General features: G+C 62.4%; 45 protein-coding genes and 1 riboswitch (2 of these 46 running past the window's edge). Of the genes, 31 read left to right on the plus strand and 14 right to left on the minus strand.

The window, feature by feature from the left end; genetic code table 11:
• The 3 genes in view from GLW01_RS12630 to GLW01_RS12640 are tightly spaced (each overlapping or abutting the next) and all read left to right on the plus strand, a layout consistent with a single transcriptional unit that may run on beyond the window.
• Nucleotides 1-280 carry the 3' portion of a type II secretion system protein gene (locus GLW01_RS12630; protein WP_151440430.1) on the plus strand. The gene continues 527 nt to the left of window position 1, outside the view, so only the last 280 of its 807 coding nucleotides appear in the window; the start codon falls outside the window, past its left edge; it ends in the stop codon at nucleotides 278-280.
• Nucleotides 270-683 carry a hypothetical protein gene (locus tag GLW01_RS12635; protein WP_151440429.1) on the plus strand — a complete coding sequence of 138 codons (414 nt, stop codon included), beginning with the start codon at nucleotides 270-272 and terminating at the stop codon, nucleotides 681-683. Before GLW01_RS12630 ends, GLW01_RS12635 begins: the two co-directional genes overlap by 11 nt.
• Nucleotides 680-4,339 (plus strand): LamG domain-containing protein, encoded by a 3,660-nt coding sequence (locus GLW01_RS12640; RefSeq protein ID WP_160899265.1) that lies wholly within the window; start codon nucleotides 680-682, stop codon nucleotides 4,337-4,339. The genes GLW01_RS12635 and GLW01_RS12640 overlap by 4 nt, the downstream gene beginning before the upstream one ends.
• A 78-nt stretch (nucleotides 4,340-4,417) precedes the next feature.
• On the opposite strand, the gene glnG is transcribed toward GLW01_RS12640, so the two are convergent.
• From glnG to glnA, 4 genes are all read right to left on the minus strand, one after another.
• Nucleotides 4,418-5,851 carry a nitrogen regulation protein NR(I) gene (gene glnG, locus GLW01_RS12645; RefSeq protein WP_160899266.1) on the minus strand — a complete coding sequence of 478 codons (1,434 nt, stop codon included), beginning with the start codon at nucleotides 5,849-5,851 and terminating at the stop codon, nucleotides 4,418-4,420.
• Complete coding sequence (gene glnL, locus GLW01_RS12650; RefSeq protein WP_160899267.1) at nucleotides 5,848-6,918, minus strand: nitrogen regulation protein NR(II); 1,071 nt, start codon at nucleotides 6,916-6,918, stop codon at nucleotides 5,848-5,850. The genes glnG and glnL overlap by 4 nt, the downstream gene beginning before the upstream one ends.
• A gap of 209 nt (nucleotides 6,919-7,127) precedes the next feature.
• Nucleotides 7,128-7,676, minus strand: coding sequence for a DUF4124 domain-containing protein (locus GLW01_RS12655; RefSeq protein ID WP_160899268.1), 549 nt, complete (start codon nucleotides 7,674-7,676; stop codon nucleotides 7,128-7,130).
• Between the two features lie 125 nt (nucleotides 7,677-7,801).
• Nucleotides 7,802-9,208, minus strand: a complete 1,407-nt coding sequence (glnA, locus tag GLW01_RS12660; protein WP_151440425.1) for a type I glutamate--ammonia ligase — start codon at nucleotides 9,206-9,208, stop codon at nucleotides 7,802-7,804.
• 418 nt (nucleotides 9,209-9,626) lie between these two features.
• Between glnA and typA the strand changes: the two genes are divergently transcribed.
• The gene (gene typA, locus GLW01_RS12665; protein WP_151440424.1) at nucleotides 9,627-11,438 is read left to right on the plus strand and encodes a translational GTPase TypA; all 1,812 of its coding nucleotides are present in this window, start codon (nucleotides 9,627-9,629) and stop codon (nucleotides 11,436-11,438) included.
• Nucleotides 11,439-11,475: 37 nt separating this feature from the next.
• Nucleotides 11,476-12,444 (plus strand): prolyl aminopeptidase, encoded by a 969-nt coding sequence (gene pip, locus GLW01_RS12670; protein WP_160899269.1) that lies wholly within the window; start codon nucleotides 11,476-11,478, stop codon nucleotides 12,442-12,444.
• Nucleotides 12,445-12,501: 57 nt separating this feature from the next.
• Here the strand turns inward: pip and GLW01_RS12675 are convergent, their stop codons facing one another.
• Nucleotides 12,502-13,215 (minus strand): TorF family putative porin, encoded by a 714-nt coding sequence (locus GLW01_RS12675; RefSeq protein ID WP_160899270.1) that lies wholly within the window; start codon nucleotides 13,213-13,215, stop codon nucleotides 12,502-12,504.
• A 261-nt stretch (nucleotides 13,216-13,476) separates the two neighbouring features.
• Here GLW01_RS12675 and dtd point away from each other — a divergent pair, with 261 nt between their 5' ends.
• The 6 genes from dtd to waaA all read left to right on the plus strand — a co-directional run bounded on the left by dtd (nucleotide 13,477) and on the right by waaA (nucleotide 21,279).
• On the plus strand, nucleotides 13,477-13,935 hold the full coding sequence (gene dtd / locus GLW01_RS12680; RefSeq protein WP_151440421.1) for a D-aminoacyl-tRNA deacylase: 459 nt from the start codon (nucleotides 13,477-13,479) through the stop codon (nucleotides 13,933-13,935).
• Nucleotides 13,936-14,004: 69 nt separating this feature from the next.
• On the plus strand, nucleotides 14,005-15,120 hold the full coding sequence (locus GLW01_RS12685; RefSeq protein ID WP_160899271.1) for a porin: 1,116 nt from the start codon (nucleotides 14,005-14,007) through the stop codon (nucleotides 15,118-15,120).
• 3 nt (nucleotides 15,121-15,123) lie between these two features.
• Nucleotides 15,124-15,999, plus strand: a complete 876-nt coding sequence (locus tag GLW01_RS12690) for a CYTH domain-containing protein (protein ID WP_160899272.1) — start codon at nucleotides 15,124-15,126, stop codon at nucleotides 15,997-15,999.
• 49 nt (nucleotides 16,000-16,048) lie between these two features.
• Complete coding sequence (gene glnE, locus GLW01_RS12695; RefSeq protein WP_202405715.1) at nucleotides 16,049-18,961, plus strand: bifunctional [glutamate--ammonia ligase]-adenylyl-L-tyrosine phosphorylase/[glutamate--ammonia-ligase] adenylyltransferase; 2,913 nt, start codon at nucleotides 16,049-16,051, stop codon at nucleotides 18,959-18,961.
• Between the two features lie 107 nt (nucleotides 18,962-19,068).
• Nucleotides 19,069-19,992, plus strand: a complete 924-nt coding sequence (locus GLW01_RS12700) for a branched-chain amino acid transaminase (RefSeq protein WP_151440418.1) — start codon at nucleotides 19,069-19,071, stop codon at nucleotides 19,990-19,992.
• A gap of 18 nt (nucleotides 19,993-20,010) precedes the next feature.
• Complete coding sequence (waaA, locus tag GLW01_RS12705) at nucleotides 20,011-21,279, plus strand: lipid IV(A) 3-deoxy-D-manno-octulosonic acid transferase (RefSeq protein WP_160899273.1); 1,269 nt, start codon at nucleotides 20,011-20,013, stop codon at nucleotides 21,277-21,279.
• Here waaA and GLW01_RS12710 read toward each other — a convergent pair.
• Nucleotides 21,273-22,700, minus strand: a complete 1,428-nt coding sequence (locus tag GLW01_RS12710) for a TolC family outer membrane protein (RefSeq protein ID WP_160899274.1) — start codon at nucleotides 22,698-22,700, stop codon at nucleotides 21,273-21,275. The two genes, waaA and GLW01_RS12710, sit on opposite strands and share 7 nt — an antisense overlap.
• A gap of 87 nt (nucleotides 22,701-22,787) precedes the next feature.
• Nucleotides 22,788-22,912, plus strand: a riboswitch (TPP riboswitch).
• Between the two features lie 91 nt (nucleotides 22,913-23,003).
• Between GLW01_RS12710 and thiC the strand changes: the two genes are divergently transcribed.
• From thiC to GLW01_RS12735, 5 genes are all read left to right on the plus strand, one after another.
• Nucleotides 23,004-24,797 (plus strand): phosphomethylpyrimidine synthase ThiC, encoded by a 1,794-nt coding sequence (thiC, locus tag GLW01_RS12715; RefSeq protein WP_160899275.1) that lies wholly within the window; start codon nucleotides 23,004-23,006, stop codon nucleotides 24,795-24,797.
• A gap of 16 nt (nucleotides 24,798-24,813) precedes the next feature.
• The gene (locus GLW01_RS12720; protein ID WP_160899276.1) at nucleotides 24,814-25,440 is read left to right on the plus strand and encodes an NUDIX domain-containing protein; all 627 of its coding nucleotides are present in this window, start codon (nucleotides 24,814-24,816) and stop codon (nucleotides 25,438-25,440) included.
• Nucleotides 25,440-25,898: a DUF1249 domain-containing protein gene (locus GLW01_RS12725; RefSeq protein WP_151440413.1), complete on the plus strand. Its 459-nt coding sequence runs from the start codon at nucleotides 25,440-25,442 to the stop codon at nucleotides 25,896-25,898. The genes GLW01_RS12720 and GLW01_RS12725 overlap by 1 nt, the downstream gene beginning before the upstream one ends.
• 91 nt (nucleotides 25,899-25,989) lie before the next feature.
• Complete coding sequence (gene cpdA / locus GLW01_RS12730) at nucleotides 25,990-26,790, plus strand: 3',5'-cyclic-AMP phosphodiesterase (RefSeq protein WP_160899277.1); 801 nt, start codon at nucleotides 25,990-25,992, stop codon at nucleotides 26,788-26,790.
• A complete protein-coding gene (locus GLW01_RS12735) occupies nucleotides 26,780-27,379 on the plus strand; it encodes a YqiA/YcfP family alpha/beta fold hydrolase (protein ID WP_160899278.1) in 600 nt (199 codons plus the stop codon). Before cpdA ends, GLW01_RS12735 begins: the two co-directional genes overlap by 11 nt.
• On the opposite strand, the gene GLW01_RS12740 is transcribed toward GLW01_RS12735, so the two are convergent.
• Both GLW01_RS12740 and GLW01_RS12745 read right to left on the minus strand, forming a co-directional pair.
• Complete coding sequence (locus tag GLW01_RS12740) at nucleotides 27,373-28,248, minus strand: HDOD domain-containing protein (protein WP_160899279.1); 876 nt, start codon at nucleotides 28,246-28,248, stop codon at nucleotides 27,373-27,375. The two genes, GLW01_RS12735 and GLW01_RS12740, sit on opposite strands and share 7 nt — an antisense overlap.
• Nucleotides 28,249-28,408: 160 nt before the next feature.
• Complete coding sequence (locus GLW01_RS12745) at nucleotides 28,409-29,068, minus strand: HAD family hydrolase (protein ID WP_160899280.1); 660 nt, start codon at nucleotides 29,066-29,068, stop codon at nucleotides 28,409-28,411.
• A gap of 191 nt (nucleotides 29,069-29,259) precedes the next feature.
• Here GLW01_RS12745 and rppH point away from each other — a divergent pair, with 191 nt between their 5' ends.
• From rppH to GLW01_RS12760, 3 genes are all read left to right on the plus strand, one after another.
• Nucleotides 29,260-29,772, plus strand: coding sequence for an RNA pyrophosphohydrolase (gene rppH / locus GLW01_RS12750; RefSeq protein WP_151440408.1), 513 nt, complete (start codon nucleotides 29,260-29,262; stop codon nucleotides 29,770-29,772).
• Between the two features lie 15 nt (nucleotides 29,773-29,787).
• Nucleotides 29,788-32,097, plus strand: a complete 2,310-nt coding sequence (gene ptsP, locus GLW01_RS12755; RefSeq protein WP_151440473.1) for a phosphoenolpyruvate--protein phosphotransferase — start codon at nucleotides 29,788-29,790, stop codon at nucleotides 32,095-32,097.
• A 90-nt stretch (nucleotides 32,098-32,187) separates the two neighbouring features.
• Entirely contained in the window at nucleotides 32,188-33,441 is a 1,254-nt protein-coding gene (locus GLW01_RS12760) for a patatin-like phospholipase family protein (RefSeq protein ID WP_151440407.1), read from the plus strand.
• A gap of 3 nt (nucleotides 33,442-33,444) precedes the next feature.
• Here the strand turns inward: GLW01_RS12760 and hslU are convergent, their stop codons facing one another.
• The 5 genes from hslU to GLW01_RS12785 form a co-directional block, all read right to left on the minus strand.
• Complete coding sequence (hslU, locus tag GLW01_RS12765) at nucleotides 33,445-34,776, minus strand: ATP-dependent protease ATPase subunit HslU (protein WP_151440406.1); 1,332 nt, start codon at nucleotides 34,774-34,776, stop codon at nucleotides 33,445-33,447.
• An 11-nt stretch (nucleotides 34,777-34,787) separates the two neighbouring features.
• Nucleotides 34,788-35,318, minus strand: a complete 531-nt coding sequence (hslV, locus tag GLW01_RS12770) for an ATP-dependent protease subunit HslV (protein WP_160899281.1) — start codon at nucleotides 35,316-35,318, stop codon at nucleotides 34,788-34,790.
• A gap of 83 nt (nucleotides 35,319-35,401) precedes the next feature.
• The gene (locus tag GLW01_RS12775) at nucleotides 35,402-35,923 is read right to left on the minus strand and encodes an SPOR domain-containing protein (RefSeq protein WP_202405717.1); all 522 of its coding nucleotides are present in this window, start codon (nucleotides 35,921-35,923) and stop codon (nucleotides 35,402-35,404) included.
• 11 nt (nucleotides 35,924-35,934) lie between these two features.
• Nucleotides 35,935-37,689: an arginine--tRNA ligase gene (argS, locus tag GLW01_RS12780; RefSeq protein ID WP_151440404.1), complete on the minus strand. Its 1,755-nt coding sequence runs from the start codon at nucleotides 37,687-37,689 to the stop codon at nucleotides 35,935-35,937.
• A 108-nt stretch (nucleotides 37,690-37,797) separates the two neighbouring features.
• Nucleotides 37,798-39,981 carry a primosomal protein N' gene (locus GLW01_RS12785; RefSeq protein WP_160899282.1) on the minus strand — a complete coding sequence of 728 codons (2,184 nt, stop codon included), beginning with the start codon at nucleotides 39,979-39,981 and terminating at the stop codon, nucleotides 37,798-37,800.
• Nucleotides 39,982-40,139: 158 nt separating this feature from the next.
• On the opposite strand from GLW01_RS12785, the gene rpmE reads away from it, so the two are divergent.
• A complete protein-coding gene (gene rpmE, locus GLW01_RS12790) occupies nucleotides 40,140-40,361 on the plus strand; it encodes a 50S ribosomal protein L31 (RefSeq protein ID WP_077529212.1) in 222 nt (73 codons plus the stop codon).
• Nucleotides 40,362-40,402: 41 nt separating this feature from the next.
• A complete protein-coding gene (locus tag GLW01_RS12795) occupies nucleotides 40,403-41,668 on the plus strand; it encodes a malic enzyme-like NAD(P)-binding protein (protein ID WP_151440402.1) in 1,266 nt (421 codons plus the stop codon).
• An 86-nt stretch (nucleotides 41,669-41,754) separates the two neighbouring features.
• Here GLW01_RS12795 and GLW01_RS12800 read toward each other — a convergent pair whose 3' ends face one another.
• Nucleotides 41,755-44,247 carry a penicillin-binding protein 1A gene (locus GLW01_RS12800; protein ID WP_202405718.1) on the minus strand — a complete coding sequence of 831 codons (2,493 nt, stop codon included), beginning with the start codon at nucleotides 44,245-44,247 and terminating at the stop codon, nucleotides 41,755-41,757.
• Nucleotides 44,248-44,398: 151 nt separating this feature from the next.
• Between GLW01_RS12800 and GLW01_RS12805 the strand changes: the two genes are divergently transcribed.
• The 10 genes from GLW01_RS12805 to GLW01_RS12850 all read left to right on the plus strand — a co-directional run.
• On the plus strand, nucleotides 44,399-45,463 hold the full coding sequence (locus GLW01_RS12805; RefSeq protein ID WP_151440400.1) for a pilus assembly protein PilM: 1,065 nt from the start codon (nucleotides 44,399-44,401) through the stop codon (nucleotides 45,461-45,463).
• Complete coding sequence (locus GLW01_RS12810; protein ID WP_151440399.1) at nucleotides 45,463-46,038, plus strand: PilN domain-containing protein; 576 nt, start codon at nucleotides 45,463-45,465, stop codon at nucleotides 46,036-46,038. Before GLW01_RS12805 ends, GLW01_RS12810 begins: the two co-directional genes overlap by 1 nt.
• Complete coding sequence (locus GLW01_RS12815) at nucleotides 46,035-46,649, plus strand: type 4a pilus biogenesis protein PilO (protein ID WP_151440398.1); 615 nt, start codon at nucleotides 46,035-46,037, stop codon at nucleotides 46,647-46,649. The genes GLW01_RS12810 and GLW01_RS12815 overlap by 4 nt, the downstream gene beginning before the upstream one ends.
• Complete coding sequence (locus tag GLW01_RS12820; protein WP_151440397.1) at nucleotides 46,646-47,200, plus strand: pilus assembly protein PilP; 555 nt, start codon at nucleotides 46,646-46,648, stop codon at nucleotides 47,198-47,200. Before GLW01_RS12815 ends, GLW01_RS12820 begins: the two co-directional genes overlap by 4 nt.
• Before the next feature lie 59 nt (nucleotides 47,201-47,259).
• The gene (gene pilQ, locus GLW01_RS12825) at nucleotides 47,260-49,353 is read left to right on the plus strand and encodes a type IV pilus secretin PilQ family protein (RefSeq protein WP_160899283.1); all 2,094 of its coding nucleotides are present in this window, start codon (nucleotides 47,260-47,262) and stop codon (nucleotides 49,351-49,353) included.
• 104 nt (nucleotides 49,354-49,457) lie between these two features.
• Nucleotides 49,458-50,015, plus strand: a complete 558-nt coding sequence (gene aroK / locus GLW01_RS12830; protein WP_151440395.1) for a shikimate kinase AroK — start codon at nucleotides 49,458-49,460, stop codon at nucleotides 50,013-50,015.
• Nucleotides 49,984-51,081: a 3-dehydroquinate synthase gene (gene aroB / locus GLW01_RS12835; protein WP_151440394.1), complete on the plus strand. Its 1,098-nt coding sequence runs from the start codon at nucleotides 49,984-49,986 to the stop codon at nucleotides 51,079-51,081. The genes aroK and aroB overlap by 32 nt, the downstream gene beginning before the upstream one ends.
• 3 nt (nucleotides 51,082-51,084) lie before the next feature.
• Nucleotides 51,085-52,533: an SPOR domain-containing protein gene (locus GLW01_RS12840; protein ID WP_160899284.1), complete on the plus strand. Its 1,449-nt coding sequence runs from the start codon at nucleotides 51,085-51,087 to the stop codon at nucleotides 52,531-52,533.
• Between the two features lie 173 nt (nucleotides 52,534-52,706).
• The gene (gene gltB, locus GLW01_RS12845) at nucleotides 52,707-57,158 is read left to right on the plus strand and encodes a glutamate synthase large subunit (protein ID WP_151440392.1); all 4,452 of its coding nucleotides are present in this window, start codon (nucleotides 52,707-52,709) and stop codon (nucleotides 57,156-57,158) included.
• Between the two features lie 48 nt (nucleotides 57,159-57,206).
• Nucleotides 57,207-57,671 carry the 5' end (the start) of an FAD-dependent oxidoreductase gene (locus tag GLW01_RS12850; protein ID WP_095618139.1) on the plus strand. It continues 954 nt past the right edge of the window, so 465 of the gene's 1,419 nt are visible here — the first part of the coding sequence; its start codon is at nucleotides 57,207-57,209; its stop codon lies off the right edge, out of view.

The following is a 57,671-nucleotide window of genomic DNA, read 5'->3' on the forward strand; positions in this document are numbered from 1 at the left end:
TACCGGAGATCCGGTGAGTTTCTGTCGTGGCACGGGGACCAATAGTCGCTACCTTTTCCGGTATTCCGGCTATGGGCTTAACGCCAGTGGTGGCCGGCCCAGCGGAGGCGTTCGTGAGGTGGTTGCGATGCCGCTTGGCGACGGGCCACTGATTTTCAGTTTTATACCGCCGACACGTCAGCGCAACGGCGTGGTGACCTTTGAATTTACGTTGCAGTCGGCGGACTCTGAGGAGTCCCTCTCTGTGGCCCAGGAGGTACAGGTGCGCAATGTTCCCTGACTCACGTCCAATCCAGTTCCAGGGGCGCCGCTCGTCCCAGGGCGGTGCCGGGCTGGTGATGGCCATCTTCCTGATTACGGTCATGGCACTGATTGTCTCGACCATTGCGCAGCTCCAACAGACCACCGGTGAGGCTGAGGCGCTGGACATCCAGTCCACGCGAGCCTACTACGCGGCGGAGTCCGGCGCGCAGCTGGCCATGACCCTGCAGGATGAAGGGGAAGGGTGTGGTTTCGGAACCCGTACTTTTGATGGTTTCAGCAACGGCCTCAGGGACTGTGAGGCGGACGTCAAGTGTACTGACCTCAGCACACAGGAGAAGGTCTTTCGCATTGAGAGCCATGGGCAATGCGGGAGCGGAGCGGATTTAGCCAGCCGCACAGTGGAGGTACTGGCTCGATGAAGCGTGTAAGTGGAAGTCTGACACTGTTTGTCATCGTTGCTTCCATTCTGGCTGTTCGCACAGGTGGTGCTGCAGAGCAGGTGCTATCGGAACCGGGAGCTGGAACCCTGGTTGTGCCTGACAATGTTTCCGAAATCACCGTTGAGCTCTGGGGTGGTGGGGGTCGTGGTGGTAGCCGTCAAAGTCCTGGAGCTGCGGGTGGCGGTGGCGGGGGTGGCTACGTCAGCGAGACGTTCCAGGTAAATCCGGGGGAAACTTACGAGTACCAGGTTGGTTCTGGAAGTAGCAGTAGTGAATCGGGTGAAAGCTCCTTTCTGAGGGGGCCTGCGGGGGCTGTTGAAGCTTTTGGGGGCGAAAGTGTTCCGCTTGACGGCGATGAGGGGGCTGTAGGTGGTTCTGGGGTTGGCGCTGAGGTCTATCAAGGCGGTACCGGAGGTTCAGGGGAAACAGGCGGATTTTTGGAGACGGACAGGCAAGCTGGGGGAGGTGGTGCTTCAGCTGGCCCAGCAGGGAATGGTGCTGATGGTCAAACCCCTGAAGGAGGGCAGGCGGGCCAGGACAGCGGCAGCGGTGGTAACGGTGCTGAAACAGAGTTTGGGGATTCCCGGCCAGGTAATCCCGGCGGCCTTCCGGGAGGAGGCGGCGGCGGGGCAACCACCTGTTCCAGGTTGTTCTGTCCTGCCGAAGAAGGTGGAGTTGGGGGCGACGGCCAGATATGGATAACCACAGATGGTGATCCGCTCAAAGCTTCCGCTGACATTGCCTACTGGTTTGATGGGGACTGGGGAGGGGCGGCCTCCGTTCCGGATCAGAGCGGGAACGGTAATACGGGCACCTCAAACGGAGCATCTTTCGTCAGCGCGGGGGAAGACGGCGCGATTCCCAATTCCCCGGGCACCTGTGGTTTTGCATCCATACCAGCCGACGGCAACATAACTACTCAATCAGACGTCGCTAATGCCAGCGACTCATTCAGCATGGGCTTCTGGGTGCGGATGGAGGAGGGGCAACAGACCAGCGACACGCCCAGTATTGTCGCAGTAGGCGATGTAACCGACTTCTATGCCGAAAGGGCTGAAGTGCTGGCGGATTTTCGCGGGGGAAGTCGGGATCTCGTCTTTGTCGTTCATACACGTCAGGGGCAGGGCCAGGGACAGGGCAGTATCCGGCAGCGCGAGTTGCGATGGACTCCGGATGCAGGCACTGAAACAGATCCCTTCTCAGGGAACTGGGTGCATGTTGCCGTAAGCCATGATCTTGAAGCCAATGAGCTGGTTATGTATGTGAATGGCAATGAAGAGGTCATCAGGGAGGATTACGAAAGAGGACGTTCCGTTGTTGAAGCCGACTCTGCAATCCAGATTGGCGGTTTTTCCGATGGAACCGCCCCCGCGGCGTTTGATTTTGATGAGTTCCGCTATTCCGCCAGTGCGATCAGCAGTTCGCAGGCGGTGCGTCTGGCCAATGAAAGTAGACCCTGCAACACAGGTCTGGCAGGTTTCGAGATCAATGCTTCATCCGTTGCCAGTGTGTGTGAACCATTGCCAATCCAGATCACCGCCATCAATAGCTCGGGGGCACAGGTTGCTGATTATACCGGGGCTGTCGATCTTTCAACTTCGTCAGGCAATGGCAACTGGTCGATTGCGGATGGGGAGGGCGGTCTGACTCCTTCCCCTGACAATGACAATAATGGTGCTGCACAGTACCAGTTTGTTGATGCGGATGAAGGTCAGGTGACGCTGGCTCTGGCGAACGAGTTGGCGGACCGGCTCACCGTCAGCGTTGTTGATAGTGGGGGCCAGGTAGGCACGACCTCGGATCCTATCCAGTTCCGGGAAAACATATTCCAGATCCAGTCCTCGGATTCTCTCGGAACGGACTTTGTTGCCGGTCGCGATCATCAAGTTGAGATTGCCGCTTATGGACGTGGACAGGATCAGGAGTGTGGTCCGATTACTGCTTATGATGGTGCCGTGGCTCTGAAAGCATGGCTGGATCGTGCAGATCAGGATCCAGGCGGAGAGGCCCCCTCTCTGGATGGCAGTGGTGGCCTGCCAGACTCGGAGCCAGGATCCGGAAATGTTGATGTGGTGTTCAATGAGGGTGTTGCGGAACTGCCATGGCAGGCCACGGATGTAGCTCAGTATTCATTGAATGTCCTGGATGACAGTTCCGGTATTGTTCAGGATGAAGAAGGGAACCCCTTGCCGGTGAGCGGGCAGGGGCCGGAATGGACTGTTCGCCCATTCGCGTTTCATGTCTCCGTCCCCGACAATCCAGGCGCTTCATCCCCCACCGACGATGCATTTCAGGCTGCGGGGCGTCCGTTCGACGTCAGTGTGCGGGCGGTACAGTGGCAGGCAGCTGATGATGGCAATGATGATGGGCAGCCGGATGGTCATGAGACGCCGGATCCAACGAATCGGGCGGATCTTTCGGATAACGCGTCAACTGCTTCCTTTGGCGGCAGTAAACCCGTCGCGGAGGTGTCCTCTACCCTGGTTGCCGGACCGCCCAACCCAGCGGATCCGGGCTTGGCCGGTATGCCGGAGGTCGACGCGTTCACTGATGGGCAGGGCTCTGTTACGACCCAGTTTGATGAAGCGGGCAGTATTGCTGTGCAGGCATTACTGGATGGGGGCTATCTTGGTCGGTCGGTAATGGTTCGGGGCTGGTCGGGCTTCGTGGGTAGGTTCCACCCGGAACTGTTCGCTGTCCAGCCGTCAGACGGGGCTTTTGAGCCGACCTGCAATAACTTTGCGTACACTGGGCAGCCGCATGGCTATGATCCGGCTCAGGCACCGGAACTGACCATCACACCGAAAGCCTATCGGGCATCAGGGACCGCGCCTCAGGTCACCAATTATCGTGAAACATGGCAGTTGCTGGAGGCCGGGGATGTCTCGCGAATCTTCCCTGAAGAGGATGCTGACAATGGTCTCGACGTGTCGGTTGATCAAGCGCCTGAGGGAGACCTGACCCCTCTGGAAGATGGGAATATGCTCTATCAGTTCGTCGGTGATGAATTCATCTACATCCGGACTGAGGGCACACGGATCGAGCCGTTCACGAGCAATCTCACTCTGGAGGTTGATGGTGTTGATGACGGTGATGCGCAGCTGATGGAGAGTCAGAACCCTGTCACTCTGGATCCCGCCGGTGTGGAGATCCGTTATGGCCGTATCAGTCTGGGCAGTGTTTACGGCCCGGAGAACGTGGACCTCATTATGTCGCTCAGGGCTGAGTATTGGGATGGTGAGCGCTTCAGGCTGAACACCGCTGACGAGAGTGACGTTCCTCCTGCGGAAAGCGGGGAAGGGTGTTTCCAGTACAGTCCCTGGAATGAGGAAGATGGAGGAGATATTCAGATCGCTTCGCAGGATGTGGCGGATAATGTCAGGTCAGGAGACTCTACAGCGGAGACGTACGGTCTTTCCGGTGGCCAACCCAAATCTGGTAATGAGATTCTTCTGCGCTCAGGGCGTGATCCGGTTGACCCTGATGACCGCCAGAGTGAGGTTGAGCTGCTCAATGTGCCTGACTGGCTGAAACCTTTCGACAGCGACGGCAATCTCCAGAACCCGAGCGCCACTGCCACCTTCGGCGTTTATCGGGGTCACGATCGCATCATCTACTGGCGGGAGGTCCAGTAGGATCGAGCTTGCTCGCGATTCGAAGCAGCTACGGGCCTGCAATCGCGAGCAAGCTCGCTCCTACAGCAGAAACGGGGATCAGTCTTCCTGTGGCGCCTCTTCGGCGTGCTCATCCATACCAAGTTCCTTGATCTTGCGCGTCAGCGTATTCCGCCCCCAGCCCAGCAGGTTGGCCGCATCCCGCCGTCGGCCGCCGGTGTGTTTGAGGGCGGTTTCGATCATGACGCGTTCGAACTCCGGTAACGCGGTATCCAGGATCGGGTGTTTGCCCTGTTTCAGTGCGCGGTCGGCCCAGTCCCGGAGCTGTTCCTGCCAGCTGCCGGCAGTGCTGCCGGCTTCTTCCTGCTCCAGCAGTTCCCGTGGCAGGTCGTTCACATGGATTTCGCGGCCGGAGGCCATCACAGTCAGCCAGCGGCAGACGTTCTCCAGCTGGCGTACGTTACCGGGCCAAGGCAGGGTGCTGAGGTAGGTTTCAGTGTCCTCCTTGAGGATCTTGGGTTCCACGCTCAGTTCAAGCGCCGCCTGCTTGAGGAAGTGGCGCATCAGCAGGGGAATGTCCTCGCGGCGCTCGCTCAGTGTTGGCAGGTGAACGCGGATGACGTTGAGCCGGTGGAAAAGGTCCTCGCGGAAGCTGCCTTCGCGTACCCGTTCCTCCAGGTTCTGGTGGGTGGCGGCGATGATGCGCACGTCCGCTCGAACAGGTGTGGCGCCGCCGACGCGGTAGAATTCGCCGTCGGCCAGAACGCGGAGCAGGCGGGTCTGGGTGTCCGCCGGCATGTCACCGATCTCGTCCAGAAACAGGGTGCCACCGTTGGACTGCTCAAAGCGGCCTTGGCGGGCAGCGTTGGCGCCGGTGAAGGCGCCTTTCTCGTGGCCGAACAGCTCGGATTCGATCAGGTCCCGTGGAATGGCGGCCATATTCAGGGCCACGAAGGGGCCGCCTGAGCGCGGACTGTGGTTGTGCAGGGCGCGTGCGACCAGTTCCTTGCCTGTGCCGCTTTCCCCGTTGATCAGTACTGTGATGTTGGAGTGCGAAAGGCGCCCTATGGCCCGGAAAACTTCCTGCATGGCGGGGGCCTCACCGATGATCTCGGCATTCTCGCCGGCGTGTTCCGCCTCCCGCTCACGGGCGCTTGAGCGCTGCTCCCGGCCATGATCAATGGCGCGCTGGATGAGGGAGAGGGCCTCGTCCACGTCAAAGGGTTTGGGCAGGTATTCAAAAGCGCCGGTCTGATAGGAAGAGACCGCGCTGTCCAGATCCGAGTGGGCGGTCATGATGATGACCGGCACCATGGGGAAGCGTTCACTGATGGAGCGCAGCAGGGTGATGCCATCGATGCCGGGCATTCGGATATCGCTGATCACAGCATCCGGCTGGTCCTGCTCAAGCCGTTCCAGTATGCCTTCGCCGCTTTCAAAGCTGACCGTTTCAAGGTCGGCGCGGCTCAGTGCGCGCTCCAGCACCCAGCGGATGCTGCGGTCGTCGTCGATGATCCAGACAGTGGCGCTCATTCGGAGGCCTCCAGGGGAAGAAAGATGATGAATCGGGTGCAGCCGGGCTGGCTCTCACATTCCACCAGGCCCTGGTGCTGCCCCACGATGCTCTGGGTAATGGCCAGCCCGAGCCCGGTGCCATCGGGGCGGCCGCTGATCATGGGGTAGAAAATGTTCGGTTGAAGCTCGCGTGGAATGCCGGGCCCGTTGTCGATGATGTCCACCCGGCAGACCAGCCGGTGGCGCATATGGCCGATGGTGAACTGGCGCAGGGCGCGGGTACGCATGGTGATCGTGGGCTCTGCATCCTCCGGCGGGTGCTTGGTAAGCACTTCCAGGGCATTGCGCGCAATGTTGAGGATGGCCTGGATCAGCTGCTCGCGGTCGCCCATGAACTCGGGGATACTGGGATCGTAGTCCCGCACAAGGCTGACCTGGCTGCCGCCTTCGGCTTCCAGCAGGGTACGCACATGTTCAACCACATCATGGATGTTGGTGGGGGCTGTCTCGATGGCCCGGTTCGGGCCCAGCATCCGATCCACCAGGGTGCGCAGCCGGTCCGCCTCCTCCATGATCACCCGCGTGAAGTCGCGCAGTTCCGCGTTCTCCAGCTCACGTTCCAGCAGCTGGGCCGCCCCACGGATACCGCCCAGAGGGTTCTTGATCTCGTGGGCCATGCCCCGCACCAGGGTACGCGTGGTCTCCTGCTGGGTGAGGAGTTCCTCTTCCCGCGAGATGCGCTGGAGACGGTCCCGTTGCTGGATCTCCATCAGCAGCAGGGGGTCGTCCCCGGGGAACGGTGAGATGGAATAGTCCACGCAGATCAGCTGGCCACTGGGCAGCAGCAGTTCCGCTTCGCGCTTGGTGAAGGTATGGCCGGTGGCCGCAGTCTCGGTGAGCGTCTGCAGGGCCGCGTCCGGCTCCACGAAGATACTGGTCACCGGCAGGCCGCGGATGCGGTCGCCACTGGTCTGGAGCAGCATCTCGGCAGCTGGGTTCAGGTAGCGCGTGCGTTTGTCGTGATCGAGCACCAGAACCGCTGTCGCCAGATTGTCCAGGATGCGCTGGTGCATGGGTTCGGTCATAGGTCCCCTCCTGGGAACAGGCTCTGCAAGAATCAAACCAGCTTCTGGGTCGGTGTAAAAGCGCTGCTGGGCCGAATCAGTGCACGGTTGGAATCGCATTCTGCCCCATGCTAATGCAGAAGGTTCTCGTGTGCACCAATACAGTGCATTGAAGCGGTCGCAGTCTGGACGCGGGCGGTGTCGCCAGGGGGATCCCGGCGAGCGGGTCTTCAGTTCAGTTGCGAGGGGCGGTGCAGGGTGAATCGGGTGACATCGGAGGAGCTGATTGTCTCGCCGTTGGCGTTGACCACATGGATCACGATCTCGTGGGTACCCCGGTTCATGTTCTCCAGCGTGAAGCTGGTGCTGCGGCTCTGGCGGGTTCTCTCGCCATCCAGTTCGAGGGCAAAGCGGTGACCGGAACGCAGCGAGGGCTGGGACTGGATGCGTACCACGACCAGCCCATCGCCGCGCCAGAAAGCGCTGTCGTGTTCCGGCTGGGTGATCTCGATGGACTCGTAGCCCTGCTTTTCGTTGTTTCCGCCGTCGCCCTCGCGTTCGCTGTTGCGGCGTTCGCGCGCTGCGCCATCGGGCAGGCTGACCTCCGGCAGGGGGTCCAGTTCCATGGCTTCGCTGTCATCGCCGGCCGGCTCGTCCGAATAGGTTACGTTGCCGTTCTCGTCCACGTGCCGGTAGATCTCACCGGCCACGGTGCTGCTGCACAAGGGCAGGAGAAAGGCCAGGACCAGCGCTGTGAGGGCAATTGTTGATCGGAACACGGAGCCTCCGGATTCGGGACGGACGGATATCCTTTCCCGATTATTCAAGCACCGCGTTGCCAATGCAACAAAAAACCCGGCGCGGGTTGCCCCGGGCCGGGTTCTGACAGGTACTGGAGCCGTGTTTACACGGAGTAGTACATGTCGAATTCCACCGGATGGGTGGTCATGTTGTAGCGGGTTACATCCTCACGCTTGAGGTCGATGTAGCCCTGGATCATGTCTTCGGTGAAGACGCCGCCCTGGGTCAGGAACTCGTGGTCCGCTTCGAGAGCGTCCAGCGCTTCCTGGAAGGTCTCCGACACGGTCGGGATTTCCAGTGCCTCTTCCTTGGGCAGATCGTAGAGATCCTTGTCCATGGCTTCGCCGGGGTGGATCTTGTTCTGGATGCCGTCCAGGCCCGCCATGACCAGCGCGGAGAACGCCAGGTAAGGGTTGGCGGACGGGTCCGGGAAGCGCACCTCGATCCGGCGTGCCTTGGGGTTGTTGGTGTACGGGATCCGGATGGACGCGGAGCGGTTGCGCGCGGAGTAGGCGAGCATCACCGGCGCTTCGAAGCCTGGAACCAGGCGCTTGTAGGAGTTGGTGGACGCGTTGGTGAACGCGTTGATGGCCCTGGCATGCTTGATGATGCCGCCGATGTAGTAGAGGGCATTTTCGCTCAGGCCGGCGTAGCTGTCGCCGGAGAACATGTTCTTGCCGTCCTTGCTCAGCGACATGTTGACGTGCATGCCGGAGCCGTTGTCGCCGACCACCGGCTTGGGCATGAAGGTGGCGGTCTTGCCGAAGGCATGGGCCACGTTGTGCACGCAGTACTTGAGAATCTGCACCTCGTCCGCCTTGCGGGTCAGCGTATTCGGGCCAACGCCGATCTCGCACTGACCGGCGGTGCCGACTTCGTGGTGGTGCACCTCAATCTCAAGGTTCATGGATTCCATGGCGGCACACATGGCGCCACGCAGGTCGTGCAGGGAATCCACAGGGGGTACCGGGAAGTAGCCGCCCTTCACCTTGGGCCGGTGGCCGGTGTTGTTGCGCTCGAAGTCCTCACCGGAGACCCAGGCGGCTTCCTCGGAGTGGATTTCGTACATGGCGGAGTCCATGTCCACTTTCCACTTGGCGGAATCGAACACGAAGAACTCGGGCTCAGGGCCGAACAGGGCCGCATCCGCGATGCCCAGGGACTTCATGTAATCCTCGGTGCGCCGTGCCACGGAGCGCGGATCACGCTCATAGCCCTGCATGGTTGCCGGCTCAACGATGTCACAGGTGATGTTGAGGGTGGGCTCTTCCGCGAAAGGATCCAGGGTGACTGCGTCATCATCGGGCATCAGGATCATGTCGGACTCGTTGATGCCCTTCCAGCCATTGATGGAGGACCCATCGAAGGTGGCGCCGTCCGTGAAGAAGTCGTCATCGGCCCCGCTGGCAGGCATGGTTACATGCATTTCCTTGCCGCGGCTGTCGGTGAATCGCAGGTCGATCCACTTGATGTCGTGTTCCTGGATCAGCTTCAGTGTGTTCTTGGACATGTCAGAACTCCATCTGTGGTTCATTTGAGTAGAGCAGAGTGCTCGTGGCTCCGGCCCTGTGCACCGTGGTGGGGCCTTTCGCGTGCCTGACCACCCTTAAGCAAAAGGCTTGCCAATTACCGGATTTGCTCTTTTCTGGCCGCATAACAGGGCATTGGCGTCATCCTGGTGCGCTGACGCCGCTGCACGACGCACTATTACGGTGCACAAACGCGTGAGGCCGGTCCAATCTGGTGCGTTTTTGGACTGCAGCAGAGGCCCGTCGGAAAATGCCCCTGTTACTCGTTGCAGAAATGACCTCATGGAATAATCCGGTCTGTTCGTGTACAATCCGCGCCCTTGGTTCGGGGAAAGCCCGGATCGACCCTCATTTTCACCGCCCTTCATTCGAAATACCAGTGATTCAGAGGCCCTTTTCGTGATTGAGAATCTTCGCAACATCGCCATCATTGCACACGTTGACCATGGCAAGACCACGCTGGTCGACCAGCTGCTGCAGCAATCCGGGACCCTGGATCGCAAGTCATCGGACACTGACCGTATCATGGACTCCGATGATCAGGAGAAGGAGCGGGGCATCACCATCCTCTCCAAGAATACTGCGATCAACTGGGGCGAATACCGGATCAACATCGTCGACACGCCCGGCCACGCCGATTTCGGTGGCGAGGTGGAGCGGGTCATGTCCATGGTCGACTCGGTCCTGCTGCTGGTCGACGCCGTTGACGGCCCCATGCCCCAGACCCGCTTCGTGACCCAGAAGGCGTTCGCCAAGGGGCTTAACCCCATTGTTGTGGTGAACAAGGTGGACCGGGAAGGCGCCCGCCCGGACTGGGTGATCAACGAAGTCTTCGACCTGTTCGATGCACTGGGCGCCAACGAGGACCAGCTGGACTTCCCGATTGTCTACGCGTCCGCCCTCAACGGCATTGCCGGTGAGGATCCGGATGCCCTGGAAGACGACATGGATTCGCTGTTCAAGATGATCGTCAACCAGGTTCCGGCACCGAGCGTGGATCCGGACGCATCCCTGCAGATGCAGGTCTCCTCGCTGGACTACGACCCCTACGTGGGCGTGCTGGGCGTGGGCCGCATCAAGGGCGGCCAGATGAAGCCCGGCCAGCAGGTGGCCGTGATTAACCGCGAGGGGGAGCAGCGCAATGCCAAGCTGCTGGAAGTGAAAGGCTTCCTCGGCCTTAACCGCGTGAACGTGGATGAAGCCAACGCGGGCGATATTGTCTGTATCTCCGGCATCAGCAACCTTCGCATCTCGGATACGATCTGCAGCCGCGAAGCCCCCGAGGCGATGCCGGCGCTGACCGTGGACGAGCCGACCGTAAGCATGACGTTCCAGGTGAACGATTCGCCCTTCGCTGGCCAGGACGGCAAATACGTCACCAGCCGCCAGATCAAGGAGCGCCTTGAGCAGGAGCTGCTGCACAACGTGGCGCTGCGGGTCGAGCAGGGCGACGCAGCGGAAAAGTTCACGGTCTCAGGCCGTGGTGAGCTGCACCTGGCTGTTCTGATCGAGAACATGCGCCGTGAAGGCTTTGAGCTGGGCGTCTCTCGCCCCGAAGTGGTGCAGCGTGAGAACAACGGCGCCAAGGAAGAGCCCTACGAGCAGGTCGTGGTCGACATCGAAGAGCAGCACCAGGGCTCGGTCATGGAAGAGATGGGCAACCGTCGCGCCGAGATGCAGAACATGGTGCCGGACGGCCGTGGCCGCGTGCGGATTGATTTCATCATGCCGGCGCGCGGGCTGATCGGTTTCCGTTCCCAGTTCCTGACCCTGACCCAGGGCTCGGGTATCCTGACCCACGTGTTTGACCACTGGGGTCCGGTCAAGGGTGGTATGGCCGAACACCGCCATAACGGTGCCATCGTTTCCATGGTCAAGGGCACTACCACGGCCTACTCTCTGTTTACGCTGCAGGACCGTGGCCGCCTGATGGTGGGCCCGGGCGCCGAGGTGTACGAGGGTATGGTTATCGGTATTCACGCGCGGGAGAATGACCTGACGGTGAATCCGACCAAGGGCAAGCAGCTCACCAACGTGCGTGCCGCTGGTACGGACGAGAACCTGGTGCTGACCCCGCCGATCGAGATGACCCTCGAGAACGCGCTTGAGTTCATCGATGACGATGAACTGGTGGAGGTTACGCCCAATAACCTGCGGGTCCGCAAGAAGCTGCTGACTGAAACGGATCGCAAGCGCGCCGGCAAGAAATAGGGTGGCTGAGCCTGCCCCGGGCGCCTAGACTTGGGGCATGCTGACCCTTTACCCGGAAATCGCCCCCTACGCCACCCATCGCCTGGACGTGGGGGATGGCCACAGTCTCTACCTGGAGGAGTCCGGGCATCCCGACGGGATCCCGGTGCTCGTGGTTCACGGCGGTCCGGGTGCGGGCAGTGATGGCACTGCCCGCCGTTTCTTTGATGCGGAGCGCTACCGCATCATCCTCTTCGATCAGCGCGGTTCCGGCCGCTCCACCCCGTTTGCGTCCGTAGAGAACAATACCACCGCCCATCTGCTTGAGGACATGGAGCGCATCCGCGCGTTCTTCGGCATTGAGCAGTGGCTTCTGTTTGGCGGTTCATGGGGGTCCACGCTCAGTCTGTTGTACGCCCAATCCCACCCGGAGCGGGTTCTGGGGCTGATCCTTCGGGGTATCTTTCTCTGCCGCGAGCGCGATATCAGCTGGTTCCTGCAGGACGGGGCCAGCCGGATCTTTCCGGATTACTGGGAGGATTTCATCGCCCTTATCCCGGAGAGTGAGCGGGATGACCTGATCCGTGCCTACCACCGGCTGCTGCACAGCGACAACGAGCTGGAGCGCCTGCAGGCCGCCCGCACCTGGGCGATCTGGGAGGGGCGCTGTGCCACCCTGCACCCGAACCCGGCAGCGGTGGAGCGTTTCGGGCACGCGCATCTGGCGCTCTCCCTCGCCCGTATCGAGTGTCACTACTTCCTCAACGGCGGTTTCATCGAGGAAAACCGGATCCTGGACAACCTGGATGCCATCCGCGATAAACCGGCCCGTATGGTTCACGGTCGCTACGACATGGTCTGCCCGCTGGAGAACGCTGTCACGCTGCACGATGCCTGGCCGGAAGCGGATCTTTCCATTATCCGTGACGCCGGACATGCGGCCTCGGAGCCCGCTATCGTCGATGCACTGATCCGGGCAACCGAAGCTATGAGTGATCGCTTCGGGCCGGATTTCGGCTTCCTATAAGGGGGGCTAATCGTCAGACCGGCTCGCCATGGGATGGAACGAGCCGGTTGGGTTGGGTTAAAGGCTGAAGGACTTGCTGTAGACAGCTTGGATCAGCGTACTGCGGCGAGTGTCGTCGTCATTGTCTACATCAACAATTGTGCTGGTGGTGAAGGAGAGTTCATCGTTGAACTGGAACGAGAGGTCCAGGTGCGTCATGTCTTCTCCGAATCCGCCGTAACTGTTGCCCTGAGCTGCATCGTCAAAGCTGTGATGTCCAACGGTGGCACTGAATGCGTCGTAGCCGTAGCCGGCGGTGATATAGCTGTAACCCGGCAGGCCAGCCACTGTATCCACGTAGCCAAGGCTTGCGCCATAGGCTTCGACATTCAGATAGACTTCGGAGAAGTCACCGACGAGGTCCGGGGAGGTGGACTTGTCCTGGCTGGGGTAGATGTAGTTGATGGCACCAACATCCACCGATACGTCATCGGTAATGTCTGTGGCATAACCCGCATACAGATCGTATTCCTGACCCAGATTCGAGTCGCCGCTGGCGGCCCATACACCGGTATAGAGCCCGACGCCGCTGTCGAAATCGAGGCTGCCGGAAACGTGCGCGTTACCGCCGGTACTGAGGTCGACGCCGCGGAACAGATACATGTTGGAAATGCCGACGCTGGCGCTCAGGCTGGGATCGAACGCGGCGGCGGGTGACGCGGCGAACATTGCGCCAGCGCCCATGAATCCGGCAGCGATGCAGCTGAAAAGACGGGTACGTTGAGTCTGCATGATAATAGCCTCCGTTGGCTGTTTTGATTAATTCCGTTGCAGTGCAACTTGTCCCTACCACAGCAGCCGCTGTGCCTTTTTCTAAAAAGTCCTTTAAAATCAGTATCTAAAAATGGTTAAGGGCGGTTGTCAGGAGGGTGGAGGCGCTTTGTGGGCTGGCCTTGGGGGCTGTTTTGGTGCAGGTGCACACTGGTATGCGTCATTGCAGGGCGCTTTCTGGCACCATGAGTGGCTGCTGTTATCTGGACAGGAGGAGGTTGTTTGAAAGGGCTTATACAGCGTGTCAGCAGCGCCAGCGTCAGTATCGACGGAGAGGTCGTGGGAGAGGTCGGTTATGGTCTGCTCCTGTTTCTTGGGGTTCAGAAAACGGATGGGGCGGCCGAGCAGAAACGGATGCTGGAGCGCGTGCTTGAGTACCGTGTGTTTCCTGATGAACAGGGGCGTATGAACCGGAGCCTACGCGATTGCGGCGGTGACCTGCTGGTGGTGCCCCAGTTCACTCTGGCGGCGGATACCAGCAAGGGCAGCCGGCCCTCCTTTTCGTCCGCGGCCCGGCCCGAGCGCGGCGAACACTGGTTCAATGCGTTTGTGGAGGCAGCCCGCCAGGAGGTGGACGTGGCACCGCCCGGGATCGGGCATCTGGCCACCGGCCGGTTTGGTGCGGACATGCAGGTACAGCTGGTCAATGACGGGCCGGTAACGTTTCTGTTGAGCGTGTAGCGTTGAGGTTTCTTTAGCCGGTGGGGCCTCAGTGGTATTCTGCCGGCTCTGATAACACTAGGGGGTTCCATGAAGCGGAAAGGAATTGTTCTGGCACTGGCCGCGCTGGCGGCTGGTGGCGTGCAGGCCCAGGATTCGGGCCGCAGCGGCGACAGTGAACTGACACTGGCGGAGGTGGACGCACTGACGCACCGGCTGGACATGATGCCGGAGATCTACGGCCAGCTTGGGCTGGTGATGGAGCACCGCGATACGGATGGTGCTCGCGGCAGCGAAACCGCCTTCCGCGACAGCAACTCCTGGATCGGCCTGCGCAACCGCACCGAACTCATGCCGGGTACCGAGGGTTTCTTCCGTGCTGAGTGGCGCTCTATTCCCACCCGCGCCGATGAAGACCGGAACCGGATGTTCGATGAGCATGTCGAGTACGCCTACATCGGCCTTGAGGGTGACTTTGGCCGCATCTGGGGTGGCGTGGACGATACCGTGTATGAACAGCAGCTCGACCACGTTGCCAATTTCTTTGAAGGCGAATTCCGCCATGAGGACGGTGGGCGTGATACAAGGCGCCATCCGCTGGGCCCCTACACCACGGGCCGTGACCGTCTGGTGCAGTACACCACACCCTCCTGGGGCGACCTCCGGCTGCATACCGCGGTTCAGCTGAACGAGGATGGTAGTCCCGAAGTCGGAAACGACCAGGAGAAGGAAAGCCGTCCCTATCAGGCCGTACTGAGCTATACCCCTGGCAACTGGGAATGGGCGCTGGGTATGGATTCCAATGACGGCGGCGACGTGCTCGGGGCAAACCCCTCCGAACGGGAACGGCTTCAGGCAGGCAACGAGAATACCTACGGCGGCCGCATGACCTATGAGGGTGAACGCTGGCACTTCACCGCCCAGTATCAGCACCGCAAGGACATCGCCAGCGTGGCGGCCCTGCTGACCAGCTACCGCATCGGCCCCAACCGGTTCTCGGTTTCCTGGGAAAGGGAGCGTGATGAACTTGCACAGCAGGTTTCCGGTGGTGACCTGGATAGCGAAACCACCAACGCCTACACGGCCCAGGTCATGCACGATCTGACCGAGTCCATGGCGGTGTACGTGGAAGGCTACAAAGCCAGTTCGAATGAGCAGACGCCGGACCGATTCGATCTGATGGTCGGCGCCCGTTACCGGTTCTGATCCATGAGCGAGACCGAGCTCAAACTCAGCATGACCCCCGCCAACCTTGACCGGGCCGGGGGCTGGCTGAGTACCAGGGGCGCCGTGGAGCAGGGCGAGCCCCTGACGCTCCTCAACCGTTACTATGACACCCCGGAGGGAGCCCTGAACGCGGAACGGGTGGCTCTGCGCGTGCGCGCCACCGGGAGTGGCTACATCCAGACCCTGAAAACCCGCGGTCACCTCCAGGGGGCGGCCTTGGCGCGCCAGGAATGGGAGTGGGAAAGACCGGAAGCTTCCCTGGACCTGGCGCTTATGGCTGACACCCCCATGGCGGATCACCCGGCCCTGAGCCACCTGGCACCCGTCTTTGACACGGACTTCCAGCGTCGCGTCCTTATGCTTGACTGGTCCGAGCAGGGGCAGTGGGCACGCATCGAATGCGCGCTGGACAATGGAGTGATCCGTGCCAGCGGGCAGGAGCAGCCGCTCTGTGAACTCGAGCTGGAACTGGTGGAGGGCGATGCCGGCATTCTCTCGCGGGTTGCAACCGCGCTGACAGCGAGCGTGCCGGCACTGCTCAACAGCATCAGCAAGGCTGAGCAGGGCTATCATCTGGCCGGGGTGGGCGCATCGGGAGAGGCTGGGTCCGGGGCCAGTCCCCAGGTGTGGCTGGATGCCCTGTGCCGCTTCTGGCTGGGGGATGATCCGGCTGGCTGGGAGCATTTTCTTCAGTTGCATCGACAACTGTCCGGTTCTGCAGAGGCAGCCGGGGCCGGGGAGGCCTACACTCAGGTCACAGCGGAGCTCGAATCCGCTGCGGCACAATGCATGTCGCCCCGCGAGGCCCTGACCACCATGCGCGGGCTGGCGCCGCTGCAGCTGGCACTGCTTGTCTGAACGGCATCAACCGGCGAGCTGATGGCACACCGACAGGAAGGTAACCACCATGATGGACCCTCTGGATGACGGGAAACTGGCACCGTTGCCTGACGCCCTCCGGGAGAAGGCGGCTGAAGGCTGGCGCAGTCTCATGGATGTGGAATCCGCCGCGAGCCAGGCGCATTTCGAGGCCCATCGCGAGGGCATCATCCAGGCCATTGCCCGCAGTGACTTCCTGTTCGAGCAGTTGCGGCGCCACCCCGATGTGCTGGAGCCGCTGTTCGAGTCAGAGCTGCTGACGCGCCCCTGGTGCCCGGGTGAGATCCGGGAGGACTGGCAGGCGCAGCAGCCGCATATCCAGGCGGAGGCGGAACTCCAGAAGGCCCTGCGGACCTTCCGGCGACGCTGGATGTTCCGGATCGTATGGCGCGATCTGCTGGGCGAAGCGGATCTCGAGGAAACCATGGGCGCCATGACCGAGCTGGCCGACGCCTGTATCGATGGCGCGGTTTCATGGCTCTACGCGGATGCCTGCCGCGAGTGGGGCACCCCCATGGGCGCGGATCCGGTTACAGGGGAGCACGTCGCCCAGCCCCTGCTGGTGATCGGCATGGGTAAGCTGGGTGCCGGGGAACTCAATCTCTCCTCGGACATCGATCTGATCTTCGCCTACCCGAGCAGTGGCGAAACCGAAGGCGCACGGCGCAGTGTCGACAATCAGGTCTTTTTCAGCCGCCTGGGTCAGAGGCTGATCCGCGCGCTGGATCAGCCCACCGCCGACGGTTTCGTCTTCCGTGTGGACATGCGGCTGCGCCCGAACGGCGAGAGTGGCCCCCTGGCCATGAGCTTTGGTGCCCTGGAGACGTACTACCAGAACCAGGGCCGGGAATGGGAACGCTATGCGCTGATCAAGGCACGGGTGGTCAGTGGGCCCAGGGAGCATGCCAGCCACCTTCAGCAGCTGCTGCACCCGTTCATCTACCGGCGCTACATTGATTTCTCCGCCTTCGAGTCGCTGCGGGAGATGAAAAAGCTCATCCAGCGCGAGGTTCGCCGGCGCTCACTGGAGAGCAACATCAAGCTGGGAGCCGGTGGCATCCGGGAGATTGAGTTTGTGGCCCAGGCGTTCCAGCTGATCCGCGGTGGCCGTGAGCCGGTCCTCCAGGAGCGCCGTCTCCGCGAAGTGCTGTCTGCCCTTGGGAGTATGGAGCTGTTGCCGGATGAGGTGGTTGCGGATCTGGACAGCGCCTATGTCCTGCTCCGGGATACCGAGCACGCCCTCCAGGGCATTGCCGACCAGCAGACCCAGACTCTGCCTTCGGATGCGGCGGGCCGGGCACGGGTGGCGCTGATCATGGGGTACGGGGACTGGGACAGCCTTGCCGGTGAACTGCAGGCACACCGGGAACGGGTCAACGCGCATTTCGCGGACATCATCGCTCTGGAAGAGGACGAGGGAGAGGATGATGGTGGCCAGGATGGCTGGGAAGAGATCTGGGCCGGTTCGCTGGGGGAGGAGACGGCCAGCCAGTGGCTGGAAAGGGCCGGGTTCGAGTCGGCCACTGAGTCACTGGAACGGCTGAAATCCCTGCGGGAAGGCCGGGTTGTCACCACTCTCCAGAGTGAGGGACGGCGTCGCCTGGACCGCTTCCTGCCACGGCTTCTGGCTGCACTGGCGGAGGAGGACGCCCCGTCCGCCACTTTGGAGCGTGTGCTTCCGCTGGTGGAAGCGGTTCTGCGCCGCAGCGCCTATCTGCTGCTGCTCACGGAGAATCCGGGGGCATTGCGGGAACTGGTACGCCTGTGCGCGGCCAGCCCCTGGATTGCGGACCAGCTGGCGGAGACGCCGCTGCTGCTGGATGAACTGCTCAACGCTGAAAGCCTCTATACGCCGCCGGACCGTGATCAGCTGCAGGCGGACCTGAACCAGCAGATGCTGCGGATTCCGCTGGACGACCTGGAAGAACAGATGGAGGCGCTGCGCCACTTCCGGAAGGCCCATGTGCTGCGCGTGGCCGCCTCCGAGATCCGTGGCACACTGCCGTTGATGAAGGTCAGCGACTATCTGACCTGGATTGCCGAGGCCGTTCTGGAGCATGTGGTGGTGCTGGCCTGGCACCACCTGACCCAGCGCTACGGCACGCCCACGGATGATCAGGGGGAGCCCATTGAGATGGACTTCGCGATCATCGGCTATGGCAAGTTCGGCGGTATCGAGCTGGGCTACACCTCGGATCTGGACCTGGTGTTCGTGCACGACAGTGATCCGCAGAATGTGACCGATGGCGATAAATCCATTGATAACGCGGTCTTCTATGCGCGCCTCGGTCAACGGGTGGTGCACATCCTCCAGGCGCAGACACCCTCCGGCCAGCTCTACGAAGTGGATATGCGGCTGCGGCCCTCGGGCAACTCAGGGTTGCTGGTCTCCACGCTGGATGCGTTCCGTACCTACCAGGAGCGCGATGCCTGGACCTGGGAGCATCAGGCCCTGGTCCGGGCGCGCTGGGTGGCCGGGAGCCAGGTTTCCGGCGAAGGGTTTGCGCGGATCCGCCATGATATCCTGGCAAATGAGCGCGACCCCGAGGCTCTGCGCCAGGAGGTGGTTGCCATGCGCCAGCGCATGCGTGATGCCCATGCCTCCGGGGATCCCGGCATATTCCACGTCAAGCAGGATCCGGGAGGGATCATCGACATCGAGTTCATGGTCCAGTACCTCATCCTGGCCTGGGCTCACCGGTACCCGGCCATCACCCACCAGTCGGACAACATCCGCCAGATGGAATCCCTTGGCGAGGCCGGTGTTCTGGATACTGCCATGGCTGAGCGTCTGCGGGATGTGTTCATCACCATGCGCTCGACTGTGCACCGGCGTGCGCTGCAGCGCCTCAACAGCGAGGTTTCGGCGGACCAGTTCGAGGCGGAGAGGCGCTACGTCATGGAGTGCTGGCAGACCCTGATGCATCCTCCTGCCGTTTAGGGGCTGTCCGTCCGTGCGCTCTCCGGTTCTCATGGAGGGCCCGTTTCCTGCTAGAATCCCGGGTTTGATGCTCTGGCCGAAAATACAGACGAGAGGAGTTGGCGGCAATGTCGATGGCGGATCGTGATGGTCTTATCTGGCTTGACGGGGAACTGGTGCCCTGGCGTGATGCCAAAGTGCATGTGCTGACCCATACCCTTCACTACGGCATGGGCTGCTTTGAGGGGGTGCGTGCCTACAGCACGGATGAGGGACCGGCGATCTTCCGTCTCCAGGACCACACCCAGCGCCTGTTCAACTCCGCGCACATCCTCAACATGAAGATGCCTTACGATCAGGAGACCCTCAACGACGCCCAGCGTCTGGTGATCCGTGAGAACGGTCTGGCCTCTGCCTACATCCGGCCCATGGTTTTCCTGGGGTCCGAGGGCATGGGGCTGCGTGCGGACAATCTCCAGGTGCACGTCATGATCGCCGCCTGGGAGTGGCCCTCGTACATGGCGCCGGAAGCACGGGAACAGGGCATCCGTATCCGCACCTCGTCCTACACGCGTCATCACGTGAACATCACCATGTGCAAGGCCAAGGCCAATGGCAACTACATCAACTCCATGCTGGCGCTCAATGAGGCCATGAGCTGCGGCTATGATGAAGCCCTGCTGCTGGACAACGAAGGTTACGTTGCGGAGGGGACTGGAGAGAACCTGTTCATCGTCCGCAATGGCGAACTGCATACGCCGGAGCTGACTTCCTGCCTGGATGGCATCACCCGGCGGAGCATTCTCGAATTCGCCCGTGAACTGGACATCCCCGTGAGAGAGCGTCGGATCACCCGCGACGAGATCTACATCGCGGACGAAGCGTTCTTTACCGGCACGGCTGCCGAGGTGCTGCCCATCCGCGAGCTGGACAACCGCACCATTGGCAAAGGCAGCCGTGGCCCCATTACCGAGCAGTTCCAGCAGATGTACTTTGACGCCGTGGAAGGGCGCCGGGAGCGGAACAGGGACTGGCTGACCGTCGCCACCTGAGCCCGGGAACGCCTGCATATGGCACGCTGGCTCTATTCACTTCTGCTGACGCTGCTGCTACCCGGCATTCTGGCGTTCCTGTGGTACCGGGGTCTTAAGGACAGACGGTACCGCGAGCGCTGGCCGGAGCGGCTGGGTTACGGGCCGGTTCCCGAAAATGCCGGCATCCTCTGGATCCACGCCGCATCCGTAGGCGAGGTGATCGCGGCTGCTCCCATGGTCAGGGCCCTCCGTGAACAGGCGCCGGACCGACAGATACTGGTCACCACCATGACACCCACAGGCGCCGAGAGGGTTCGTGCCGCCTTCGGGGATCAGGTGATGCACGCCTATATTCCACTTGACCTTCCCTGGATGGTGAATGCCTTCATCCGGCGCGTGAAGCCGTCGGGACTGGTCATCATGGAAACCGAAGTATGGCCCAACCTGGTGAATGCCTGTGCCCGCAGGGGGATTCCGGTGATCCTTGCGAATGCCCGGCTCTCGGAGAAATCCGCCTCGGGGTATGCCCGTGTGGCACCGCTGACGCTGCCGGCTTTCCGTTCCCTTGACTGGATTGCCGCCCAGTCGGATGCGGACGCGCAACGTTTCCGCGCCATGGGCGTGCGCTCGCAACAGCTTTCGGTAACAGGCTCGATCAAGTATGACCTGCGGATTCCGGAAGCGGTGCGCGATGAGGCGGCCGCACTCAGGGAGAGTTTCGGAGAAGGGCGGCCCGTATGGATCGCCGCCAGTACCCATGACGGCGAGGATGAGCCTGTCCTGGCCGCGCATCGCCGCCTGCTGGAACGTTACCCGCGGGCACTGCTGGTGCTGGTGCCACGCCACCCCGAGCGCTTTGATGCAGTGGCACGGCTCACTGAGCAGCAGGGCCTGACCCTGGCGCGTCGGACAGCGGCTGACGATCCCGCCTCTGCTCAGGTTTACCTTGCGGACACCATGGGTGAGCTCCTGATGCTCTTCGGGTGTGCGGATATCGCCTTTATCGGCGGGTCGCTCATTGAGCGTGGCGGGCACAACCCGTTGGAGGCGGCGGCCTGGTCGCTGCCGGTGCTGACCGGGCCGAATGTGTTCAACTTCGTCAGTGTGTTTGAGCGCCTTGCGGACGAGCAGGCCGTGCGGTTTGTGGATGGCACCGATGCGCTGGCCGCGGTGCTGGAGGAGCTTGTGGGGGCAGCGTCGGAACGGGAGGCGCTGGGCCAGCGTGGCCGGGCCGTGGTGGATGCCAACCAGGGCGCGGTGGCGCGCCTGGTGGAGGGTGTCCTCAGGCGGCTGCCCGATTACTGATCCGGGGTCTGGTCCCCGTTGTCCTGCCGTTCCTCGCGGGTTACCTGCCTTGCCAGACGTTCAATGCCCGGAGCTGTAGCGCTCAGCCAGCGGTCAAGGCCTTGCAGATCCTGGGGGCTCAGCGTTCCGGCTACCTGCTTCAGGCGCAGTGTGTTGAGCACGTAGTCGTAGCGGGCATTGGCGTAGTCCCTCAGAGCAACGTAGTAGTTCTGCTCAGCATCCAGTACTTCAACGATGTTCCTTGTACCCACCTCGTAGCCGGCACGCGTGGCGTCCAGCGCGCTGCGCCTTGAAACAATGGTCTGGCGCTGGGCATTGATGGTCTGGATGTTGGTGGTGATCCGGCGGAACAGGGAACGGGCGTCAAGGCGGACATTGCGGCGCACCGTGTCCAGGTTGCGTTGGGCCTGCTCGCTTTCCGCCCGAACCCGCCGGACACCGGCCTGGGTGCCGCCACCACTATAAAGAGGAATGTTCAGAGACAGTCCGATGGTGGTATCGGTGCGCGGATACTCGTCCATCGGATTGGTCGGTATGGGTGCCCCCGGCGCCCCCGTGGCCGGGAGGTCAAAGTCATTATCCTGGTGCTGACGCTGGACCCGGGCGAACAGGTCCAGTGTGGGCAGGTGCTCGGAGCGTGCTGCGCTGAGCTGCTCGCGGGTGGCGTCCACGGTAAGCTGTTGTGCCTTCAGCTCCCAGTTCTGCTCCAGTGCGGTCTGGGCCCAGGCCTTGGGGTTGGCCGGTTCCGGGCTGCTGATCGGGAAGTCGGTTTCCAGCCGTTCGAGGGTCTCCGGGAACTGGCCGGTCAGTCGCGCAAGGCTCTCGCGTTCGATGTCCAGCTGGCTCTGGGCAGCGATCCGCTGCGAGCGGCTTGCGTCGTAGCCTGCGCGAGCTTCCTCCACTTCAGTGGTGGCTACCAGCCCCACGTCATAGCGCTCTTTCGCTTGCTCCCACTGGCGCCGCAGGGCCGCTTCCTGAGCCTGGGCGGTGTCCAGTTCGTCTTTGGCGCGCAGCACATTGAAGTACTGTTCCGCTACTTTCAGCATCAGCCCCTGTTCAGCGCGGGAGAGTTCCGCCGCCGCAACCTTGCTCTGCTTCTGGCTGGCCTGGAAACCATACCAGGCGTTGGCCCGGAACAGGGGCTGGCTGAGCTGGAGGCCATACTCATGGTTGGTGACGTGGCCATCCACAGTGTTGAGCTCGGTATAGGTGGATTCTCCGAAGGCGTCCAGCTGGGGCAGAAGCGGAGCTCTGGACTCAGCCACAGCTGCCTCACGGGCTTGTCGGGCTGCCCTGGCCGCCGCCAGTTCTGAATCATAGGAAAGGGCCTTGCGGTAGACGTCCATCAGACCCTCGCCGTGAGCCTGGGTAACGGGGAGCAGCAGGGCCGCAATCAGTGCGGGAAGAGCGCGCGCTTTCATTGGATCCCTCAAGCGTTGATCAAGGATGGCCGTGACCGGCGGTCACCATTATGGACAAGTTCCGGGGCAATCTCTAGACTCGAATGGACTGTCTTGACGGGGTGCCGGACCCGGGGTTGGCGTTTGCCGCCGCGACCGGCTGAGATTGCGAATGCAGAACCCGCAGACCTGATCCGGCTAGCACCGGCGTAGGGATCGAGACAGGCGGGTGCTGACTGTACCGCCTCCTTGTTTGCCACTACTGACGTCATGTCTGCCTCTGCGTTCTCCCGTCCGTTCGATCACCAACGGAGGAGAACCACCATGAACCCATCCAATGAGCTCCTGAGCGAGAACGAGCGCGTCAACGACGCCACCATCGACCAACTGCCTGCGTCGCATAAAGTGTACGTGTCGGGCAGTCGTCCGGATCTGAACGTGCCCATGCGCGAGATCCAGCTGAGTCCCACAGACACGGCCGAGGGCCCGGAAGCCAACGAGCCGTTGCGGGTCTACGATACATCCGGCCCCTATACGGATCCCGCTGCTGCCATCGACCTCCGTGAGGGCCTCGCGCCTTTGCGCGCCGGCTGGATCGATGAACGGGGTGATACGCAGCGCCTGCCCGAGTTCAGTTCCGAAACTACTCGCCAGCGGCTGCGTGACCCACGACGGGACGCCTTCCGCTTCGGCCGGCCGCCCAAGCCCAGGGTGGCCAGCGCGGGCGGCAACGTGAGCCAGATGCACTACGCGCGGAAGGGCATGGTCACCCCCGAGATGGAATTCATCGCCATCCGCGAGGGCGTCGATCCCGAATTCGTGCGTGATGAAGTGGCGCGTGGACGTGCCATCATCCCCAACAACATCAACCACCCGGAATCTGAGCCCATGATCATCGGGCGCAACTTCCTGGTGAAGGTCAACGCCAACATCGGCAACTCGGCGGTGACTTCCTCGATCGAGGAAGAGGTGGGCAAGCTGACCTGGGCGATCCGCTGGGGGGCGGATACCATCATGGATCTGTCGACCGGTAAGGACATCCACGAGACCCGGGAATGGCTGCTCCGCAACTCACCGGTGCCTGTGGGCACGGTACCCATCTACCAGGCACTGGAGAAGGTGGATGGTACGGCCGAGGACCTGACTTGGGAGCTGTTCCGGGATACCCTCATCGAACAGGCCGAACAGGGCGTGGACTACTTTACCATTCATGCCGGGGTGCGCCTGCACCATGTGCCCATGACGGCGGAACGGACCACGGGTATCGTGTCGCGCGGTGGGTCCATCATGGCCAAGTGGTGCCTGTCCCGGCACGAAGAGAGCTTCCTCTATACGCATTTCTCTGAGATCTGCGAGATCATGAAGGCCTATGACGTTGCCTTCTCCCTGGGCGACGGGCTGCGCCCCGGCTCCATTGCCGATGCCAACGACCGGGCGCAGTTCGCGGAGCTGGAGACACTGGGCGAGCTCACGAAGATCGCCTGGGAGCATGATGTCCAGTGCATGATCGAGGGACCTGGTCATGTGCCGATGCACCTGATCAAGGAAAACATGGAGCGTCAGCTTGAGTGCTGTGACGAGGCGCCGTTCTACACGCTGGGGCCGCTGACAACCGACATCGCGCCGGGCTATGATCACATTACCTCCGGGATTGGCGCTGCCATGATCGGCTGGTATGGTTGCGCCATGCTCTGCTACGTGACGCCGAAGGAGCATCTGGGCCTGCCCAACCGCGAGGACGTGAAAGAAGGGCTGATGGCCTACCGGATTGCGGCGCACGCGGCGGACCTGGCCAAGGGCCACCCCGGAGCCCAGCGGCGGGATGACGCGCTTTCCAAGGCGCGCTTCGAGTTCCGCTGGGAAGATCAGTTCAACCTCGGACTGGATCCCGAACGGGCCCGAGCCTATCACGATGAGACCCTGCCCAAGGATTCGGCGAAGGTGGCGCACTTCTGCTCCATGTGCGGGCCGAAGTTCTGTTCCATGAAGATCTCCCAGGAGGTGCGTGACTACGCGCGGGAGCATGGTCTGAACGATGAAGCGGCGCTGCGGGAAGGGCTGGCGGACAAGTCCGCCGAGTTCCGCGAACAGGGAGGGGATCTGTACCACGAAGTCTGAGACCGATGAGGCCCTGATGGGAGAGCTGGACAGCACCTTTGACCACGATGACGTGACCATTGAGTCCGATGAGGCGCTCTATCAGGGTTTCTTCCAGCTTCGTGGGCTGCGGTTCCGGCACCGCCTTTTCGGAGGCGGCTGGAGCCCTGCCATGCATCGCGAGATCTTCTGGCGTGAGAACTGCACCTGTGTGCTGCCCTATGACCCCTGGCGGGACGAAGTGGTGCTTCTGGAGCAGTTCCGCGCCGGCGCCCTGGGGCGTGAGGCCTCGCCCTGGCTGCTGGAGGTGGTCGCCGGCATCAACGAATCCGGTGATGACGGTGAGACCACCGCCCGCAGGGAAGCCGAGGAGGAAGCGGGGCTGACCCTGGGGCGTGTCGAGAAGATCTGTGACTATCTGGTCTCACCTGGCGGTACCAATGAACTTGTGCACCTCTATGGCGGCTGTGTGGATGCGGCCGGTGCAGGTGGTATCCATGGCCTTGAGCATGAGAACGAGGACATCCGCGTGCAGCCTCTTGCCTTTGAAATCGCCATGGAGGGCCTGCGTGACGGCCGGATCTGGAACGCACCAGCCATCATGGCCCTGCAGTGGCTGGCTCTGAACCGTGAGCGGTTGCGGGATGAGTGGAGGGCCGGGTGATGGTGCAGCGGTATGTGCCGGACCTGACCCGCTTCGCGGCGGTGTGCGAGGCCAACTACCATCGCCTGGGCCATCTTGAGCGCCTCGGGCCCGATGCGGACTCCGATGTGTTCTTCCAGTTGCATGACGGTGGTCGGCATCTGGGAGACGTGCATCTGTGCCGTCTGGAGAAGGCGCGCTTCACCGAGACCTGGTACCTGGAACAGGTGGCGAACAACGGGCGCTGGCTCAATAACCCCCGCATGACGGTGCGTGCCTATCACGATGTGGGGATGCTGGAAGTGATGAGCTGTTTCCGGCATGGGCGCATCCGCGCTGTGAATCCCTACCCCAATGCGCGAATGCATCTTCCGGATGAGAAGCTGCAGATCAATCTGTTCCTGGCGGACTGGCTGGATTTCTGCCTCAGGTTCGGGCAGGCGGCCGACCTGGATTCGGTCTGGAGCCTGGAATCCTGAACCCGTGATGACGTTCCCTAAATCCGTTGGGCAATAACGCATAAGCCCGCTATATTGAAGGGCATAGCGACGAAGGGAGCCCATAGCCACCATGGACGCCTCAGCCGAGCCCCTGCATGTGCTGCAGATTACGGACCCCCACCTGATGGGGGACCCGGAAGGGCGCCTGCTCGGGATCAATACGCGCCAGACACTGGAGGCAGTGCTGGCGCATGTCCGCGTCCATTACGGTCAACCGGATCTGGTTCTGGCAACCGGCGATATCTCCCAGGATGGCAGTGACGACTCCTATCACTATTTCCGGGAGCAGACCGCTTTCTTTGAGGGGCCTGTCTTCTGGGCAGCGGGCAATCACGATGTGCTGCCGGCAATGGAGCGGGCCATCAGGGGAACCCGATCGGCAGAGCGGCGTTACCGGAGCCATGGGTGGCAGCTGATCTGCCTGGACTCCTCGGTGCCGGACCAGGTGCACGGGTGCCTGGGGGAGAAGGAACTGGCGTATCTGGATGCCTGCCTGAAGGAGCACCCCGGGGATCATGCGCTGGTGTGCCTGCATCACCATCCGATCCGTATCGGTGCCGAATGGATGAATGCCATTGGCCTGCAGGATCACGAAGCCCTCTTCGAGGTGCTGGCGCGCCACGAGCAGGTGCGGGGACTTCTCTGGGGGCATATCCACCAGTCCCTGGACCAGGAGACCGGCGGCTGGCGGATGCTGGCCAGCCCCTCCACCTGCGTGCAGTTTCTGCCGGATTCAGAGTCCTTTGCGGTTGATGTCGTGCCGCCGGGTTACCGCTGGCTCGCGCTCTATCCGGACGGGCGCATCCGCTCCGGCGTGGAACGCATTGCCGATGATGACTACGGACTGGAGCTCGACAGCGTTGGCTACTGATGACCCTGACCTGATCTATCTTCATGGGTTCCGTAGTGCGCCGGCTTCCGAAAAGGCAAGGGAGCTGGATGCCTGGCTGCATGAATCCGGCTACCGGGGGCAGTGGTTCATTCCCCAGTTGGCAACCACGCCTGCCGGCGTGGAGGCGCAGCTCGCCGGGCTCATCGAAGAGGCGCCGGGTTCCGGGCCCGGCCTGATCGGCAGCTCCCTGGGCGGGTTCTTCGCGATGGTGATGGCGGAGCGCTATGGTCTGCCGGCGGTCCTGATCAATCCCGCCGCGCATCCCTACCGCCTGATGGAGGAGTCACTCGGCGAGCACACCAACCTCTATACCGGGGAGAGCTTCCACGTTACGGAGGAGCACGTGCATCAGCTCAAGGCCATGGATCCGGGGGTTCTGTCACACCCTGAGCGCCTCATGGTTCTTCTGGAAACCGGCGATGAAACACTGGACTACCGGCAGGCTGCCGAAAGGTTCACCGCCAGCAAGCTGGTTGTGCACGAAGGTGGTAACCACCGCTACACGCGGTTCCGCCAGGAGCTGCCGATGATGATGGACTTTCTGCGGCGCGGGGTCAGTCCTCAGTAACCGCCGTGGACCGTGATCCCCATATCACGGAAGTTCTGAGCCATTTCCTCCAGGTCGTACTGGGTCAGGCCGGTGTGGATGAGTACATCCTGTTCCAGGCGCTGCCATTCATAATCCTCTTCCTGCTGGCCCAGGATCGAGAAGTTACCGCAGATGTGCTCAGCGATTTTGAGCGTGGCCAGCAGTGTCTTGCGTTCCTGGGCCCGGGTGCCCGTCTGGGCAAAGACCTGCTGAACGTTGTGGTGTTCGGCGATGACCTCGCAGAGGTGGCGCGGCAGGTTCCAGGATTTGGCCACGTAATAGCCGACGACCGCATGGTTGGTGTTCAGCATCCGGTTCTCAACGTCGATCAGGCGCGGTTCGTCACGCGCGTAGCTCTCCATCATGACATCGTCGTAGTCCGGGAAGCGCTCCATCATCAGTGGAATACCGGCGTTGTGGAAAAGTCCAATCGCATAGGATTCATCGGGGTTCTTGGCGCCGATGGCGCGCGCCACATGGGCCGAAACCTGGGCGATGTCCGTGGCGGTGTCCCAGAACCGGGTCATGGCACGGATCGCCTGATCCGACATCTCGCCCTTGATGCTCAGGCCGTTGATGATGTTGATGACCGTGGTGGGGCCGAGCAGCGCGACTGCCTGTTCAATGGATGAGATCTGGTTGCTGTGCTGCAGGAAGGGCGAGTTGACGAACTTGAGCATCATTCCGGACAGGGAGACATCCTGCCGGATGAGTTTGGCGATCTGTTCGATGTCCGGATCCGGCATCGCCTGCTCCATCTGGAGGTCCACCATGATCTGGGGCTGTGGTGGAATCCGGATGCCCTGGAGGACGTTGTGGATCTGTTCGTCGGTGAGTTCCGCAGGCATAGGGGCGTATCATCCTGTTGGGTTGCTGCCCCCAGCCTAGACCAGATGGTGGCGATAGGCTGTAACTGATTGTTCAGGGCGTTCCTGTATCTCCGTAGGAGCGAGCCTCGCTCGCGATTGTTACCCGGGATCGCGCCGGGATCGCGAGCGAGGCTCGCTCCTACGGGGACTGGAGATCCAGGATTGGCCAGCCGCGGTGGTGGGCGGTGTCACGCAGGGCAGGGTCCGGGTTGGTGGCAACCGGGTTGGGCACGGTTTCCAGCAGCGGCAGGTCGTTGCGCGAGTCACTGTAGAAGTGCGCGCCATCCAGGGTTTCCGAGCGATCGAGCAGCCATTCCTCGAGCCGCGTGATCTTGCCGTCCCGGAAGCAGGGGGTGCCGGCAACGCGGCCGGTAAAGGCGCCATCCACCACTTCCGGCTCGGTGGCAATCAGGTTGGGGATACCCAGGCGCGCCGCGATGGGTTCCGTGACGAAGCGGTTAGTGGCGGTGATGATCAGCAGGGTCTCTCCACGCTCACGGTGACGGTTGATGAGGGCTTCGGCCGCGGGTTCGATCATGGGCTCTACCCGTTCCTGCATGAATCGTTCCCGCAGCTTCCGCAGTATTGCAGGTTTCTGGCTGGCCAGTGGTTCCAGGGCGAAGGCCAGGTATTGCTCAATATCCAGCCGACCGGCCTCGTAATCGCGGTAGAACTGGTCGTTGCGCTGGCGGTAGCGCTCCCCATCGACCACGCCGGTATCGATCAGGAACTGGCCCCAGGCATGATCGCTGTCGCCGTGCAGAAGGGTGTTGTCCAGGTCGAAGATGGCGAGTGTCACGGTAGTGCGGCCTCCGGGAGAATTCGGGGCGCAAGGGTATCACAATCACCGTAGGAGCGAGCCCTGCTCGCGATGGATGTTGGGAATCGCGAGCAGGGCTGGCTCCTACGCGGTTTGCTCCGGGGCTATCAATTCTGGAAAAATGACACTAACTTACACGTAGAAGATGAATAACAAACAGAGGTGTTGCCGTGATTGACTCCGACGGATTCAGACCGAATGTCGGAATCATGCTGGCGAATCACCGGGGGGAATTGCTCTGGGCCAGGCGCATCGGCCAGGACGCCTGGCAGTTTCCACAGGGAGGCATCAATGAGGATGAGACACCGGAGCAGGCCCTCTATCGCGAACTGATGGAGGAGGTTGGCCTGGACTCATCGGATGTCCGGATCATCACTACCACCCGGGGCTGGCTCAGGTACCGCCTGCCCCGGCGCATGGTCCGAAGGGATTCACGCCCGGTGTGCATTGGCCAGAAACAGAAATGGTTCCTTCTCGAGATGCTCTCGCCCGACGCCCGGGTGAGGGTTGATCGCAGCCATAAGCCTGAATTCGACGGCTGGCAGTGGGTCAGTTACTGGTACCCGCTGGGGCAGGTGGTGTCCTTCAAACGCGAAGTCTACCGCAGGGCGCTGAGGGAACTGGCGCCGGGGGTATTCAGGCTACAGTCAAAGGGGCAACCGCCGGCCCGCCAGGAAAGCTGACCGACTATGACCACAATGCTCAGCACGCTGCGAAGCATCGTCCAGGAACTGAACGGAATCAATAACCTGCAGGACGCGCTGGACACCATAGCGGCGCGTGTCCAGACCGCTATGCACACCGAAGTCTGCTCGGTCTATCTCTACGACGACAAATCCGGCTGTTACGTGCTCAAGGCCACCGAGGGTCTCTATAAGTCCGCGGTGGGCCAGGTCCGTATTGCGCCTTCTGAGGGCCTGGTGGGGCTGGTTGGGACCCGTGAGGAGCCCATTAACCTGGAGGATGCCCAGAAGCACCCGCGCAACCGCTACTTTCCGGAGACCGGTGAGGAACGCTTCGGCTCTTTCCTTGGCGTACCCATTATCCACCACCGGCGCGTGCTGGGTGTGATCGTCGTCCAGGAGACCCAGAACAGCCGCCGCTTTGACGAGGGTGAGGAAGCCTTCCTGGTCACCATCTCCGCCCAGCTTGCCGGGGTCATTGCCCACAGTGAGGCGACCGGTGCCATTGGCGGTATCTCGATCAGCGGTGACCAGGCCCGGGATGTGGCTTTCAGCGGTGTCGCCGGTGCTCAGGGCGTGGCCATCGGGACCGGCGTGGTGGTGTTTCCGCCGGCGGATCTGGATTCGGTGCCGGACAAGCGCTGTGAGGATGTGGATGCGGAGATCGAGCGCTTCCGCGCGGCCGTTTCCGCGGTACGGGACGATGTGGAGCAGGTAGGCGAGCGCCTTGCGCCGCAGCTGAGACCGGAAGAGCAGGCCCTGTTCGAGGTCTATCTGCGCATGCTTCACGACCATGCGCTGCCCGGCGAGGTGGAGAACCGCATCCGTGAGGGGCTCTGGGCACCGGGGTCGCTCAAGGCGGTGGTGAACCAGTATGTCCGCCACTTCGAGATGATGGGGGATCATTACCTGCGTGAGCGGGCCGTGGATATCCGTGATCTCGGGCGCCGTCTGCTCTCCCACCTCCAGGAAGGGGAGTCAGAGACACCGGAGTACCCGGAACGGACGATTCTGGTCAGTGATGAACTGACGCCCGCGATGCTTGGGGAAGTGCCCCAGGGCCAGCTGGCCGGCCTGGTATCCGTCCGCGGTTCCGGCAACTCCCACGTGGCCATCCTGGCCCGGGCCATGGGCGTGCCCACGGTCATGGGGCTGGTGGACATCCCGGTGGCGCAGCTGGATGGCAGGGAACTGATTGTGGACGGCTATGAGGGCCAGATCTTCGCTTCGCCCTCCACCGAGCTCAAAGCCTTCTTCGAGTCCATCATTGAGGAAGAGCAGGAGCTGGTTAAGGGGCTGGAGGAGCTGCGCGACAAGCCGTGTGAGACCCTGGATGGCCATCGTATACCGCTGTTCGTGAACACTGGTCTGATCACGGACGTGGTGCGCTCACTCAGTCACGGGGCGGAGGGCATTGGCCTGTACCGCACCGAGGTGCCGTTCATGATCAATGAGCGGTTCCCCTCCGAACAGGAGCAGAAGGCCTATTACCGCGAGCAGCTTGAGGCCTTCGCTCCGGCGGAGGTCACCATGCGCACGCTGGACATCGGCGGTGACAAGGCGCTGACCTATTTTCCGATTGTTGAGGAGAACCCCTTCCTGGGGTGGCGCGGTATCCGGGTCACGCTGGACCACCCGGAGGTGTTCCTGGTCCAGATCCGCGCCATGATCAAGGCGAGTGAGGGGCTGGACAACCTGCGCATCATGCTGCCGATGATCAGCAATGTCTCTGAGATCGAGGAGGCCCAGCACCTGATCTATCGCGCCTGGCATGAGGTGCGTGACGAGGGCTACCAGCTGGCGATGCCTCAGGTCGGGGTTATGATCGAGATCCCTGCGGCCGTGTACCAGGTGCGGGAGATCGCGGCCCGGGTCGACTTCGTCTCCGTGGGGTCGAACGACCTGACCCAGTACCTGCTGGCGGTGGACCGCAACAACCCGCGCGTGGCCAGCCTCTATCACTCCTATCACCCGGCGGTGCTCCAGGCACTGTGCCAGGTGGCCCAGGACTGCCATGATGTGGGCAAGCCGGTCAGCATATGCGGTGAGCTGGCGGGAGACCCCGGCGGCGCCATACTGTTGCTGGCCATGGGGTACGACGCCCTTTCCATGAACGCCTCCAACCTGCCGCGGATCAAGTCCGTGATCCGTGGCATCGACATGGATATGGCCCGTGGGCTGCTGGCGGAGGTGCTGACCCTGGATTCACCGCATGTGATCCGCAGCTGTGTGGAACTGGCCCTGCGCAAAGCCGGGATCGGGCGTTTTATCCGGCCGGAACGCAGTGGCTCCGGGGTACGGGAACTCGCGGCCTCCCGGGAGTGAGCGGGCATTCAGTGCTATCCTTGTTTCTAGTATGTCTACTCTAGAAGACGCCGTTAGTCTTGAGTGAGCAGTCAGATCAAGGGGTAATCCATGGAAACACTGTCACGCAGGTCTGCCGAGCGCCCGGAGCGGCCCCGGATCGGGCTGGCACTCGGGGGCGGCGGCCCACTGGGCGGAATCTATGAAATCGGCGCGCTGCGGGCCCTGGATGAGGCGCTGGATGGCGTCGACTTCAATGACCTCTATGTCTACGTCGGTGTCAGTGCCGGCTCTTTCGTTGCAGCCAATCTCGCCAACCAGATGACCACGGCACAGCTGTGCCGGATCTTTGTGAAGAACGAGGCCGATGTGCACCCCTTCCACCCGGAGGTGTTCTACCGGCCGGCGTTCCGCGAGTACGTGCGTCGGGCGCTGGCGGTTCCGGGGCTGCTGCGCGAGGCGTTCGGGCGTTTCGCCAGTAACCCCTACGACCAGAGCCTGCTGGATGCGCTCACGGTGCTGGCCCAGGTGGCGCCGGCGGGGCTGTTCGACAACACCGGGCTGCATGAGTACCTGCGCCGTGCCTTCAGCATGCTGGGGCGGACCAACGATTTCCGGCAGCTGCGCCACAGGCTCTACATCATTGCGGCCGACCTGGAGAGCAGTGAGGCGGTGCGACTGGGAGCCCCCGGGTTTGATCATGTGCCCATCTCCCGGGCTGTGCAGGCCAGCATTGCCTCGCCGGGGATCTATATGCCGGTGGAGATCGACGGCCGCTTCTACGTTGACGGTACCCTGCGCAAGGGGCTGCATGCTTCGGTCGCCCTGGAGGATGGGGCCGATCTCGTGCTCGCCATCAACCCGCTGGTGCCCATCGACGCCAGTGCCGCGGTGCGTGCGGGCACCATGAACGCGGGCGCACTTACGGATTCCGGTATGCCCAACATCCTGGGGCAGACCTTCCGGACCATGGTGTATTCGCGCATGGAGGCGGGCATTGCGCAGTATGCGGACCAGTACCCGGACTCGGACATTGTCCTGTTCCAGCCGGAGCGTGATGACGCCAAGCTGTTCTTCTCGAACGTGTTCAGCTTCCAGTCCCGGCGTATGGTCTGTGAGCACGCCTATCAGATGACCCGGCGCGACCTGCTGCGCCGTGCCGATGAGCTGGAGAGCCAGCTGGCGCCCCATGGTATTACCCTCAATCGGGATATCCTGGCGGATGAGCAGCGCACCATCAGCACCAGTCTCTACGGGGAAATGCTGCCGGTGTTTGTGGCTCAGGAAGGCAAGCGCCGGAGCCGCTTCGGCTCCGGCGTGGAGCAGGTGTCGGGGCTGATCAACAGCGCCCGACAGATGCTCTGAGGCTCACAGGATGTAGCGGCTGAGGTCCTCGTCCTCGGCCAGCTCGCCGAGCTGCTGCTCCACGTAATCCGCCGTGACCTCGAAGGCCTCGCTGATCTGGTCACCGGCATCGAATGAGATGTCGTCCAGAAGCTTTTCCATGACCGTGTGCAGACGCCGGGCACCGATGTTCTCGGTGCTCTCGTTGACCTTCCAGGCAATCTCCGCAATGCGGTCGATGGCCTCGTCCGTGAAGGTCAGGTTGACGCCTTCCGCGCTCATCAGCGCTTCATACTGGGCCACCAGTGATGCCCGTGGCTCGGTCAGGATCCGTTTGAAGTCGCCCGGAGTCAGGGCCTTGAGCTCCACGCGGATGGGGAGACGGCCCTGGAGCTCGGGGATCAGGTCCGAGGGCTTGGTCAGGTGGAAAGCGCCGGAGGCGATGAACAGGATGTGATCCGTGTGCACCATGCCGTACTTGGTGCTGACGGTGCTGCCCTCGATCAGCGGCAGCAGGTCGCGCTGCACGCCCTCGCGGGAGACGTCCGAGGAGCCCTGTGAATCGCTCTTCTTGGCGACCTTGTCCAGCTCATCCAGGAAGACGATGCCATTCTGTTCGACCACCTGGATGGCGCGCTGCTTGATTTCCTCCTCGTTGACCAGCCGCGCGGCTTCTTCCTCGCGCACCTGCTCGAAGGCGTCCGCCACGCGCATGCGCCGGGTCTTGCTCTTGTCGTTGCCCATGCTGGAGAACAGCGACTGGAGCTGGCTGGTCATCTCTTCCATGCCCGGCGGGGTCATGATTTCCACGCCGCCGCTGTTGGCGCTGACCTCAATGTCGATCTCCTTGTCGTCCAGCTCGCCCTCGCGCAGTTTCTTGCGGAACATCTGACGGGTGGCGGAGCTGTTATCCGCTTTCTCGTCCTCTTCCTGATCGCGCGGTGGCCGCAGCAGGGCGTCGAGGATGCGGTCCTCGGCGGCGTCCAGGGCGCGGTCCTGGACCCGGGCCATTTCCTTCTCGCGCAGCAGCGAGACGGCGTTCTCGGTCAGGTCGCGGATGATGGATTCAACGTCGCGCCCCACGTAGCCCACCTCGGTGAACTTGGTGGCCTCCACCTTGATGAAGGGCGCTTCCGCCAGCTTGGCGAGCCGGCGCGCGATCTCGGTCTTACCCACGCCCGTGGGGCCGATCATGAGGATGTTCTTGGGGGTGATCTCGTCCTGGATGTCGGTCTCTGCCTGCATGCGCCGCCAGCGGTTGCGCAGGGCAATGGCGACGGAGCGCTTGGCCTCGTCCTGGCCGACGATGTGGCGGTTGAGTTCGTCAACAATCTCCCGGGGGGTCATGCCTGCCATGAATACTCCTGTCAGTCGCTGGGTTCGATGACTTCCAGCGCGCGGTTATGGTTGGTATAGACGCAGATATCGGCGGCGATATCGAGGCCTTTCTCGGTAATCTCGCGCGCCGTCAGCTGGGTGTTCTCGAGCATGGCCCTGGCGGCTGCCTGGGCGTAGGGGCCGCCGGAGCCCATGGCGATCAGGCTTTCCTCGGGCTCGACCACGTCGCCGTTACCGGTGATGATCAGCGAGGTTTCCGCGTCCGCCACCGCCAGCATGGCCTCGAGCCGCCTCAGGGCCCGGTCCGTGCGCCAGTCCTTGGCCAGTTCCACGGCGGCGCGCGTGAGGTTGCCCTGGTATTTCTCCAGCTGCGCCTCGAAACGCTCGAACAGGGTGAAGGCGTCGGCCGTGCCGCCGGCGAAGCCGGCGAGCACACGGTCGTTGTACAGCCGCCGTACTTTGCGGGCGTTGCCTTTCATGACGGTGTCGCCGAGGGAAACCTGGCCGTCGCCGCCCATGGCGACCTCGCCGTCACGGCGTACTGAAAGAATGGTTGTCATGCGTACTCCCGTGGTTGCCGGGTTTGGGGTTTATCCGGAAGTGGGGGCTTGGGAACTGTATTTCAAGGTGTGCCGGCAGGGCGTCAGCCCTCGCCTTCGGCCTCGCGCCGGCGCACCATCGGCTGGATGTTGATCTCGACAAGGCGGTCCACGGCCTGGTTCATGCGGCTGCGGGAGTCGAAGGGCCCGACCATGACGCGGAACCAGACGCCGCCATCATTCACGCTGACTTCGGCGATACGGGCCCTGAGGCCCTGGAAGCCGACCTGGGCGCGCTGGCGTTCGGCGTCTTCCCGGCTCTGGAAGGACCCAGCCTGCAATATGTACTCCAGGTTCCGGTCGCTTTCGGACTCGTCCGGACGGTAGGCCTCGATATCCGGCGTGGCGACCTCGGACTCCGGCAGCATTTCATAGAACTGGAAGTCGGGGGTTTCGCCGCTGCTTTCCTGTTCGGGCGGCTTTTCCGGAGCGGTGGATGTCTCCGGCTGCCTGTCACCGCCGTCGGGTTCCAGCGAGTCCAGATAGACAAGGAATCCCACGAACCCGGAAAGCAGCGCCACTGGGATCAGCCAGCGCAGGGAGGTTGAGTCCTTCTTCTTGGCCATGATCGCGTCCCTTACATGGATTCCGGCGCGTTGACACCAAGCAGTTCGAGGCCGTTGGCCAGGACCTGCTGCACCGCAAGCGACAGGGCAACCCGCGCCTGGCGGAGCGGGTCATCGTCCACCAGTACCTTGTGGGCGTTGTAGTAGCTGTGGAACTGGCCGGCCAGGTCCCTCAGGTAATGGGTGAGCTGGTGGGGCTCCAGCGCTTCCGCCGCCTTTCCCAGAATCTCCGGGTAACGGGCCATCATGGCGGCGATATCCTTCTCTTCCTCGAGTTCGAGGTGTTCCAGGATGGCCGGTTCCAGGCTGACGCTGCTGTCCAGGCCCTGAGCACGCATTTTTTCGAGCACACTGCAGACCCGGGCATGAGCGTACTGGATATAGTAGACGGGGTTATCCTTACTCTCGGATTTGGCCAGCTCCAGGTCAAAGTCCATGTGCTGTTCGGCCTTGCGCGTGACGTAGAAGAAACGCGCTGCATCCTTGCCCACCTCATCGCGCAGCTCGCGCAGGGTGACGAAGGAGCCGCTGCGGGTGGACATGGAAAGCCGCTCACTGCCCCGGTAGAGAATGGCGAACTGCACCAGCTGGATGTCGAGCCTGCCGGGATCCACGCCCAGGGCCTCGATGGCGCCGCGCACCCGGGCCATGTAGCCATGGTGGTCTGCCCCCCAGACGTTGATGACCTTGTCGAAGCCACGCTCGAACTTGTTCAGGTGGTAGGCGATGTCCGAGGCGAAGTAGGTGGTTTCGCCATTATCGCGGCGCACGACGCGGTCCTTATCGTCACCGAAAGTGGTGGCGCGGAACCAGGTGGCGCCGTTTTCCTGGTACAGGTGACCGTTGCGCTCGAGCCGCTGCAGCGCGTCCTCGATGTCCGGGCGCAGGCTGCGCTCGGAGAACCATTCGTCGAAATGGATGCCGAAACCGGCCAGGTCTTCCTTGATATCCGTGAGGATGGCGTTGAGTGCGAGGTCAAAGACCCGGGCGAAGGCCTCTTCGCCGATGAGTTCCCGGGCGCGCTGCACCAGGCCATCAATGTGGGCTTCCTTGTCGCCGCCCTCGGGCTCGTCCGCCGGGATGCCGCTGAAGACGGTGGCGGCAGGGTGCTGGAGGCTGTCACCTGCATCCTCGCGCAGCTGGCGGGCGATGGGCAGGACATAGTCGCCGCGGTAGCCGTTGGCGGGGAAGGTGAAGGACTCACCACCCTGTTCCAGATAGCGCAGCCAGACACTGAGCGCCAGGATGCTCATCTGGCGGCCAGCGTCGTTGACGTAGTACTCGCGGTGGACACTGTAGCCGACGGCTTCGAGCAGATCCGAGACACTGGCCCCGTAGGCGGCACCGCGGCCATGGCCCACGTGCAGCGGGCCGGTGGGGTTGGCGGAAACGAATTCGACCTGCACGGACTTGCCCTGGCCCAGATCCTGACGGCCGTATTCACGCCCCTGTTCCCGGATGGTGCGCAGAATGTCGAACTGGCTGGCGTGGCTGACGAAGAGGTTGATGAAGCCGGGGCCGGCGATCTCCACCTTCCGGATGGCATCGTCCCCGGGCAGTGCCGCGACGATCCTCTCCGCCAGGTCCCTTGGTTTCATGCCCGCCGGCTTGGCCGCCTTGAGGGCGATGTTGCTGGCGAAGTCACCATGGTTGCGGTCACGCGCCGGCTCCACCTCGACAGTGGGTGCGGCTTCGGCTGGGATGACCCCCTCGGTGGTCAGGGTTTCAACGGCTTTCTGGAGAAGTTCGGCGATGCGGTCTTTCATTGGGAACAGTGGCCTGGTGTGCTTTTGGGGTTTCCGTGTCTGGCTCGCGAGCAGGGGCGTCCGGTCGCGGATGACGATGCGCCATTATCGGGGAATCGGGAACCAGACTCAATCCAGGCTCTGCGGGTCCACGTCCACCGCCCAGCGCACGCCGCCGGCGGGCCGGTTCTGTTCCAGGTAGCGGCAGAGCTGGTTGGTCAGGCGGTGCAGGGCCGGACGGTCCTGGCTCTGGAACAGGATCTGGGCCCGGTGTCGGTTGGCCTTGCGGGCGATGATCGCCGGGAAGGGGCCGAGCACGGAAACCGGCGCCGGGCTGGCTTCGGCACGGCGGGCGAGATCGTCCAGCAGGGCCAGGCTGTCCGCCATGGTCGGGGCTTCCGCCCGCAGTGCGGTCATGAAGCTGGCCGGCGGCAGGCCTGCTTCCTCCCGTTCCTGAAGAAGGGTGTCCGCGACGCTGGGGTAGTCCCCGGTGCAGAGCTGGGTAAGCAGCGGGTGGCCCGACTGGCAGGTCTGGATGAGCACCCGGCCGCCACGTTCACCGCGTCCGGCACGCCCCGAGACCTGGATGACCAGCTGGGCAAGGTGTTCGGGGCCCCGGAAGTCGCTGCTGAACAGGCCGCCGTCCGCATCCAGGATGCCCGCCAGGGTCACGCCGGGAAAGTCATGGCCCTTGGCCAGCATCTGGGTACCCACGAGAATGCAGGGCTCGCCCCTGCGGACTGGCGCCAGGAGTTCGTCCAGCCGTCCACGACGCCGGGTGCTGTCGCGATCGATACGGATGACGGGGGTTTCCGGGAAGCGTTCCGCAAGCACGGATTCCGTCTTCTCCGTTCCCTGGCCGACTGCGTTCAACCCTTCCTTGCCGCATTCCGGACAGGTTCGGGGCACAGCCTGCTGGTGCCCGCAGTGATGACAGCGCAGGCAGTTGTCGTAGCGGTGGTAGGTGAGCCGGGCATCGCAGTGCGGGCATTCAATGGGAGCTCCGCACTCGAAGCACATCACGACGGGGGAGAATCCCCGGCGGTTGATGAACAGCAGCGCCTGGTCGCCGGCTTCCAGGGTCTGGTCGATGGCTTCCAGTAGCGGAGGTGAGAGCCCACCGCTGAGCGGGCGGCTGCGTACATCCACCAGGTCGGTGCGGGGGAGGGTGGCATTGCCGGCGCGGCGTTCCAGGCGGTGCAGATGATAGCGCTGCTTTCGCGCGTTGTGCCAGGACTCCAGCGAGGGCGTGGCCGAGCCCAGAATGACCGGGCATCCGCTCTGCCAGGCCCGGTAGATGGCCAGATCCCGGGCGGAGTAGCGGAAGCCTTCCATCTGCTTGTAGGAGCCGTCGTGTTCCTCGTCGACCACGATCGTGACCAGGTTGGCATAGGGCAGAAGAACGGCCGAGCGGGTGCCGATCAGGATCAGCGGCTCGCCCTCCCGCACCCGTGTCCAGGTGGACAGGCGCTCGGTGGCGTTGAGCGCCGAGTGCCAGACGGCGATACGGGCGCCGAAATGGGTCTCGAACCGGGCGAGTGTCTGCGGAGTCAGGCTGATCTCGGGCACCAGGACCAGCACCTGGGCCCGGTCCGGATCCCGCGCGGCGGCGATGCGTTGCTTGATGAACTCAATGTAGAGTTCGGTCTTGCCACTGCCGGTGATACCAAAGACCAGGTGGCTGGCAAAGCCCTCCCCGGGCGCGTTCAGGTTGTCCAGTACCGTGGCCTGATCCCTGTTGAGTTCGATGGAGGGGGCGTCCGGCCAGGTGCAGGCATCCTCGCTGGCAGTGCGTTCCGTGGCGAGGCCCCGTTTCTCGAGATTCTTCAGTACTTCCCGGGTGAAGCCGGCCGCCTTGATGGAGGTCAGCGGCTGGCCGGGGTGCTGGTTGAGCCATACCAGCAGTTCACGCTGGCGCCGGGCCTGTGTTGGCAGGTTCGAGATATCCGCATCAGTGGCCAGCCAGACGGTGGGTCTGGGCAGGCTGGCCGGCGCCCCCCGGCGGAGGGCCGGGGGAAGTGCCGCAAACACGCACTCTCCCGGCGGGTGCTGGTAGTATCGGGCTGCCCAGAGCAGAAGTTCGCGGGCGTCATCCGGCAGTACCGGCCAGTCTTCCAGGGGTGTCTCTACCGGTTTGAGCGTCATGTCCGGTGGATCCGGTGGATCCAGCTCCATGACCAGGCCCAGTGTACGCTGCTTTCCCAGTGGCACGCGCACGCGCTGCCCAGGGGTCAGCGTCATGCCCTCGGGAATACGGTAGTCGAACAGCTGACGGACCGCACGGGGGAGGGCGATGCGTGCCAATGTCGCCAACGGGGTCTCCTTGCGCTGGGTGCTGAATCTGCTATGATGCGCCGCTTACACAGTGGCCGAGGTGCCGGCCGAGAGTCTGCACCGGAATCCCAAATGTTTCAAATGCGGTGCCCGGCGGATGGCCCGGGTGGCGGCATTGCCTGCTAGAGAGGTCAACCATGAATCACGATATCCAGCCTGAATACAAGGAAATGAAGGCGACGTGCAGCTGCGGCAACGTCATTCACACCCGTTCCACTGTGGGCAAGGACATCCATGTTGATGTCTGCTCCGCCTGCCACCCCTTCTATACCGGCAAGCAGAAGGTCATGGATACTGGTGGCCGTATCGACAAGTTCAACCGTCGTTTCCGCGGCAAGATCGGTGGCGGCAACAGCTGACTCGACAGGACTTCTCTCCATCCAGAAACGGAAGATTGGCAATGTCTGAAGATATGAAGCAAGCAGCGCTCGATTACCACGCCAAGCCGCGCCCCGGCAAAATAAGCGTGGAAATCACCAAGCCGACCCAGACCTCGCGGGATCTGTCCCTGGCGTACAGCCCGGGCGTGGCGGAGCCGGTGCGCGAGATTGCGAAGGATCACGAGAACGCCTACCTCTACACCACCAAAGGCAACCTGGTGGCCGTCATCTCCGATGGCAGTGCCATTCTTGGCCTGGGCAACCTCGGCGCGCTGCCGAGCAAGCCGGTTATGGAAGGTAAAGGGGTGCTGTTCAAGCGGTTCGCCGGCATTGATGTGTTCGACATCGAGGTGAACTCCGAAAGCCCGCAGGCGTTCATCGAAACGGTGGCGCGTATTGCGGATACTTTCGGTGGTATCAACCTTGAGGACATCAAGGCGCCGGAATGCTTCGAAATTGAGCGCGCGCTGATTGACCAGTGTAACGTGCCGATCTTCCACGACGACCAGCACGGTACGGCCATTGTGACCGCCGCCGGCATGCTCAATGCGCTGGAGCTCCAGGGCAAGACGCTGGAAGAGGCGCGCATTGTCTGCATGGGCGCCGGCGCGGCGGCCGTTGCCTGCATGAAGATCCTGATCAGCTGTGGGGCCCGCCCCGAGAACATCATGCTGCTCGACAGCAAGGGTGTGGTGCACTCCGGCCGTGAGGATCTCAATCAGTACAAAGCCATGTTTGCGGTTGAGACTGATCGCCGTACACCGGCGGACGCCCTGGAAGGGGCCGACGTATTCGTTGGTCTCTCGGGACCGGACCTGCTGACGCCTGAGATGCTCAAGTCCATGGCGCCGAACCCGATCGTGTTCGCCTGTTCCAACCCGGATCCGGAGATCAAGCCGGAGCTGGCGCTGGAGACCCGTGATGACATCATCATGGCGACAGGTCGTTCCGATTACCCGAACCAGGTGAACAACGTTCTGGGTTTCCCATTCATCTTCCGTGGCGCACTGGACGTTCGTGCCAGTGAGATCAATGAGGAGATGAAGGTCGCGGCAGTCCACGCCATCCGCGAGCTGGCCAAGGAATCCGTTCCGTCCAGTATCGCCCAGGCTTATGGTGTGGGCGGATTCCAGTTCGGCAGGGAGTACATCATTCCCAAGCCCATGGATCCGCGTCTGCTGGAGTTTGTTCCGGCAGCAGTGGCTAAGGCTGCGGTGGACAGCGGCGTGGCCGGCAAGAAGTATCCGGATCATTACCCGCTCAAGTCCATGGAAGACATCATCTGAACCCTGACGCCTGTTCAGGGCAAGGATGAAAAAAGCCCCGGTCAGTCATGGCCGGGGCTTTTTTGTGGTTAGTTGTCGCCGCTGCCTCAGAACAGCTGCTGTGCCGGTGTGGATTCTCCGTTCTCCCCGCGTCCGTTCTCATCACGGCTTCCCGAATCACCGGGGGATACCGGCTCCGGGGCATAGCGCGATCGGAAGATCTCGAACCTGGCATCGGGGTTGTCCGTGCTGGCGCTCTCGCCGGTATCAGGGTCAATGCGGCGTGAGACGATGCCGGCAGGGCGTTCCATGAGCTTCTCGGGCATCCCCTGGAGTGCGACCTCCATATAGTCTTTCCATATGGGCAGCGCTGTCACGCTGCCGAACTCGCGCCGGCCCAGGGAGCGGGGCTGATCAAAGCCCACCCAGGTGCCGGTTGCTATGCCCGTGTTGAAGCCCATAAACCAGGTGTCGAGCTGGTTGTTGGTTGTCCCCGTTTTGCCCGCCAGATCCTCTCGCCCGAGCGAGCGCGCAGCACGCCCGGTGCCTCTCTCGATCACATCACGCATCATGGACTGGAGGATGTAGATCGCCTCTTCATCGGCGACCCGCTCCATGGTGTGGACGGGGCGGACCGGATCCGTATCCCTGTTGCTCCCGCTATTCCTGTCGAGATCGGGGAGCGTCGCATCCAGAACCTCCGGATCCTTGCTGCAGTCGTTACACTGGTGCGTTTCCGGCGCTTCGCGGAGCACTTTGCCCTCTGGACCCACGATGCGCTCAACAACCCAGGGTGTTACCTCGTAACCGCCGTTGGCGATCATGGCATAGGCGCGCGTCATCTCCATGGGGGTCATGGCCCCGCTTCCCAGGGCCAGCGACAGGTCACTCGGGAGCCGGCTGGTGTCCAGTCCCAGGCTGTCGATGTAGTTCAGTGTGCGCTGGATACCGGTCTGTCGCAGCAGTCGGATGGCGACCAGGTTGCGGCTCTGGTACAGCGCCTGGCGCAGGGTAGTCGGGCCCCGGAACTGGCCGCCGGCGTTCTGCGGGCGCCAGGCGGTCTCCAGGTCCTCGTCATCAAAGACGATGGGGGCGTCGTTGATGGTGGTGGCGGCTGTCGAGCCGTGCTCCAGGGCCGCAAGGAAGATCAGGGGCTTGAAGGCGGAGCCGGGCTGCCGGTAGGCCTGTGTGGCCCGGTTGTAGGAGCTCATGCTGAAGCTGTAGCCGCCGCTCAGCGCCTCAATACGACCGTCATCAGGTGACATGGAGACAATGGCGCCCTGGATTTCGGGAATCTGCATCAGTTCGGCTGTCAGCGTATCCTGCTCACTCTCGGGGCGCAGGACATCCTGAACGGGAATCCGCACATAGACGACATCCCCAACGGATACCACATCCTGGGGTGACTCCGGTTCCGGCCCGGTGCGGTTCTCATTGATGTACTCCCGGGCCCAGCGCATGTGGCGCATCGGGATGGTGACGCTGTCATGCAGGGCTGTCACGGCAGTGGCGGCGTTGTCGTTCAACCCCACGATGGCGGCGGGGACGAGATCGTTTACCCGGGGCAGGTCCTCCAGGCGCTTGCTCAGTGCGTCACGGTCATTGAGCATTTCCGGCGCCCACTGGTCGACCGGGCCGCGATAGCCGTGTCGGCGATCATAGGCTTCCAGGCCCTGGCGGAGTGCGCGCGTGGCGGCCTGCTGCCTTGCGCTGTGCACGCTGGTGTGGATCTCATAGCCTTCACTGTAGATCTGTTGGCCAAACTGGCGCAGGGCTTCCCGACGGGCCATTTCGGCCACATAGGGCGCGTTCAGTGCGAGTTCAGGGCCATGGTAGCGTGCGCTGACACCTTTGCTGGTTGCCTTGCGGTATTCATCGTCACTGATGTAGCCCAGTGAGGCCATGCGCGAGAGGATCCAGTCCCGCCGCTCAAGGGCCCGCTCCGGGTCGGCCAGCGGGTTCGCGGTGGACGGCGCCTTGGGCAGCCCTGCAATCATGGCCATCTGGGCGAGGTTGAGGTCGGTGATGGGTTTGCCATAGTAGACCTGTGCTGCGGCCTCAATGCCGTAGGAGCGGTTGCCGAGGTAGATCTTGTTAACGTAGAGCTCAAGAATCTCGTCCTTGGAAAGCTCGCGTTCGATCTGCAGGGCCAGAAGGATCTCGTTGAACTTGCGGAGAAACGTTTGATCTCGTGACAGAAAGAAATTTTTTGCAACCTGCATGGTGATGGTGCTGCCCCCGGACTGGATGGAGCCGGTTATGGCAAGCTCCCAGGTGGCGCGGATAAGTCCCCGCAGATCAACACCATGGTGCTCGTGGAAGCGGCTGTCCTCGGCGGCCAGGAATGCCTGGATCTGGTGCCCAGGTACAGCTTCCAGATCCCGTGGCGTTCTTCTCATTTCGCCGAATTCGGCTATCAGTTTGCTGTCACGTGTATACACTTTCAGAGGCGTCTGAAAGTTCACGTCCCGCAGCTGGTCCACGGACGGCAGGCCAGGCTGGAGGTACAGGTAGAAGGCGGCCAGTACCATGGCGGCACCGGCGCCACCGGCAAGAAAAAGCCAACTGAGGATACGGATGTAACGGAGTGTGCGGGACATTTTCTCTGACAATTTTGGACTATGCGTCTATCATTTCATAAATTGCTTCAGGAGGCACCGGAAGCCGTAAGGGGTCTGCAAGGATATCCCGAAAGCAGAATCCCTGAAACAGGCAACCGTTGCGATCCATACAGAATACTGGGGTGAGCACGTGTTCGGACTGCTTGGAAAGAAAGCGAACAGCATGCTCGGGGTCGATATCAGCTCAAGCTCCGTCAAGCTGCTGGAACTGTCAAAACAGGGTGATCGATACCGCGTTGAGAGCTACGCGGTTGAGCCCCTGCCACCGAATTCGGTGGTCGAGAAGAGCATCAACGATGTGGAAGCGGTGGGCGATGTGGTCCGCAAGGTGGTGGGCAGAGCGCGCACCGGCCTGAAGCACGCGGCCGTGGCCGTTTCCGGATCCGCGGTGATCACCAAGACCATCCAGATGCCGGCGGGACTCAACGACTTCGAGATGGAGGACGAGATCGCCAACGAGGCGGATCAGTACATCCCCTATCCACTGGACGAGGTGGCCATTGATTTCGAGGTCCAGGGGCCGTCCGAGGTCAATCCGGACCAGGTCGATGTGCTTCTGGCCGCCTGCCGTAAGGAGAACGTCGATGTGCGCGAGGAGGCCCTTCAGATCGGTGGCCTGAGCACGAAGGTCGTGGACGTTGAGGCCTATGCGCTCGAGCGCGCCTTCGGCATGCTCGAGTCCCAGCTCGAGCGTGACGCCGAGGAGCAGGTGGTGGCGCTGGTGGACATCGGTGCCACGATGATGACGCTGAGCGTGCTGGTGGATGGCGAGACCATCTACACCCGGGAACAGCTCTTTGGCGGTAAGCAGCTGACCGAGGAGATCCAGCGGCGTTACGGGCTCAGCCAGGAAGAGGCCGGTCTGGCCAAGAAACAGGGGGGGCTTCCGGACGATTACGAGAGTGAAGTGCTCGAACCCTTCAAGGAAGCGGTGGTCCAGCAGGTGGCCCGGGCCCTGCAGTTCTTCTTCGGGTCGAGCCAGTACAATACCGTTGACTATGTTCTGCTCGCGGGCGGCACCGCATCCATAGCGGGGCTGTCCGAGCAGGTGGAAGAAAAGACCGGAACCGCTACGCTGGTGGCAAATCCCTTCGCCGACATGGCGGTGGGATCCAAGGTGCATGCCGCGGGGTTGAGTAATGATGCCCCCTCCTTGATGATCGCCTGCGGCCTGGCGATGAGGAGTTTTGACTGATGGCCCGTATCAACCTCAGACCCTGGCGTGAAGAACTCCGCGCCGAGAAACAACGCCAGTTCCTGGTCATGCTCGCCGGTGCCCTGATTGTCGGCGCCGGCCTGGTATTCCTGTGGCAGAGCCATGTGCAGGGCCTGATCGATCATCAGGAATCCCGTAACAGCTACATTGAGAATGCCATGAAGGACCTTGAGGAGCAGATCGCCGAGATCGAGGACCTCAAGGAACGCCGCGAGGAGCTGCTGTCGCGTATGCAGGTGATCCAGGATCTCCAGGGGCAGCGCCCTGTGATCGTGCGTGCCTTCGATGAGATGGTTCAGACGCTTCCTGACGGTCTGTTCTACACTCAGCTGGAGAAAAGTGGCGATCAGGTCTCCATCGTCGGGATGGCCGAGTCCAACAGCCGGATATCGAGCCTGATGCGCAACTTCGAGCGTTCGGACTGGTTTGCCGAGCCCAACCTGACGAATGTCTCCGCCGCGGATGACCAGCGGTCCGGTTACAGCCGGTTCAACCTGAGCGTTCAGCAGGTGGTGCCGGATGAAGACGAAGCGGAATCGGAGCAGGAACAGTGAACTGGCAGGATACGTTCGACAACATAAAGAATTTTGATGTCAGCGAGCTGGACTTCAACAATGCCGGCATCTGGCCGATGCCGGTCAAGGTTGTGTTCCTGCTCCTGGTATTCGGTCTCGTTCTCGGCGGCGGCTACTGGTTCTTCGTAAAGGACCTGTACACCGAGGTGGAGCGCGCCGCAGAGCAGGAGCAGGAGCTGCGCCAGGAATACGAGCGCAAGGCCTATCGCGTGGCGAACCTGGATCGCTACCGCCAACAGATGGTGGAAATGGAGGAGACCTTCGGCGCCCTGGTGCGTCAGCTTCCCAGCGATACCGAAGTGCCCGGGCTTCTGGAGGACATCACGAACACCGCACTGGGCAGTGGCCTGGATCTGCAGGAGTTCGCCCTTCAGGACGAGGTTGAGCAGGACTTCTATGTGGAGCTGCCGATCAACATCCGGGTGCGGGGTACCTATCACGAACTGGCAACATTCGTGAGCAGCGTCGCCGGACTTCCGCGGATCGTGACCCTGCATGACTTCTCGATCAGCCGCTCTGACGGCAATGACGAGCTGCGCATGCAGATGGTGGCCAAGACGTACCGGTACCGGGCAGGAGGCGAACAATGAGAGTAACCGCAGTCGCCCGATACCTGGTGATCGCGGGCCTGAGTCTGGTGCTCGTGGCCTGCTCGCGGGATCAGGGCTATCAGGACCTGGACGAATTCATGAAAAAAGCCCGTAACGAACCCCAGGGGAAAGTAGAGCCCCTGCCGGAGTTCAAGGCTTACGAGGCGTTCACCTATGCAGCCTCCGATCGCCGCTCACCTTTTGAGCCGCCGGCTGAAGTGGTGCTGTCGGATCAGGAGGATGAAGAGGATGAGCCGGAATCCGAGATCAAGCCGAATGAGAATCGGCCGACTGAGCCGCTGGAGCGCTTCGAAATGAGTGATCTGGCAATGGTGGGCTCCCTGCAGCGGTCCGAGGAAGGGCGGCTCTACGCCCTGGTCCAGGATCCCGAAGGGGGCATACACAGGGTCACAGTGGGTGACTATATGGGGCAGAACCATGGACGCGTGCAGCGGGTAACCGAAACGCGCATCCAGCTGCGGGAAATTGTCGGTGACGGCAGCGGCGGTTGGGTCAAGCGGCCCCGGACCCTGTCGCTGGAACAAGAGTGAGCCGGGGTGCTGTCATGCAGATCACAACACGGAATCAGAAAAACCGCCTGAGGCACGCAATGCTGAAACAAATCGAGAAACTGCTGGTGATTGGTGCACTGGCGCTCACGTCCGCGGGAGCCGGGGCCCTGACACTGGAGAATGTGGACTTTTCCTCGCTGTCAGGCGATCGAACCGAGATCGTCCTGGGCTTTGATGGGGAACCGCCGGAAGCCTCTGGCTACACCATCCAGGATCCGGCACGTATCACGCTGGATCTTGATGGTGTCAGCAGCGACCTCGAGCAGCGCTATCACGATCTTGGTGATGGCAATGCACAGAGCATGACGGTTGTTGAGGCGGAAGATCGTACCCGGCTGGTACTCAACCTCACACGCCTGGTGCCCCATGAGGTGCAGCGTGATGGCAGCCGTATGGTTGTGACTGTGGGTGCGGATGCAAACCGGAGGGCCGGGACATCCAATGATTCAGACGGTGACGACGCTGGCGACAGTGAGGTCTCGGGCAGCGGCACCCAGGCGGTGGCTGGGGCCCCCATGGCGCCAGCATCGGATGCCTCGCTGGAAGGCGTGGACTTCAATCGCACCTCGGACGACAAGGGCGAGGTGGTACTGGATCTGTCCAGTTCGAGGGTCTCCGTGGACATGGATGAGCAGGCGGGCAAGATCCGGCTTGATCTCGGGCAGGTGGCTCTGCCGGAGCGTCTGCGCCGCCGTCTCGATGTGACCGATTTCGGAACGCCCGTGGAGCGTATTGATACCTTCACCGAGGATGGGCGCACGCTGGTGGAGGTGACCGCTTCCGGCACCTATGACTATGCGGCCTACCAGACGGATGACCGCTTCACTCTCAGCGTGGAGAAGTTGACCGAGCAGGAGGCGGAGCAGCGCCAGGAAGAGCGCTTCCCCTACGATGGCGAGAAGCTCTCGCTGAACTTCCAGGACATCGAGGTCCGCTCCGTGCTGCAGCTGATCGCCGACTTCACCGGCCTCAACCTGGTGGCGTCGGACACGGTTACGGGCTCGATCACGCTGCGGCTTGAGAACGTGCCGTGGGACCAGGCGCTGGATATCATTCTCCAGACGAAAGGGCTCGATAAGCGTCGGATGGGGAACGTCCTGCTGGTCGCCCCAGCCCAGGAGATCGCGGAGTATGAGCGCCAGGAGCTGGAAACCGAGCGCCAGATGGAGGAGCTCCGGCCTGTGCGCCTTGAGACCATCCAGGTGAACTATGCCAAGGCTGGCGACATCGTCTCCCTGCTGCGCGAGGACGACGAACTGATCTCGGATCGCGGGTTCATCTCCTCCGATGACCGGACCAACACCATCAGTGTGCGTGAGACAGCGCCCACGCTGAAAGAGATTCGCGATCTGGTTGAGACCTGGGATCGCCCGGTGCGTCAGGTGCTGATTGAGGCACGGATTGTTCAAGCCGATGTTGATGTCTCCAGTGACATGGGGATCGCCTGGGGTGTGAGTGGCAACGAGGGCAATTTCTCGCTCGGCGGAAGCAGTGAATCTCTGGCCAATGCGGAGCCAAGCAATGACTTTGAGGCTAGCAATTTCCCGGCGGACATGAACGTCGATCTTGGTGTGAGCGGTACCGGCGCCAGTTCGGCGGCGATAGGCTTTACCAGCAGTGATTTTCTGTTGGATCTGGAACTGTCTGCTCTGGAGTCTGACGGTCAGCTCGAGATTGTATCCCAGCCCAAGGTGGTAACTGCGGATCGGCAGGAAGCGAGCATCAAATCCGGTGAGGAGATTCCCTATCAGGAGGCGACATCCTCTGGCGCGACGAACGTCTCCTTCAAGGAAGCCGCACTGGGACTCAATGTGACGCCTCAGATCACACCGGATGACAACATCATTATGGATCTGGAGGTGAATCAGGACTCCCGTGGGCAGGTTACCGCAGGGGTTCCAAGCATCAACACCAGATCCGTCCAGACACAGGTTCTGGTGGGAGATGGTGAGACCGTAGTGCTTGGGGGAATCTATGAGTCCGAGGTTTCGAAGAATGTTGTGAAAACACCATTTCTTGGAGATATCCCTTACCTGGGTGCATTGTTCCGGCAGACCAGCGAGGTGGATACCCGAACTGAGCTGTTGATCTTTGTGACACCGCGGATCATGGAAAGCAATGTGCTCGACTGACCGCCGGAACACCACCGGGTCATGGAAAAGCCACCTGCGGGTGGCTTTTCTTTTGTGGTAGTCTCAGGCACTGAACTGGAGAGCGGGTGCTCGGATCCTCTGCTATGGCGCTGCCGGAAAGAATCATCCTCGTTGGACCCATGGGGGCGGGCAAGAGCACCGTCGGCCGTCAGCTCGCCCGCGCACTCGGCTACCGTTTCCTTGATACCGACCGGGAACTGGAGGCGCGTACCGGTGCGGACATCCCCTGGATCTTCGACATGGAAGGGGAATCCGGATTCCGGGACCGGGAAAGCCGGGTGATTGATGAGCTTCTCAATGAATCTGGTATTGTGCTGGCAACAGGCGGCGGTGCCGTGCTGCGGCCGGAGAACCGGCAGCGGATGACGGATGGTTATGTGATCTATCTGCGTGTCACGCCGGATCTCCAGTACGAGCGGACGCGTATGGACCGCAACCGGCCACTGCTGCAGAACCCTGACCCGCGGGCGGTGCTGGAACGGCTGTTCGAGGAACGGGATCCGCTCTACCAGGAGATTGCGGACCTGACCGTCGAAAGCAGCCAGCGCGGTCCCCGTCACCTGGTACGCCACCTCTCGCGGGTTCTCGATGAATCGGAAGGACATGCGCATGCAACCGAAGCAGGATCATCTGAACGTTGAACTGGGAGAGCGCCGCTACCCCATTGTGATCGAGGAAGGCAGCCTTGGACGCATGGATCTCAGTCCATGGGTGACGGGGGAGCAGGTGCTGATCGTCTCGAATGAGACGGTCGCGCCGCTCTATCTGGAACAGGCCCGTGCCAGCTTCCCGGGGTGTCGGGTGGATGAGGTGATCCTGCCGGATGGCGAGCGCTACAAGACCTGGGAGACGCTTAACCGCATCTTTGATGTGCTGATCGACAAACAGCACACGCGCCGGACCACCCTTGTGGCGCTCGGCGGTGGGGTGATCGGCGATATCACCGGCTTTGCCGCCGCCACCTGGCAACGGGGTGTGGACTTCATCCAGATCCCGACCACGCTGCTCGCCCAGGTGGATGCTTCCGTTGGTGGCAAGACCGGCATCAACCATCCCCAGGGCAAGAACATGATCGGGGCCTTCCATCAGCCACGCATTGTGGTGGCCGATCCGCTGACGCTGGGCTCTTTGCCGCCCACGGAGATGGCTGCGGGCATGGCCGAGGTCATCAAGTACGGCCTCATCCGGGATGAACACTTCCTTTCCTGGCTTGAGGAGCACATGGATCACCTGATGGCCATGCAGCCGGAGCCACTCAAGGAAGCCATCCGCCGCTCCTGTGAATGCAAGGCCGCCATTGTGGCCGAGGACGAGCGTGAAGCCGGTGTGCGGGCATTGCTCAATCTCGGGCATACCTTCGGTCATGCCATCGAGACACACACCGGCTACAGCGACTGGCTTCATGGTGAGGCGGTAGCCGCTGGCATGATGATGGCCACGGATCTTTCCGAGCGTCTGGGCTACCTGAACTACAACGATTCGGTGCGCGTGCGTCAGCTGCTGATCCGTGCGCGGCTGCCCGTGAACCCGCCGGAGGGAATGTCGCCGGTGCACTTCCGGGCCCTGATGCAGGTGGACAAGAAAAACGTCAGTGGCCGGGTAAGGCTGGTCCTGCTCCGGGCGCTTGGTGATGCCTTCGTGACCGAGGACTTCGACCCCGAGGCCTTCGAGGCCACCCTCAACCACTTCTGTCATCCACTGGACTGAACGATGAGTGAGCAGGTGGGTCAGGGCACGGCGGACCCCTTCGCCGAAAGCCCGGGCTTCTTCTTCACCGGGGCACAGCGCCAGCACCAGCTGGATACCCTGGGGCATCTGGTTGCGTTCGGAGATATGGTGCTTGCTGTCACCGGTGAGCCGGGTGCCGGCAAGAGCCGTCTTCTGGCCGAGCTCGCCCGTAATGCCTCCCACCTCCTTTCCGTCCAGCGGCTGCGGGCGGAAGGCCTCTCGGATGCCTCATCGCTGCCCGGCATGCTCTCGCGCCTCAGCGGTCAGGCACTGGTGGGTATGGCGCCGACAGAAGCGGCCAGGGCCTTCTTTCAGTGGAGTGTCGGGCAGGCTGAGCGGGATCGGCGCTGGGTCCTGGTGCTGGACGATGCGGATGCTCTGGGAGACGACGTCCTTGAGGCACTGGTCGATGGTTTCGCCGCCAGTGACACAGGGCGGGCAGCTGTCCCTGTGCTTGCGGGAACGGAGGGTCTGACCCGCCGTTCCCCTCTGACTGATCCGGCCCGTAGTGCCATTGTTCATGAAGCGGTTCTGCCGCCTCTGCAGGAAGAGGACGTCCGCCACTTCATTCACGCCAGCTTCGATCACGTGGGAGAGGATGCCACGCCGCTGCTAACCGACAGCGTCGTTCGCCGGGTTCAGCAGCAGAGCGGCGGTAACCTCCGCGCCATACGGACGGTGGCGCCAGGGATTCTCAGTGGCCGGGGGGCTCCGGAGCCCAACCCCCGTCATGCTGCCTCGAGCCGGTCGCCGGTCGCTGGGCCGCGCCGGTTTCCGTGGCGCCTCTGGGCCGGTGTTGCGCTTCTGGCGCTCGGGGTCAGCGTTATCCTGGTGTCGCTCCAGTACGGTGGCGGAGGGAATCCGGAACCCGTGACAGAGAAGGAAATGGCCACGGAAGCGGCGTTTGATGAAGTCAAACGCGCCCGCGAGGTTATTGCGGAAACGGAGCAGGCTGGGCAGCCGAAAGGGGTCAGTGAAGGCCGTATCAGGCGTGAGCCGCTTCTGGATGTCGCACCCATCATGGTCCCGGTTCGGGAAACCAGCCCGGAAACCGAACCTGGGCCGGAGCCGGATACGGATTCGGCCGATGCGGAAGCTGTGGCTGACACAGACGGGCAGGGCGGAAAGGAGGGGTTCAGCCCCCGCAACCCTGACCGCTTCCGCGAGGCACAGTGGTATCGGGAACAGGCCAGGGGTGCGTTTACCCTTCAACTTCTGGGTAGTTTCAACGAATCCACTGCCCTAGAATTCATGGAAGAGTACGATGTGGGCGATGCGGTCTATACCCGGACGCGGCATCAGGGTGAGCCATGGTTCATTGTGGTGCATGGCACCTATCCGGATCGGGGGGCAGCCCGCGAGGCCATTGATTCCCTGCCGGAGCGGGTTCGGGCCATGGGTCCCTGGCCACGGGCTTACGAGGATCTATAGGTTTAAAAGCTATAAAAACCTGCCTTGCTATCTTTTTCCAGACTCAATGATTTGAGCGGATTTTCGCGCGCGTGTAGACTACGCAGCCCTTTTGTGAAAACCGAGGGCTTAAAGATGCCTTGAGGTATTGTTTAAGCCTTTGTATTAGAAGAAAATCTCCAAGAGAGACTGCTATGATGACAGGTTTGTACCAGCCCGGTGAATACAGGGATAACTGCGGGTTTGGCCTGATCGCCCACAAGCAGGGTGAGGCCAGCCACAGGCTCCTGAATACGGCCATAGACGCGCTGACCTGCATGACCCACCGTGGCGGTATCGCCGCCGACGGGAAGACAGGGGATGGATGCGGTCTGCTGCTGAACCTTCCGGACGCCTTCCTGCGCAAGGTCGCGAAGCAGGATCTCGGGGCAGACCTGGGGGCTGACTATGGTGTGGGTCAGATCTTTCTGAGCCGTGACCCGGAGCGTGCCGCCCGGGCACGCTCCGTGGTTGAGGAGCGGCTGGCGGGCGAAGGACTGAATGTCGTCGGCTGGCGTACCGTGCCGACCAACACGGAATGCCTGGGGCAGATGGCACTGGATGCGCTGCCCGGCATTGAGCAGGTCTTTGTGACTTCAGGGTCCGTGGACCCGGATCGGCTGGGTGTGGCGCTTTTCGTTGGTCGCCGCCGTGCCGAGATTGACCTTGAGGACGACCCGGAATTCTACGTCTGCAGTCTCTCCAACCGCACGCTGTCCTACAAGGGCCTGATGATGCCGGTGGATCTGCCGACCTTCTACCCGGATCTGGGCGATCCGGACATGGCCACTGCTGTGTGTGTTTTCCACCAGCGCTTTTCCACCAATACCGCGCCCCGGTGGCCCCTGGCCCAGCCATTCCGCCTGCTGGCCCACAATGGGGAGATCAATACCATCGAAGGCAACCGCAACTGGGCGGTTGCACGGGGCTCCAAGTTCAGCAGTCCCAATCTGCCGGATCTGGAAGAGCTGCAGCCGCTGGTTAACCGTACCGGGTCGGACTCCTCCGCGATGGACAACATGCTGGAATTGCTGCTGGCCGGAGGCATGGACATCTTCCGGGCGCTGCGCATGATGGTGCCGCCGGCCTGGCAGAACGTGGACAGCATGGACGCCGGCCTGCGCGCCTTCTACGAATACAACTCCATGCACATGGAGCCCTGGGACGGTCCGGCGGGGATGGTCATGGCGGATGGCCGCTACGCCGTCTGCATGCTCGACCGTAACGGCCTGCGTCCCTCGCGCTGGGTGGAGACCGACGATGGTCTGATCACCGTGGCCTCGGAAATCGGTGTCTGGGACTATGACCCCGCTTCGGTGGTCGCCAAGGGCCGGATCGGGCCCGGGCAGCTGCTTGCCATCGATACCCAGGCCGGTGAGCTGCTGAGGACCGAGGATGTCAACGAGCGCCTCAGGAATGCACGTCCCTACAAGCAGTGGCTGCGCGAGAACGCCCTCAGGGTGGAGTCGACTCTGCTGCACGAGAGCGGTCAGTCCTTTGAGCTCATGGAAGAGGATGATCTCAAGGTCTACCAGAAGATGTTCATGGTCTCCTTTGAGGAGCGTGACCAGGTCCTGCGTCCGCTGGGTGAAAGTGGCCAGGAGGCGGTGGGTTCCATGGGGGATGATACGCCCATGGCGGTGCTCTCCAGCCGGGTCCGCCATGTGGCGGACTACTTCCGCCAGCAGTTCGCCCAGGTGACCAACCCGGCGATCGACCCGCTGCGTGAGTCCATCGTCATGTCCCTGGAGACCTGCATCGGCGCTGAACGCAACGTGTTCGAGGAGACGCCGGAGCATGCCAACCGGATCATCCTCTCCACGCCGGTTCTGTCGCCCGCCAAGTTCGCCCGGCTCGAAGAGAATGACCGGCCCGGTTTTGAGGTCCAGCGTATACGGCTGAGCTATCGTCCGGAGCTGGGGCTGAAGAAGGCCCTGGAAGCCGTGCGCGAGGAGGCCGCCGAGGCCGTGCGCAACGGTAAGGTGCTGCTGATTCTCAGCGACAAGGGGCTCCAGAAGGGCGAGCTGCCGATCAACGCCATGATGGCTACGGGTGCTGTACACCATCACCTGGTGGCCCAGGGCCTGCGCAGTGATGCCAACCTGATCATCGAGACCGGCTGGGCCCGTGACTCCCACCACTTTGCCGTGCTGTTCGGTTTTGGCGCGACCGCCGTCTACCCGTATCTGGCGTACCAGGTGCTCAACGACCTGGTCACCAGCGGCGAGCTGATGATGGACCCCATCGATGCCAAGAACAATTACCGGCGCGGCATCAACAAGGGTCTGATGAAGATCCTCTCCAAGATGGGGATCTCCACCATTGTGTCCTACCGGGGCGCGCAGCTGTTCGAGGCCGTGGGGCTTTCCGATGAGGTGGTGAACCTGTGCTTTAACGGCGTGACCAGCCGCATTCAGGGGGCCACCTTCTACGACTTCCAGCAGGATCAGGAGGTGCTTTCCGATCTGGCCTGGAAGTCGCGCAAGCCGATCCCGCCGGGCGGTTTCCTCAAGTACATGCATGGCCAGGAGTACCATGCCTACAATCCGGACGTGATCCGTACCATTCAGGAAGCGGTCACCACCGGCGATTACGGGCGTTATCAGGAGTATGCCGGGCTGGTGAATAACCGGCCGGTCGCAACGTTGCGTGACCTGATGGTGTTCCGCAAGGACATCCAGCCGGTGTCGCTGGACGAAGTGGAGCCGGCGGACAATCTCTATACCCGGTTCGACACGGCCGCCATGTCCCTGGGCGCGCTGTCGCCCGAGGCGCATGAAGCCCTGGCCGTGGCAATGAACCGCCTGGGAGGGCGCTCCAACTCGGGTGAGGGCGGGGAAGACCCGGCCCGCTACGGCACGGAGAAGCGTTCCAAGATCAAGCAGGTGGCCTCTGGGCGCTTCGGGGTGACTGCCGAGTACCTGCGCGAGGCGGACGTGATGCAGATCAAGGTCGCCCAGGGCGCAAAGCCAGGCGAGGGTGGGCAGCTGCCGGGCGGCAAGGTGAACGAGCTGATCGCACGCCTGCGCTTCGCCGTTCCCGGCGTAACGCTGATCTCGCCGCCGCCACACCACGACATCTACTCCATCGAGGATCTGGCGCAGCTGATTTTCGATCTCAAGCAGGTCAATCCGAAGGCACTGGTCTCGGTGAAGCTCGTCTCCGAGCCCGGCGTGGGCACAGTGGCTGCGGGTGTGGCCAAGGCCTACGCGGACCTGATCACCATAGCCGGCTATGACGGTGGCACGGCGGCCAGCCCGCTGACCTCCATCCACTATGCCGGATCCCCCTGGGAACTGGGGCTGAGTGAAGCCCAGCAGGCCCTGCGGGCGAACGACCTGCGCGACAAGGTGCGCCTGCAGACCGACGGCGGCCTCAAGACCGGCCTGGACGTGGTCAAGGGCGCCATTCTGGGGGCGGAGAGCTTTGGTTTCGGTACGCTGCCCATGGTGGCAGTTGGCTGCAAGTACCTCCGGATCTGCCACCTCAACAACTGTGCCACCGGCGTCGCGACCCAGGATGAGCGCCTGCGCTCCGAGCACTTCCAGGGCACGGTGGACATGGTCATGAACCTGTTCCGGTTCATTGCCCAGGAAACCCGGGAATGGATGGCTCTGCTCGGTGTGCGCACCCTTGAGGAGCTGGTGGGCCGTACGGACCTGCTGGAGCTGCTGCCCGGGGAGACCCCGCGCCAGCGCAATCTGGATCTCACACGGATCCTGGACAACAGCCACATCCCGGCGGACAAGCCCCAGCACTGCATGGTCGAGAAGAACACGCCCTTCGATCCGGGTGAGATGGCGGAACGCATGGTGGCTGACATGCTGCCGACCATCCAGGAGAAGCGGGGTGGCACCTTCGAGTACCGCATCACCAACTGTGATCGTTCGATCGCCGCGCGCGTGGCGGGTGAGATCGCGGCTGTGCACGGCAGTCAGGGCATGACGGATGCGCCCATTACCGTCAATCTCACCGGTTCGGCCGGTCAGAGCTTCGGTGTCTGGAACCCGGGCGGTCTGCATCTGAACCTGGAAGGGGATGCCAACGACTACGTGGGCAAGGGGATGACCGGAGGCAGCATCCGCATCCGGCAGCCGGCGACCAGCCGTTTCGAGACCCAGAAGACGGCCATCATCGGTAACACCTGCCTCTATGGTGCAACCGGTGGCTGGCTGTTCGCGGCCGGCATGGCCGGGGAGCGTTTCGGCGTGCGCAACTCCGGCACCCACGCGGTGGTCGAGGGCGCCGGGGATCACTGCTGCGAGTATATGACCGGTGGCCTGATCACGGTCCTGGGCGAGACCGGCCAGAACTTCGGCGCCGGCATGACCGGTGGCTTCGCCTATGTGCTTGATGAGAGCCGGACCTTCGTGGACAAGTACAACCATGAACTGGTGGAGATCCACCGCATCTCCAGCGAGCACATGGAGCCGTACCGGAACCATCTGCGTGGGGTGATACGCGAACACGTCGAGGCCACGGGAAGTGCCTGGGGCCAGCATATCCTTGAAAACCTGGACGAGTACATCGGCGCCTTCTGGCTGGTCAAGCCCAAGGCCGCCAGTCTCAAGGGGCTGCTCGAAAGCACCCGTGCCCGGCCCGAGTAACGGCGGGCACGTACCCGGTTTTCAGGAATTCTGAGTTGAGGACGATTCATGGCTGAACGACTGAACAACAACTTCCAGTTCATTGAGGTCGGGCGCTGCGACCCGGAGAAGGTAGCGGTGACCACCCGCCGCGAGGAATTCGGCGAGATCTACAAGCCGTTCCGTAAGCAGGAGGCGGCCTCACAGTCCCACCGGTGCCTGCACTGTGGGAACCCTTACTGCGAGTGGAAGTGCCCGGTTCACAACTACATCCCGAACTGGCTGCAGCTGGTGTCCGAAGGCAATATCCTCAAGGCCGCCGAACTGTGCCACCAGACCAACTCGCTGCCCGAGGTCTGTGGCCGTGTCTGCCCCCAGGACCGGCTCTGCGAAGGGGCCTGCACCCTCAATGATGGCTTTGGGGCCGTGACCATCGGCTCCGTGGAGAAATACATCACGGACACCGCTTTCGCCCTGGGCTGGCGCCCGGACCTGTCAAAGGTCGAGTGGACGGACTACCGGGTGGCCGTTATC

The sequence above is a fragment of the Vreelandella halophila genome, assembly GCF_009856365.1.
In the GTDB taxonomy this organism is placed as follows: domain Bacteria; phylum Pseudomonadota; class Gammaproteobacteria; order Pseudomonadales; family Oleiphilaceae; genus Halospina; species Halospina utahensis_B.

Coding starts and splice junctions, on each gene's coding strand:
- GLW01_RS12800 (WP_202405718.1), bottom strand. CDS start 44,247: ATGTCCCGCACACTCCGTTACATCCGTATCCTCAGTTGGCTTTTTCTT.
- GLW01_RS12820 (WP_151440397.1), top strand. CDS start 46,646: ATGAGAGTAACCGCAGTCGCCCGATACCTGGTGATCGCGGGCCTGAGT.
- glnE (WP_202405715.1), top strand. CDS start 16,049: ATGATGGACCCTCTGGATGACGGGAAACTGGCACCGTTGCCTGACGCC.
- GLW01_RS12840 (WP_160899284.1), top strand. CDS start 51,085: ATGAGTGAGCAGGTGGGTCAGGGCACGGCGGACCCCTTCGCCGAAAGC.
- GLW01_RS12725 (WP_151440413.1), top strand. CDS start 25,440: ATGGTGCAGCGGTATGTGCCGGACCTGACCCGCTTCGCGGCGGTGTGC.
- glnG (WP_160899266.1), bottom strand. CDS start 5,851: ATGAGCGCCACTGTCTGGATCATCGACGACGACCGCAGCATCCGCTGG.
- GLW01_RS12795 (WP_151440402.1), top strand. CDS start 40,403: ATGTCTGAAGATATGAAGCAAGCAGCGCTCGATTACCACGCCAAGCCG.
- rpmE (WP_077529212.1), top strand. CDS start 40,140: ATGAATCACGATATCCAGCCTGAATACAAGGAAATGAAGGCGACGTGC.
- thiC (WP_160899275.1), top strand. CDS start 23,004: ATGAACCCATCCAATGAGCTCCTGAGCGAGAACGAGCGCGTCAACGAC.
- hslU (WP_151440406.1), bottom strand. CDS start 34,776: ATGGCAGGCATGACCCCCCGGGAGATTGTTGACGAACTCAACCGCCAC.
- GLW01_RS12675 (WP_160899270.1), bottom strand. CDS start 13,215: ATGCAGACTCAACGTACCCGTCTTTTCAGCTGCATCGCTGCCGGATTC.
- aroB (WP_151440394.1), top strand. CDS start 49,984: ATGCAACCGAAGCAGGATCATCTGAACGTTGAACTGGGAGAGCGCCGC.
- pilQ (WP_160899283.1), top strand. CDS start 47,260: ATGCTGAAACAAATCGAGAAACTGCTGGTGATTGGTGCACTGGCGCTC.
- GLW01_RS12810 (WP_151440399.1), top strand. CDS start 45,463: ATGGCCCGTATCAACCTCAGACCCTGGCGTGAAGAACTCCGCGCCGAG.
- ptsP (WP_151440473.1), top strand. CDS start 29,788: ATGCTCAGCACGCTGCGAAGCATCGTCCAGGAACTGAACGGAATCAAT.
- GLW01_RS12775 (WP_202405717.1), bottom strand. CDS start 35,923: ATGGCCAAGAAGAAGGACTCAACCTCCCTGCGCTGGCTGATCCCAGTG.
- GLW01_RS12720 (WP_160899276.1), top strand. CDS start 24,814: ATGGGAGAGCTGGACAGCACCTTTGACCACGATGACGTGACCATTGAG.
- GLW01_RS12640 (WP_160899265.1), top strand. CDS start 680: ATGAAGCGTGTAAGTGGAAGTCTGACACTGTTTGTCATCGTTGCTTCC.
- cpdA (WP_160899277.1), top strand. CDS start 25,990: ATGGACGCCTCAGCCGAGCCCCTGCATGTGCTGCAGATTACGGACCCC.
- GLW01_RS12740 (WP_160899279.1), bottom strand. CDS start 28,248: ATGCCTGCGGAACTCACCGACGAACAGATCCACAACGTCCTCCAGGGC.
- GLW01_RS12635 (WP_151440429.1), top strand. CDS start 270: ATGTTCCCTGACTCACGTCCAATCCAGTTCCAGGGGCGCCGCTCGTCC.
- hslV (WP_160899281.1), bottom strand. CDS start 35,318: ATGACAACCATTCTTTCAGTACGCCGTGACGGCGAGGTCGCCATGGGC.
- glnL (WP_160899267.1), bottom strand. CDS start 6,918: ATGACCGAACCCATGCACCAGCGCATCCTGGACAATCTGGCGACAGCG.
- gltB (WP_151440392.1), top strand. CDS start 52,707: ATGATGACAGGTTTGTACCAGCCCGGTGAATACAGGGATAACTGCGGG.
- pip (WP_160899269.1), top strand. CDS start 11,476: ATGCTGACCCTTTACCCGGAAATCGCCCCCTACGCCACCCATCGCCTG.
- GLW01_RS12685 (WP_160899271.1), top strand. CDS start 14,005: ATGAAGCGGAAAGGAATTGTTCTGGCACTGGCCGCGCTGGCGGCTGGT.
- waaA (WP_160899273.1), top strand. CDS start 20,011: ATGGCACGCTGGCTCTATTCACTTCTGCTGACGCTGCTGCTACCCGGC.
- GLW01_RS12710 (WP_160899274.1), bottom strand. CDS start 22,700: ATGAAAGCGCGCGCTCTTCCCGCACTGATTGCGGCCCTGCTGCTCCCC.
- GLW01_RS12690 (WP_160899272.1), top strand. CDS start 15,124: ATGAGCGAGACCGAGCTCAAACTCAGCATGACCCCCGCCAACCTTGAC.
- GLW01_RS12700 (WP_151440418.1), top strand. CDS start 19,069: ATGTCGATGGCGGATCGTGATGGTCTTATCTGGCTTGACGGGGAACTG.
- glnA (WP_151440425.1), bottom strand. CDS start 9,208: ATGTCCAAGAACACACTGAAGCTGATCCAGGAACACGACATCAAGTGG.
- aroK (WP_151440395.1), top strand. CDS start 49,458: ATGGCGCTGCCGGAAAGAATCATCCTCGTTGGACCCATGGGGGCGGGC.
- GLW01_RS12760 (WP_151440407.1), top strand. CDS start 32,188: ATGGAAACACTGTCACGCAGGTCTGCCGAGCGCCCGGAGCGGCCCCGG.
- argS (WP_151440404.1), bottom strand. CDS start 37,689: ATGAAAGACCGCATCGCCGAACTTCTCCAGAAAGCCGTTGAAACCCTG.